Here is a 56785-nt window from a genome sequence, read left to right as displayed (position 1 = left end):
CGTGCACCGGGGTCGATACCCAATTCCTCGCAGAAGACTTGGCGTGCGTGACGGCACGCCGCAAGGGCATCCGCCTGCCGATTGGACCGGTACAAGGCGAGAACCAGCGACGCCCAAAGGCGTTCCCGGTAGGGATGGTGGGCAACCAACGGCTGCAACTCGCCCACTAAAGTGCCGTGTCGGCCGAGCGCGAGCTCAACCTCCGCCAGGTCCTGGTAGGCATCCAGGCGGCTCTCGTTCACTTCTTCCAGCTCTGGCCGGAACAACTCAATGTCCGCCAGGTCAGGAAATGCCTGTCCCCTAAAGAGCTTCACGGCCTGGCGAAGGCAATCCGCGCCTACCGCCAAATCCCCAGCCTGGACGGCCTGCTCACCGGCCGCGATGTGCTCACGGAATTGCAGGAGGTCGAGCTCGTCCTCGGCAACCGTCAACACATAGCCGCCCGGCCTGCTGGCCAGCCGCTGCGAGGTCACACCCTTTGACCGATCAGGGTCCAGTATGTTTCGAAGGTTCGCGACATACACCTGTAGCTGTGGGCCCGGCTTTGCGGGCGGGTTGCCGGACCAGAGTGCCTCTACGAGGAAGTCATGGGTCACCACCGAGTTGGCCCGCAGGGCCAGGCACGCCAACACAATTCGCTGCTGGGCAGCACGCACGGCAACCGGCGTCCCGCCGGCGACCACCTCCAGTGGGCCCAGGGCCCGTATCCAAAGCGCACCCATCGCACAGCACCCCTCACCGACCGGCCGCTCACCCGACCCTGCCGGCCTGGTTCCGCGAAGCTCATCGACCCAGCGACCCCATAGCGCCTGCCCTGACACACGATGCGGCCTTCAAGGTCCAGACCACATCATGCCCATCATGCTCCTGCGGCAGGCAGGAGGTCCAGTGTCCTGCGGGCGATTAAGGACCGGTTAAGCCCTGAGGGCCACGGTTAGTTCTGCGTCTTCACCGTTGCCTCCGAAACGGAGAGGCGTCGAAAGTCTCTCGTCGACCTAAGATGGGGCCACCTTGGCTGCATCTCTGAAACCACTGGCACAACCACCAGCCACGCAGACATTCCCGCTAACGTACGTACGTGGGGCCCCTACCAACGGCAGGGGCCCCACGGTATCTGTGTTGTAGATTCATCCGCTAGGAGCATGGGATGCTCCTATCGTTTCGCTGGCGGTCCGGTTCGCGGCCAGTCCCCGAACGGGGCCAAGGAGGCCAGGAACCACTATTGGCGTTGCTCGGCTTCGGCAGTCCAGCCTGCCAACGGTGCTAGCAGCGCGCCCTGCAGATCACGGCTAAGGCCCTCGGGAACGTCCACGTCAACAGCCATGGCAAGCAACGCCCGGCTGAAGAAGTTTCGGGCCGCCGCCGCCAGCGTGATGTCGGCGATCTCGCGGTCGCTGTAGCCGAAGTCGCGCAGTTGCTGTGCATCGCCGTCGGTCATGGCCGCCGCATCGGTGCTGAGCTTCACAGCAAAGTCCATCATGGCAACCTCAGCCGCGGGCAGGCCTGCGTCGTGGAAGTCCATGGCTATTGCAAGCAACTGCTCTTCACTAATGATCTGCAGCGTCTTCTTCCCGTGGGCCAGCCTGCAATGGGACGAACCGATGACCTGCGCCGCGGCCAACGTAACCAATTCATAGCGGCGAAGGCCCAGCGAGGAGCTGATGGCCTTGGAAAGGGATTCCCACGCCAGGTAGGCCTCCGGGTTCAGGCTCATGGCCTTCGTATGGCTCGGCACGTAACCGAGAGACCGGACGTCGTCGGCGAAAATTTCAGCCCTCAGGCCGGCAGCTTCGGCTTCTGTGGGCATTGTCAGGATGGTCATGAGTGCTCCTCACGTGTAGTTGTAGCTGGTGGTTCTCTCCGCGAGTTTCCCGATCGCGGACTGGTGGCCTTTGCCGACGATGGCAACTAGTCGTATCGAAAGAGTTACCCATAAAAACGGTTTGCTTTACAGGATTGCCGTCTTTATCGAAGGCCAGCTCCGTCTTAGCTTAAATTTGGAATATGGATACGGCATTGACGACGCCCGTTATAAGGGACAGAAGAAAGATAGTGAATCCGATAATAAATAGGTTCAACAAAAGGATATAAGGAGAGAACAGACGCCTAACGGTTTTCATGGGGGTTCTCCATTTCGGGTGGTTTGTACCGGCTGGTGTTCTAAGGGTCGCGCGCAGGGCTTAATCGATCCTTAATTCACCTCGGCGGGCCGGGAAGTTCCCGAGCTTGTCGACACTGGGGGCTGCGTCGGCGCGAAACGATCGACTGGATTCGCTCATTTGCCCCGCCAGCACCGAACCTACAGCGAGATGCCAGGATTTCGTGCGACCGGAGCGCGCGTCGTTGAAGCCCCGCTGGGTGCATATCTCGGACCATGTCCAGAGCCCTGGGGCTGATGCAAAGTCGTGGGCGGGTCCGGCAAAGCGACGGCGGCACGCCGCGCGGGTGGGTGCTTTTAAAGTAGGAGTGTTATGTCGCAGGACATCGGTGACAGGTCTGCTTCAACACATGGTCACCTACGTGACCTCGCTCGGGGTCAAGCCCGGGCGCATCACCCCACAGCAATCATGGGACGCCACGGCTGTTGCCGAAGCGTACCGGCCGAAACCCATTCCGGCCCTGCATGAAGCCAACGCACCGGCGTGTTAAGCGTCGCGGTGTTTGGCGGTGGGGGCGTCTTTGCCGGTGACGATGCTGGTTTTGCTTTGAGGTCTTGATTTAGTGTCATCGGCGGCGTCAGGCTGACGATGACCGGATAAACGAACGGCCCGGCGTGAGGTTTCGAAGGTTCACGCCGGGCCGTTCTGACGCGTGATGCTCACGGTAAATCATGAGGCTTTCCCTGTCGCGTCGGTGCTTTCGCGTCGACTGCCGCCGAGGCGATTAAGGACCGGTTAAGTCCACAGGGCCACGCTAGGAAAACCAACCCGAATACGTTCGAAAGGAAATCCCATGAAAATCAGCAGCATTTCTCGCGGTCTGACGCTGTCCGCGCTTGCAGCAGCCGCCCTGGTGACGCCTGCACAGCCGGCTTTGGCCGACGACGTTTCCTTCATCCTCCCGGCAGGGATCGGATGTGAGTTCAACCTCGGGGTGTCGTGGACAGGCGGAAACCTCCACACCGAGGAGTTCACCGATAAGAACGGCGAAGTTGTTCGAATCCTCACGGCAGGCAAGGGAGTGCTCCTGACCTATACGAACTATGGGACCAAGAAGAAGCCGGTGGCGGGCGAGTCAATCACCATCCGGACAGATGGATCAGTGACGGAAATCGTGGTCAACCCGGACGGTACCCTGACCTACACGGCCACCGGGCATAACGGGCTCGTCATGTATCCCAGCGATGTGCCCGCGGGCCCATCCACCATCCATTACATCGGAAGGATCGTCTTCACCGTCGACCCTGTTACTGGCGTGTTCACGTTGGTGAGCACCTCGGGATCGGCGCTGGATGTCTGCGCCGAACTGGCCAGCTGAGCCCTAGCCCCTGTTCCGCTCAAGCATTTGGCCGATGATCCGGGCGCCTTCCGGGAAGGCGCCCGGATTTGTCCCCGAGTAGTTGAGCCGGATGAACGGGCCTGCCGGCTCGGCCGGGAACCACTCGTTGCCGGCGGCGATGATCACCCCGGCGCTTTCGCAGTCGCGGGTCAGCCGTTCGAGGTCGGTCCCGTCGGGCAGCCGCGCCCACAGGTTCAGGCCGCCCTTGGGCACCTGCTCGATATGAGCCTGCGGGGCATGCTGGCGCAGGCTGGTGACCAGCAGGTCGCGGCGCGACTCGAGCTGGTGGCGGAGGTTGCGAAGGTGCGTCTGCCACCCGGGCTGCGTCACGACGTCGAGCGCTGCCGCCTGGAGCAGCCCGCTGACGTACATCGATTCGGCCGCCCGGTCCGCCAGGATGCGCTCCCGTGCCGGACCGCGGGCGATCACCGCGGCGACCCGGATCGACGGTGACACGCTTTTGGTCAGCGAGCGCAGGTAGACCACGTGGCCGGAGTCGTCGCGGGAGGCGACGGGCACGGGGTTGGAGCTGATGCCAAAGTCGTGCGCCCAGTCGTCCTCCACCAGGAACGCCCCCTTCGCGCGCACCACGTCCAGGACCTGTTCACGCCGTTCAGCAGACCACTGCGCGCCGGTGGGGTTGGCGTAGTTGGGCTGCGCGTAGAACAGCCGCGCGCCGGACTCCTCAAAGGCCCGGGCCAGTTCCGCCGGGTCCGGTCCGTCCGGTCCGCTGGGCACCGGGACAATGCGCACGCCGCCCTGCCCCGCTGCCAGAATGGCACCCCAGTAGGACGGCGATTCCATCAGCAGCGGCTGTCCGCGGCCCGCGAGCGCGCTGAAGATGGAGCTCAGCCCGCTTTGGCTTCCGGGGAGTACGACGACGTCGCTCGGGTTCGGCGGGGTGGTCCCGGCCGGTGTCGAGGCACCGAGTTCGTGCGCGAACCACGATTGCAGTTCCGGCAGACCGGCTGCGGGCGGACGGGACAAGGCGGCGTCGCCGCGGGCTGCCCGGGCAAGGGCGGCCCGCACCAGCCGCTCGGGCAGGAGTTCGCGGTCCGGGTAGCCGGAGTGGAAGGAGATGGCATCGTTGGCCACGTTGCGCATGGTGCTGGACGCCGGGGGCGGGGGCGCCAGCGGGGAACGGAGGGCCGCCGTCTGCCAGCCGTAGTCGGAGGGACGGGCGCTCCGGACGGCGCGTACAAAAGTCCCGACGCCGGGCCGGCTCTCGATCAGTCCCTGTGCCGTGAGCGTCTGCAGCGCCTTCTGCACCGTGACGGGACTGGCCTGGTACTCGGCCACCAACGACCGCGTGGACGGCAGCTTCGCACCGGGCGCGGCCGAAGAAATCCATTTCTTCAGGTGCGCCACAATCCGGGAACTGCTATCGTTGTTCATGAGAGACAATAGTAGCGCTACTACACTTTTACGGCCAGTGATACCGTCCCGCCAGCCCATCGGCCTCTGGTGGGGTTTCGCGGGAGTAGCGGCCTTCTCCTTCACGGTTCCCTTCACGAAGGTGGCTGTCGAGTCCCTGTCCCCGCTGTTTATCGGGTCGGGCCGTGCGGTGGTAGCCGCCATCCTCGCCGCCTTCGCGCTCGCCCTCACCCGGCAGGGGCTCCCCCGCGGCACGCAGTGGGTCCGTCTCGCGGTGGTGGCCGGCGGCATCGTCGTCGGGTTTCCCCTGCTGACCTCCTTTGCACTCACCACCACACCGGCCAGTCACGGCGCCGTCGTGATCGCCCTGTTGCCCGCGGCGACGGCAGTGGCTGCAGTTCTTCGGGGGCGCGAGCGTCCACGCCTGGCGTTCTGGCTCATCACCGGCGTGGGAGCGCTGGCGGCCATCGCCTTCGCCTCCATGCAGTCCGGCGGATTCGGGCAGCTGCACTCGGCGGACCTGCTGCTCCTGGGCGCGGTGGTGGCCGCGGCCATCGGCTATGCGGAAGGTGGCCTGCTGGCCCGCGAGCTCGGCGCCTGGCAGACCGTGTCCTGGGCGCTGGTACTGGCGTCGCCGCTGATGGTGATCCTGGTGGCGGTGTCCGTGGCGCAGCAGCCGCCGTCGGGCACACCGGTCCAGTGGCTGGCCTTTGCGTACCTCGGCGTGGTCAGCATGTTCCTCGGCTTCTTCGCCTGGTACCGCGGCCTGGCCATCGGACCCATGGCCCAGGTCAGCCAGATCCAGCTTGTCCAGCCCGTGCTGAGCATCTGCTGGGCGGGCCTCCTGCTCGGCGAGTCGCTGACGTGGAGCACCATTGTGGGCGGCCTTGCAGTCATTCTCTGCGCGGGCGCCGCGGTCCGGGTCCGGCTCAAGCCGGCGCCCACTCAGCCCGCGGCCCTCCAGCCCGACGCCCGTCCCGTCACGAAACAACTCGAACCTGTAAGGGATTAGCACCATGTACACCCCAGCTCATTTTGAAGCCGGACCCGAGGCCATCCGGGAACTACTGACCAGGCCGGGCGCAGCGAACCTGGTCACCATGACATCAGGAGGCATGCTTGCCACCCTGCTGCCGTTCGTGCACGACCCCTCGGTGGGCGAACACGGCGCGCTGCACACACACGTCGCCAGGAACAACCCCCAGTGGTCCGAGCCGGCGATCGGGGAATCCCTGATGATCGTCCAGGGCGCGGACGCCTACATATCGCCGTCCTGGTATGCGTCCAAGGCCGAGCACGGACGCGTGGTCCCCACCTGGAACTACTCCACGGCGCACGTGTACGGCCATCTCGTGATCCATGACGACCCGGAGTGGATCGCCGGCCAGGTCAGGCGGCTCACCGGCGTCCACGAAGCTGGCTTCGAGCACCCGTGGAGCGTGGACGACGCGCCGGAACGTTATATCTCGGGCCAGCTGCGCGCCATTGTGGGCATCGAACTGGTCATCACCAGGATCGAGGCGAAGACCAAGCTGAGCCAGAACCGGCCAGCGGCGGACGTCGACGGCGTCGTGGCTGGGCTCACCGCCCGCGGGGATACGGAAAGCGCCGCCGACGTCGAGCGGGCACGGCCGGTGCGCGCCTAGGGCCCGGGGTAGGCAGCCCGGGTGGTGGCGAGGGCGGCGATGTCCCGGGGCGTGGTGCGGCAGCAGCCTCCCACGATGCGGGCACCGAGCTCCCGCCAGGCACCGGCTCCGGCTGCGAGGCCGGCGGTCTGGGCTTCGGCCGCTGGATCGGCTTTGCCGGATTCGGATGCCCAGGTCTTGGTGGCAGCATCGTAGCTTTCGCCGGAGTTCGGATAGGTGACCAGCCGCTTCGAGCCCGCCCCGCGCAAGGCTGCCAGGGCGGCCGGAACCAGGTGCAGCGGCACGCAGTTCACGCCCACGGCCACCACCCGCGGCTCGGACCCGCAGAGTTCCCCTACAGCAGCCAACGGGGTGCCGTCGCTGATGTGCGCACCGTCCTGCAGCGAGAAGGAGAACCAGGATTCGACGTCGAACTCCGCGGTCAGTGCCAGCAGCGCCTCCGCTTCGGCAAAGGACGGCAGGGTCTCGCAGGCCAGGAAGTCGGCACCTGCCTCCACCAGGGCTCCGATGCGGGGGCGGTGGAACTCCTTGAAGGCCTCTGCGTCCAGGACATAGTCCCCGCGGTACTCCGAGCCGTCCGCGAGGTAGGCGCCATAGGGGCCCACGGATCCGGCGATCAGCAGCGGCCCGGCCTGAGGGTGCCGGTCAAGGTGTTCGCGCCGGGCCTCCTCCGCCAGCCGGACGGACAATGCCACCAGGTCCAGTGCCGCGTCCTCGGAAAGTCCCCGCTGCGCGAACCCCAGCGGCGTGGCCTGGTAGCTGGCGGTGGTGGCCACGTTGGCGCCGGCGTCGAAATAGTCCCGGTGCACGTCGCGGATCAGCTGTGGCCGCTCCAGCAGGACCTTGGCGGACCACAGCGGGTCGTCCAGGCTGCAGCCACGCGCCTCAAGTTCGGTGGCCAGGGCGCCGTCCGCGGTGAGATGCGCTCCGGCATCCAGCAGGCGGGACAGCGTGGTGTTGCGGGGCATGGCAGGCACTCCGGATGTTGGCGGCAAAAGGCTTTCCTGTTCATCATAGGCAATTTGAGTTGCTGGTAACGAGCATGGCTAACTGTGACCGCCTCGGAGTCCGGCAGCTCCATTAGACTCTCGCCTATGTCGAAAACCTCCAGCATGGGCCGCGGCATGCTGGCCATCCTGGCATTGGGTGCACGGCATGGGGCCGGACTTCCGGGCGCCACCGTCGCACGGATCGCAGCAGACCTGGGCAAGGACCGCAGCCAGGTGTCGCGCAACCTCCGCACCGGCGAGCAGGAAGGATTCCTCGGCCGGACCGGCGAGCGCACCTACACCCTGGACTGGTCCATCCTGACCGATGCCCAGCAGCTGACGGCGCAGAGGCTGCACTCAGACGGCGCCGTGGCACTGGAGCAGCTGGCCCGCGACACCGACGAGGGGTGCTTCCTGGGCGTGCTGCACGGCGCGAGCACCGTAACCATCGGCGAAAGCGTTCCGGCCAGCAGCAACCTGGTGGGCTCATGGCTGGGCAGGCCCTACCCCGCGTACTGCAGCGACGCCGGGCAGGCCGTGCTGTGGGAGTCGTCGGAAGCCGAAGTGCGGACCGTTTTCGCCGGCGTCGACTTTGTGCGGCACGGCCCCAATACCCCGTGCGACGTCGGCGATTTCCTTGGGCGGCTGGCTGCGGCGCGGGTGCGGGGTTACTCAGTGGTGGATCAGGAAGCAGAGCCGGGGCTCTATTCGCTGGCCGTCCCCGTCCGGGATTTCAAAGGGGACGTGGCGGCGGCACTGCAGATTGTGGGCACCAGGGCGCGCCTGGAGCCGCGCCGGGCCGAGTTCGCGGCGGCCCTGCTGGAGCAGGGCCGCTGGCTGGAGGCCAGGCTTGGCTACCAGCCTGCGGAATCTCGCAAACCATTTTGACCTAGAAAGTCACAACGCGCCCTGGCCGAGCCGATCGATGGTGAGACGCGCTTCCTCGACAAAGGGACCCCGGCTGGGGGACCCTTGCGCCAAGGCCCATGCGTACCCAGAATGAAAACGGAGCTTCGACCGAAGGGAAAGCCGTGGACGATGCAGAAGCATTCCTGGCAGCCGTTATGCCTGTCCTGACCGAAGCCGACACCGCACTGCACAACGGCGACGCCGAACCCCGAAAGGCCCTGTGGTCCCGCACCGCCCCCGTGACCCTGTTCGGTGCCGCCAGGACAACCATCGGAGCGGACGAGGTGATCCCGTTCTTCGACCTCCTTGCATCACGCTTCTCAAACTGCGCGTCCTTCACGTACGAAGTCACCGCGGCCGGCGTCAGCGGAGACCTGGCCTACGTTGTGGGGATAGAACACACCACCGCGTCGGTAGGAGGTGCGGATCCATTGCCCTACACCCTCAGGGTGACAACCATTTTCAGGCGCGAGGGCGGCGACTGGAAGATCGTTCACCGGCACGGGGACGCCTTGCCGGAAGGTGACGTTGACATGACCCGCACCCAACTTGGCCGCCTCAGAAATGCCGACGCCGCTGCGCCCGATAGTGCCTAGACACGGCGATTGCTAGGCGGCGAGGGAGCCCAAGCGCGCCGCAGCGCCGCGCAGGACAGCGGCAATGCCCGCAGCGTCGTCGCCGACCTCGTTCCGCCGCCCCAGCACGCTGAGTGCGGCCAGGATGGTGCCGCCGGCGTCGCGGACCGGGACGGCGAGTTCCAGGATGTCGTGCTCGAATTCCTCGTCGCAGGTGATGCAGCCGCGTAGCAGGTCACGGGCCATCAGCTCCCCGACCTCATCGACGGAGTGCGCGGCGCCGGGGCCGCCCACCCCGATGAAGTTCACCTCGCGCAGCAACGACTCCAGGGCGGGCTGGTCGTGGTCCCAGAGCAGGGCCCTGCCGGCGCCGGTGCACCAGACCGGCGTCACCATGCCCGGCGCAACGAAGCTGCCCAGGCCGGCGTCGTTGCTGGAGGCGCGCAACAGGATCGCCCGGAAGCCGTCCCGGATGGAAAGCCGTGCCCGCAGCCCCAGGGCGGAAACCAATGACTCGAGTTCGGGCTTGGCTTCGCGGACCCAGCCGGTGTTCAGCGATGCGGCAAGGCTGAAGAACCGCAGCCCGGTCCGGAACGGGCCCCGGTCCACCCGCTCCAGCAGGCCCAGCTCGCACAGTTCCTGCGTCAGGCGTGAAACGCGGCTTTGGTCCATGTCCAGCTCCGCGGCCAGCTGGGAAACGCCCAGCAGTTGCCGGCCGCGCTTCTCCCGGTCTGCCACGAGCCGGACAATCCGGAGTCCTTGCGCCAACGATGACGCCTCTGCGGACGAATCCACGCTTATTACCCCTCACTGCCGGTGCCCGCCCTATTCTTCCACGGGGACCCGGGCGTTTGCGGAGGTGACGCAAGTCTGGTTACCGGACTTCCGCCGTCGTCCGCTGCCGGCCATGCCGGAGGTAGAAATAGGCGTAGCAGGCGGCAACGAACGGAATGCCGAAGTAGAGTGCGGCCACCTGGTTGGGGTCCAGGGCGATGCCCACCAGCGAGACGACGCACAGCGTGAACGCCAGGATGGGCACCAGCGGGTACAGCGGGGCCTTATAGGCCAGGGCGCCAATGTCTCCGCCGTTCCGCACGAAGGCGCGCCGGTGGAAGAAGTGCGAGGCGGTGATGGACATCCATACGCCCACCACGGCGAATCCTGCCACGGACACCAGCACCAGGTACACCGTTTCCGGGGCCACCACGCTGCTGATGAGGGACGCGACGCCGCCCACCATGCTCACCGACAGGGCGATCAGCGGGATGCCGCGGCGGGTGAGGCGCCGGAAGGCCTGGGGCGCGTGGCCTTCGTCGGCCAGGGAGTAGAGCATCCTGGCGCAGGAGAAGAGCCCGCTGTTTCCGGCGGAGAGAAGGGCTGTGATGATGACGAAGTTCATGACGTCGGCTGCGAACGGGATCCCGATGGCGGAGAAGACCGTGACGAACGGGCTCTCGTCCAGGCCCACTTCGTTGTAGGGGATGGTGGCCGCGATGACGGCGATGGCGCCGACGAAGAAGATCAGCAGCCGGATCACTGTGGTGCGCATGGCTTTGGGGATGCTGGTGGCGGGGTCCTTGGTTTCGCCTGCTGCCACGCCGATCAGCTCCGACCCGGAGAAGGCGTAGAAGACGGCGAGCACGGTGACCAGGACGCCGGTGAAGCCGTTGGGGAACAGCCCGCCGGCGGTGTTGAAGTTCTCGAAGAGGAAGGGGCGGCTGCCGCCGTCGCTGAGCGGTCGGAAGCCGAACAGTGCGGCGCCGCCGAGGACGATCAGGCCGATAATGGCGCCCACCTTGACGATGGCGAACCAGAATTCGGATTCGCCGAAGAACTTGGCGGATACGGCGTTGAAGCCGAAGAGTACGGCCGCGAAAATCAGGCACCAGATCCACACATCAACGTCCGGGAACCAGCGCTGCATAAGCAGCCCGGACGCGGTGAATTCGGAGCCGATGGCCACGGCCCAGCAGAGCCAGTACAGCCAGGCGGTGGCGAATCCGGTGGCGGGCCCGATGGAGCGGGCGGCGTAGATGTGGAAGGCGCCAGACACCGGATAGGCGATGGCCAGCTCACCCAGGCATGCCATCACGAGGTACACCACGAACGCGCCCACCAGGTAGGCGAGCACCGCGCCCAGCGGACCGGCCTGGGAAATGGTGTAGCCCGAGCTGAGGAACAGGCCGGATCCGATGACGCCGCCCATGGCGATCATCACCAGGTGCCTGGTGCCCATGGATCTCCGGAGTCCGGGCTGGTCCGGTGGGGGCCCGGCGGGCTTCGGGTCCAGCGTCAGGGGTGAGGGGGATTCCACGGGCGTCTCCAGGAGGGGGTGGTCAGCAGGTGTGCGGCTGCTGGGCGCACTCCCCTGTCCCGTCCCGGGTACCGAAGATATGCGCGTCAACAGAGAGAAATTAGCACAATCACCGAATTTCGGTCGTTAAAATCATGCGAACTTGTTCATATTGCACGCTTATTACCTCGGGTGACCCGCCAGCGGTTGGAAACTCAGCGCGCGACGAGCGCCTCGCTGGCCTCCCACAAACCCTGCGCCAGCTCGGCGTCGTACGCCTGGGCGTTGGCCTTGGCCAGCGCGCGCTTGGCGTAGTAGGCGCCGGAGATCCAGTCGGTGCCCGGGGTGCCGTTGCTGAGCCAGAGGAGGGTGTCGGCACCCTGGTCCGGGGTGAGCATAAAGCGGTTGAGCAGCGTTTTGTAGGCGTGCCGCATGGGGCTGGTGGACTCCGCCGCGAAGTTGGTGCGGACCACGCCCGGGTGGAACGCCGCCGTCGTGATTCCCTGCTCGCCGAAGCGGCGGTGCAGCTCGGACGTGAAGAGGATGTTGGCGAGCTTGGCGGTGCCGTAGGCCCGGTTGGTGGAGTAGGTGTGCTCCGACGCGAGGTCGAAAAGGTCCATTTTGCCGAAGCCGTTAGCCGCGCTGGCGGTGTTGATGACCTTGGCGTTGCTGGCGGTGAGGACGTCCATCAGCTCGGTGGTGAGCAGGAACGGCGCGAGGTGGTTGATCTGGAACGTGGACTCGTTGCCGTCCACCGTGAGCTGATGCTTGCCCATGATGCCGCCGGCGTTATTGGCCAGGACGTCGATCCGCTCGTAGTCGTCCTTCAGCTGTGCGGCGAGCGTGCGGACCTGGTCCAGGTCCGCGAAGTCGCTGACGAAGTAGTCGGCGTTGAGCTCCTTCGCGATGGCCTGCGTCTTCTCCTCGGAACGGCCGACGACGACCACTCGGTCGCCTGCCTGCGTCAGCGTCCGCGCGGCTGCCGCGCCAATGCCGTCGCTGGCGCCAGTGATCACGATGGTGCGTTGGGTCAAGGGGTGTCCTTTGGTTGGGTGGAACCTGGGAGGTGAGTGCGGACTCCTGCAAGCCTAGCGGTACGGAAATTCTGTCCACGGCGCCCGGGCGGGCATAAGCTGCACAAGGAATCACACCGCAACCCTGGGAGAATGCCACATGGAGATGGCCAAAGCGTCCGACGAAGCCAAGAAGCGCTTCCGCTCGGTAGTTCCGGACAACCCCGAGGTGGTGGTCAAGCCGATGTTCGGCAACCTGGGCGCCTTCGTCAACGGCAACATGTTCGCCGGACTGTTCGGCTCCACGATCGGGGTGAAGCTCTCCGACGCCGACCGTCAGGTGCTCGAAAGCACCGAACAGACCGTCCCGTTCGGCCCGGCGGAGCGGCCCATGGGCGGCTACACCGGGCTGCCGGAGGTCTGGAACGCCGACGGTGACGACGCGCGGGCAAGCGCCTGGGTGGAGAAGTCCTTCGAGTACGTCGCGGGGCTCCCGCCGAAAGCGCCCAAGGCAGCCAAACCACGCACGTAGCGGCGCCCCAGGAGTACGACGACGGCGGGGCGCCCAGAATTTCCCTGGACGCCCCGCCGTCGTACTTCAGTCAGCCGTGGCTGGAGTCAGATCGCTAACCCGCCACACCGGCGAGCAGGAAGAGTACCGCAGCGATGGCGAAGCCCATGACACCGATCAGGGTTTCCATGACGGTCCAGGTCCGCAGGGTGGTCTTGACGTCCATGCCGAAGAAGCGGCCCACCAGCCAGAAGCCGGAGTCGTTGACGTGGGAGACCACCACGGAGCCTGCTGCCACGGCAATAACCAGGGCGGCGATCTGCATGCCGGTCAGTCCGGCGGTGGCCACGGCCGGGGCGATCAGGCCAGCGGTGGTGGTCAGGGCCACGGTGGCGGAACCCTGGGCGATGCGCAGGATGGCGGCGATCAGGAAGCCGGCCAGGATCAACGGGATGCCCAGGTTGCCCAGGACATCGGCCAGCGCGTCGCCAATGCCGGAGGCGCGGAGCACGCCGCCGAACATACCGCCGGCGCCGGTGATCAGGATGACGGAGCAGACCGGGCCCAGCGAGGATTCGAGCAGCTTCTCGATGGCGCCAGCGTCCTTGCCGCGGCGGGCGCCCAGGACAAACACGGCCACCAGGACAGCGATCAGCAGGGCCACCGGGGTTTCACCGATGGTGCGCAGGACCTGGAACCACTGCTCGTTCCGGACTGCCTCGGAGAGCGCTCCGGACGAGGCAAGGGTGTTCAGGCCGGTGTTGATGAAGATCAGGACGAGCGGCAGGAGCAGCAGGCCGATGATGGTGCGGAAGCGCGGCGGGTGGGATTCGGCTTCGGCGCTGGCGTGGCCCAGGATCTCCGGAACCGGAAGAACCAGCTTCTTGCCGGTCCACAGGCCGAACAGGTAGGCAGTGACGTACCAGGTGGGGATGGCGGTGATGAGGCCGGCGATCAGGACCAGCCCGATGTTGGCGTCAAAGAAGGCGGCGGCGGAGACCGGGCCCGGGTGCGGCGGCAGGAAGATGTGCATCACGGAGAACGCACCGGCGGCGGGGAGGCCGTAGCGCAGCACTCCCCCGCCCAGGCGGTGGGCCACGGCGAAGACGACGGGCAGCATAACCACCAGGCCGGCGTCGAAGAAGATGGGGAAGCCGAAGATCAGCGAGGCAAGGCCCAGGGCAAACGGGGCACGTTTTTCGCCGAAGACGCCGATCAGGTAGTCGGCCAGGACTTTGGCACCGCCGGACGTTTCAACGATGCGGCCGAGCATGGCGCCCAGGCCGACGAGGAGGGCAACGGTGCCCAGGGTGGTCCCGAAGCCGTCGATCAGCACCGGCACCACCTTGTTGGCGGGGATTCCGGTGGCGAATGCGGTCGCGAGGCTGATCACGATCAGGGCCACGAGGGCGTGCATCCGCAGCTTGATGATCAGGAACAGCAGCGCGACAATCGCTGCCGCCGCGATGAGCAGCAGGGGGCCTGCGCCCAGCGTCTGGGTCCATCCTTCGATGACCATGGTTCTCCTTTGAAACAGAACTAATGAAATATTGGGGGAAAATTGGGCGGGCTCCGCAGGCCCGGCTCAGCCGGCGCTGGGCTCCAGGTGGGCGCTCGTCGCCGAACGCGCGGGAAGCGCGAGGCCAGCAAGCACGGCGGCGACGATCTCCGCCGGGGAGTTTGAGATGTCCAGTCGGAGGCTGCCGGCGGCGAGTTCGTCGCCGGTCAGCGGTTCCAGGGTGGCCAGCTGGCTGGGCAGGAGCGTGGACGGCATGAAGTGGCCTTCGCGGCCCTGCATGCGCTGGCCGATCAGGTCGGCGCCGCCGTCGAGGTGGATGAACAGGACCCGGCCCTGGGCGTCGGCGAGCAGCTGACGGTAGCTCTGCTTGAGCGCGGAGCATGTGAGTACGGTGCTCTTGCCGGCTGCCGCATTTGCGGTCATCCAGTCCTTGATTTCCCGCAGCCAGGGCCAGCGGTCCTCGTCCTGCAGGGGAATGCCCTGGGTCATCTTGTCGATGTTGGACTGGGGGTGGAACTCGTCCGCTTCGGCGCAGGCCCAGCCAAGCTGCTGGGAAAGCGCTGCCGCGATGGTGGACTTGCCGGAACCGGCGACGCCCATCACCACCAGGTGCGTGGCTGGATACTGCATGTTTTACCTCCGAAGAAGACGCCGTTGGCTAAGTGAAGAAAGCTAATAGCGCATCTCACAGGGAACTGCGCCGGGAGATAAGGTATCACCATTTCGAGCCATAGATACTATCTTTTGGTGTCACAAGTCATACCTTTGGGACTTTGTGGGTACGATTGGGGTGCGCACAGGCGCAGACGAAAGCAGGAAAGATGTCGACGGCGACACCACCGGACGCGGATGACGCGCACGACGGCGGGGCCTCCCCCGCCATGCATGAACGCGTCCTCGAGGCGGTTGGCTCTGCAATCGCGGCAGGGAGCCTTCCTCCGGGCAGCCGACTGACCCTTGAAGGCCTCCAGCAGGAGTACGGCATCTCCCGCACCGTTGCGCGGGACAGCATGAAGGTCCTGGAATCCATGAACCTGGTGTATTCGCGCCGGCGGGTGGGCATCGTGGTCCAGGAGCGCAGGCTGTGGAATCTCTTCGATCCCAAGCTGGTGCGCTGGCGCCTGGGCTCTGTCCGGCGCGATATCCAGTACAGCAGCCTCACGGAGCTGCGCATCGCCGTCGAGCCCATTGCGGCTGCAGGTGCTGCACGCCGGGCGAGCGCCGCGGAACGGGCCAGGCTGGTTTACCTGGCCGCAGAGCTGCGGCGGCTGGGCGAAGCCGGCGAACTCGAGGCGTTCCTGGCGGTGGACATCGAGTTCCACTGCCTGCTGCTCCAAAGCTGCGGCAATGAGATGTTCACGGCCCTCGAAGGCATGGTGGCCGAGGTGCTCACCAGCCGGACCCAGCAGGGCCTTATGCCCTTCAAACCGCGGAACGAAGCCTTACAGGCCCACGAGGATGTTGCGGTGGCAGTGGCCCGCGGGGATGCCGTGGCGGCAGAGACCGCCGTCCACCACATCCTGGACGAGGTCCGGAACGCGATGGGCCTGCACTGACTCTTTCGGGATGCCGAGTTAGTGAGTAGCCTGCAATTAGGGGCTCTTGCAAAGGGCCCATAGCTGCCGTGCAGAAGATCTGTGAGGTGAAAAATGGCCATCACCGGACATTCACGAACAGGGACCGCCTCAACCGCGGCTCCCCCGGTAGTACCCCGGCGCAAAGGCTCCATGGTGGTCGGCTGGCTCACCTCCACCGACCACAAAGTCATCGGGTACATGTACCTGATCGCCTCGTTTGTGTTCTTCCTGATGGCTGGAGTGATGGCCCTGCTGATCCGGGCCGAGCTCTTCGAACCCGGCATGCAGGTCCTGCAGACCAAGGAGCAGTACAACCAGCTGTTCACGATGCACGGCACCATGATGCTGCTGATGTTCGCCACCCCGCTGTTCGCCGGCTTCACCAACTTCATCATGCCGCTGCAGATCGGCGCCCCCGACGTCGCGTTCCCGCGGCTGAACGCACTGGCCTTCTGGTTCTTCCTCTTCGGATCCACCATCGCCGTCGCGGGCTTTATCACCCCGCAGGGCGCGGCGGCGTTCGGCTGGTTCGCCTACGCGCCGTTGAATAACACCACTTTCACCCCCGGCGTGGGCGGTGACCTGTGGGTCTTCGGCCTGGCGCTGTCCGGCTTCGGAACTATCCTGGGTGCGGTCAACTTCATCACCACCATCATCTGCATGCGTGCCCCGGGCCTGACCATGTGGCGGATGCCCATCTTCACCTGGAACGCCCTGGTGACGTCCATCCTGGTGATCATGGCCTTCCCGCCGCTCGCGGCGGCACTGTTCGCGCTGGGGGCCGATCGCAAGTTCGGTGCTCACATCTACGATCCGGAAAACGGCGGCGCCGTACTCTGGCAGCACCTGTTCTGGTTCTTCGGCCACCCGGAGGTGTATATCATTGCGCTGCCGTTCTTCGGCATTGTGTCGGAGATCTTCCCGGTCTTCAGCCGCAAACCGATCTTCGGCTACAAGGGCCTGGTCTACGCGACCATCGCCATTGCGGCCCTGTCCATGACCGTGTGGGCACACCACATGTACGTGACCGGTTCGGTGCTGCTGCCGTTCTTCTCTTTCATGACGATGCTGATCGCAGTGCCTACCGGCGTGAAGTTCTTCAACTGGATCGGCACTATGTGGCGGGGGTCCCTGACGTTCGAGACTCCCATGCTGTGGGCCCTCGGCTTCCTCATCACCTTCCTCTTCGGTGGGCTGACCGGCATCATCCTGGCTTCGCCGCCGCTGGACTTCCACGTGTCAGATTCCTACTTCGTGGTGGCGCACTTCCACTACGTGGTGTTCGGCACCGTGGTGTTCGCTATGTTCGCAGGATTCTACTTCTGGTGGCCAAAATTCACCGGCAAAATGCTCAACGAGCGCCTCGGAAAGATCCACTTCTGGATGCTGTTCCTTGGATTCCACGGATGCTTCCTGATCCAGCACTGGCTGGGGGTCATGGGCATGCCCCGCCGCTACGCGGACTACCTGGTGGAGGACAACTTCATGTGGATGAACCAGTTCTCCACCATCGGCTCCTACCTTCTCGGCGCGTCGATGATTCCGTTCTTCTGGAACGTCTACATCACGTGGCGCAGCAGGGAGCGCGTTGAAGTGGATGACCCGTGGGGCTTTGGCGCCTCGCTTGAGTGGGCCACTTCCTGCCCGCCGCCGCGCCACAACTTCACGTCGCTGCCCCGGATCCGTTCGGAGCGTCCCGCCCTGGACCTCCACCATCCTGAACTCGCGCTGCATTTACATGACACCTCCCACAGCCCTGCCGCGGCCGCCCTGGGTGCTGCGGATATCGGCGAAAAGGACGTACGGAATCCGAACCCGGACGAGTGACCGCGCGGGCGGGTGGGGACTAAACCGAGCGGCCCACAGCCTGGACCGCCAACAGGAACTTCACGCCGCCGTCGGTTAGCAGTGCCCTGCCATGACGCCCCACTTTGGGCACCGTCAGGTGCAGGGACTCGAAGTTCCAACGCACCACGCGGTTGATGTCGCTGACCCACTCGTCCGGGATGGGATGGCCGGACCGGGTGACAAACCCGGCGGCCAGCATGGCGCCGCGGATCGCCTCCATCTCGCGGTTCCAGGTGGGCGCGATGCCACTGAGGTGCCAGTCCGTGTGGACGCGGGTGACCAGCCGGACAGCGTCGTGCTCCTGACGGCCGACGGCATCCACGACGTAGTCCCACAGCTCCGCGGGCCGTTCCAGGCAGCGTTTGCCGCGCGGCGTGAGCACCAGCCGGCCCTTGAACTTCCGCAGGAGCTTCCAGTCGATGAGGTGCAGCCGGAGCTCGAGAACCGGCCGTGCGTGCGTCTCGCGGTTTCCCTTGCCCATGATGGGATCGCTCCAGCCGAACTCGTCCATGGCTCGCTTGACCATGGCGGGCTTCAGGTAGCCGTCCTTCGTGAGTTCCAGGCCGTCCGGAGCGGCGTTTTCCAACAGCCAGCGGACCGGCAGCAGCACGGCGTCACGCTCCTCGTCGGCGAGTGGCTGCGGCCACCATTGGAGGCTGAGCAGCCGGAGTTTGCGGTTGGCGGCCTGACGGTCGAACGCTGCGGGGGCGAAGTGGCTGCCGTACTCGCCCGTGATGCCGAAGATCCAGGACGTCGCATCCGCGTGTTCCGGATGCTCCGGGTCCGCGACGATCTGCAGCAGTCGCTGGTAACCGTGGGGCCCGCCGGAGTCCTCCACGGGTCCGCGGTTGGCGCCATCCACGCACAGCAGTTCCCCGGCCGGAAGGTCCGCCGAACCAAGCACCTCCACGTGATGCGTCCAGTTATCGCCAAAGTCGTATTCGTATTCCAGCGCGCTTCCCGGCTTTTGGGCATCCAGCAGTTCGGAAAGGGCGACGCCGGAGGCCGGCTCTGCGTCCAGATCTTCCGTGAGGTCATGGGGACCCACAATCTCCCGCGGCTTTCCGGCGCGGTCCACGCAGCGGACGGCGTAGAGGTGGCTGTTTTCCCAGCCGAAGGCGGCCTGGACCGCGAGGTGGAACTCGGGAACCGTCAGCGTCACGGGGACCTGCAGCCTTCGCCAGATCAACGGTTCGGTGTCCGTAATGCTGATCCGCAGGTCGAAGGCGGGAACGGAAAGTTGCATGGAGGCAATCCTGCCAGAGTGCGGCCGGGGATCCGTTATGGTGCAGGCTCAACGGACTCAACTGACTCAACCGCATAGGGTTTGGTGGCCGACCGCCGCAGCGGATGACGCAGGCGCACCTGGTACGGACCGTTCCGGAACGTGGCGCGGGGGTCCAACTGGACAAGCACGAGTGGTTCGTCGCTGGCGGAGTCCAGCCGCACGACCATGCCGTCGCGCCGCCCGTCCACCCACAGCGGGGTGGCCGGCTCCACGGCGGTTTCCTTAAAACGTTCCCGATATTCCTGCCCTGCGGCCAGGAAGAGTATCCCATGGGCCAGCCCAATGACTTTCAGCGGGACCACGGCGTCAGGCGGTGGGGGTTCGGGGGTGGGCCGGGCTTGCTGGTGGTATTCCTGCGCACCTGACGCCCTGGCTGCCTTCGCGTGCCCGTTGCATTCCGCGCACCGGGTTCGCTCCCCCACAGAGGCCAATAGGGTCACGAGCAGTCTTCTGGGGGCGTGGTCCCAGCTGTCGGCCACCACCGGACACCACGCCGTGTGATAGACCGTCCCGTATTTCATCACATAGACCTGGTCATCCCCCAGTACGGGCACCCCCTCCCGGCGGGCGGCGGGCTCCACCGGCTTGAGTTCGCCGAGGCCTCTGGTCTCTGCGTGGGCGCGGCGGCTGCCGTTGACGTACTTGCGGATGAGCGGACGGAGTTGACGTTTTGGTATTGGCACGAAGTGCGGGCCTCTCTGTGCGGCGGGATGGACTCGATCACCCCCCTGCTTGCCCACTGACTATCTTGAAGGGGTTTCTCGCAAGTTGCCAGTCGGGCGCTTTGAAGCACATCCGGGTTAACAAAAGCAGGGCCGGTCTAATGACCGGCCCTGCTTAGAAAATGAAACCCTAAGGCCCCAGAATCTCTAAAGAATTAGAGTGCCTGGATGTTGACGGCCTGGGGACCCTTGGGGCCCTGCTCGGTTTCGAAGGAAACCTTCTGGTTCTCTTCGAGTGAGCGGAAGCCGGAAGAGGCGATCGCGGAGTAGTGAGCGAAAACGTCCTGTGAGGAGTCATCGGGGGAAATGAAGCCGAAGCCCTTTTCAGCGTTAAACCATTTGACGGTACCAGTAGCCATTATTTTTGTCCTTCGTGAAGGTGGAGGAAAAGTCCCGACTTTCGGGTCCTCCGGTGTGGGGTGTTCAAAACCGCTACTTCAGAAAGACGCGGACTTTCGACCGCGCGTACTGCCTGAACTACCAACCGCATAAACACAACAACAGGATCAACACTACAGGAGATTTTCCGAACCATTTACCACCAGCCAACGAGACGGGTGGTTGCGCCTCCACGATCCGGTGGTTGAGCCTGCCGAAACCCCGGCGTACCGTTCTCCCATGGGACCAATTCGGGCCATTCTTCTACCGGGCGCTGTACTCCCCGCCCAGGCCGCCTTCGGCGGACTCATCGCAGCCCTCGGGCCGGATGTCCAGGCAATCGCCAAGGATCTCGAGCTCTACGCGGACGATGGGCCGCCGGAAGACTGGAGCCTGGACACAGAGATCGACGGCGTGCTGCGCGATGCCGATTCCCGGGGATGGGAAACGTTCCACCTGGCGGGCTATTCAGGTGGCGGCGCGGCGGCCCTGGCGTTCGCTGCCAAACACCCTGGCAGGCTGCTGAGCCTGGCGCTGCTGGAACCTGCCTGGGCCGGGAACTGGGACTGGAGCCCTGCGTACACGGAGCTCCGGAAGAAGTACGAGCAGCTGGATACACTCCCGCCGGAACAGTTCATGTCCGCCTTCATGAGGCTGGGAGTTAAGCCCGACGTCGTCCTTCCGCCGCCGCCGGATCCCGCGCCGCCGTGGATGGCCAACCGGCCGGCAGGTATCAGGGCGTTCCTGCGGACCTTCAAAAACCATGACCTGGAGAGGGCGCGTCTGGCCGCCTTTCGCCAGCCCGTCTGCTTCGTCTTGGGCGGCCTGAGCAATCCCCATGACTACGGCGATATCGCCAGCCGGCTGTCCAGGGTCTTCTTCCCGGACTTCCACCTGGAAGTGTTCCCCAAGCGCCACCATTTCGATCCGCCACACCGGATCGAGCCCGAGCGGCTGGCTGAATTGCTCCGGCGGCACTGGGAGCAGGCAGAAGCAGCCATCCCTGACTGATCCTTTCGCTCGGGCGCACAGATTGCTCCGCTTGCTACGGAGGCAACCATGGCGACCAGAATCATCCGCGGCCGCCCATTACCTCTCAACCACGGCCACCCAGGGCCACCGGCTGGTGGCTTCGATGCTGCTCTATACGGAACTTCATTGTGCGGCCCATCGCCGCGGATTTCCCGGCGAGACCGTCAATACGGTCCTGGGAGCCATTAACCTGGTCGATCTTGCCCGCTCGGACCTTATGTACGCGGCGGCCCTGCCCGGCAAGCTCCGAAGCCCCGACGCCATACATCTTGCCGCAGCCATCCGGCTGCAGTCCGACTTAATGGTGGCGTATGACGCCGAGCTCCTGGCTGCCGCCGTCGATGCGGGCATCAACGTCCTGTCGCCCTGGAGTTTTTGTCCAGATAATCCGCTCAAGGGCCCATCTGCCACATTTCAGGCCGAATTGAAGGGCGAGGCGCTCGACGGCCGGATTATGCTGTTTGTTGGCCCAGCCCATGAGCAGACCGATCGGGAACCAGAAATCCTCGTGAACGATTTTCCTGGCACAGGCAAGGAAGCCGTCGTGTTTCATGCAATGACACTCGGTCCAAAATTCAAGCGATTCCGGGAGGAGTCCCAGCCATGACTAATCAGAGAGAACCGGACTACGACGCACTGGCCGATCGACTGACCGGCGACTCGCCGCTGGAGGCTGCTGCTGTACACGTTGGTAGCGACGCCGCTGCATCCGGGCGCGAGTTCCTGTTGCGAGAGTACGGCAGCGATGCTGCCATCAGTCATGCCATACGCCGCGGTCGGCCCCGCGTCGGGGCCTCAGCGCCGGGCGAATCCGCCACCGTACGTGGACGGATCCGCGACGTCGAATACCGCGCCTTTATGGAACTGGTGGCGGAACTTGGTAAGCCTCAGTCCGAGCTGGTTCGCGACGCCGTGCACCTATTGCTGGAACACCACAAAAAGCTCGTCTAGGCTCAGAACACACTCAAAATAAGCCGCATGAACTCCTGCATGAGGACACCATGGATTTCTACGCCATCAACGCACTGCGTGAGAACCACGCGGGGTGGTCCCTGCTCCGCGCCCAGAACGCCCCGCTGGCCGTCAGCTTCTTCATCAAGGCCTTCACCGGGCCTAACCAACGGGACATCGGCCGGCAGGAGCTCATTGACCACCTCGATGATGTCCTGTTCGGCCTCCGTGAAGTCTTCGGCGAGGACAAGTACCCCCGCCCGGCCGGTGAGTACCTGGACGAGTGGGCGGCCCCGGAACGGGCCTGGCTGCGGAAATACTACGTCCCGGGCCAGGATGAGCCGCGTTACGATCTCACGGCCGCCGCCGAGGACGTGGTCCGCTGGGTGGAGAGCCTGAGCGGGCGGGACTTCGTGGCCACCCAATCCAGGCTGACCAGCATCTTCGCCGTGCTTAAAGCCCTGGTCCAGCAGTCCGAAACCGATCCGGAGGTCAGGCTCGCCGAGCTCCAGCGCCAGCGGGACGGGATCGACGCCGAGATGCAGCGGATCAAGGACGGCAACATCCGCGTGATGACTGCGCCGGAAGCCCTGGACCACTTCCAGCAGCTGACCACCCTGGCCAAGGACCTGCTCTCCGATTTCCGTGAGGTGGAGCAGAATTTCCGGAAGCTGGACCGGCAGGTCCGTGAGCAGATCGCCACGTGGGACGGCACCCAGGGCGAGCTGCTTGCCTCGATCTTCGCCAACCAGCAGGACATCAGCGGCTCCCTCCAGGGCCGCACATTCCAGGGCTTCTGGGACTACCTGATGTCCCCGCAGCTGCGCACCGAACTGCGGGACCTGCTGCAGCGGGCCACCCAGATCGACGCCCTCGCCAAACTCGACAACCTGCACGCCGTGACCAACCTGCACCAGGACTGGCTGCCCGCCGTCGAGCAGACCCAGGCCACTGTCCGGCAGCTCTCGCAGCAGATGCGCCGGCTCCTGGACGACAAGGTGTTCCTGGAGAACAAGCGCATCATGCAGCTCGTCCGGAGCATCGAATCCGGCGCGCTGGGCACCCGGGAGGTGCCGCCGTCGGGCGTCTTTATGGAGATCGCCGCTCAGTCCGTCGAGGTCGCGCTCCCCTTCGAGCGGCCGCTGTATGAGCCGAGCCGGCGGATCATGGTGGACGACGTCGTGGTGGCGGCAAACGATGCAGAAGTGGATGCCGGCGCCCTCTTCAGCCAGTTCCACGTGGACACGGAGCGCCTGAAGTCCAATATCGACGACGTCCTTGCCGGCGCCGGGCAGGCCACCCTCGGCGAAGTAGCGGCCGCGCATCCGCTCTCCCAGGGGCTGGCCGAAATCGTGGCCTACTACCAGCTCGCCACCGAATCGGACTGGGCCTCCATCAACCCGGACGAGTCACAGCAATTGTCCTGGCAGCTCCCGGACGGCAACATCCGGGAAGCCACCGTTGAACAGATCATCTTCGTGAGGCCGGCATGACCACCACCGACGCAGCTGAAACACACACGCCGGAGGAACTTCCCGGCGTCGTCACCAAGCTCTTCAAAGGCGTGGTCTACGCCGAGACGGACGAGAAGATCTGGCAGTCGCTGCTGGGCCTGTCCTCCCATGCCCGCGACTACGTGGCCGTCCTGGGCCTTGACCTGATCCTGGACGAGTCCGAGGGCTACGCGTTCCTGAAATCCCGCGAGGACCCGGACGGCACATTGCCGCGGCTGATCCCCCGCCGCCCGCTCACCTTCAACGTCAGCCTCCTCCTGGCACTGCTCCGCGGCCGGATGCTCGAATTCGACACCAACAGCAGCGAACTGCGCCTCATCATGACCGAGCAGGACATCGCGGACATGGTGGCCGTCTTCCTGCCCGAATCCAGCAACGAGGCGCGGATCCTGGACCAGCTCGGCACCAACATCAAGAAGGTGGTGGAGCTGGGCTTCCTGCGGAAACTGCGCGGCCAGGCAGGCACGTACGAAGTAGCACGGATCCTGAAGGCCTACGTGGATGCCCAGTGGCTGGAGGAATTCGACGCACGGCTCGCTGACTACCGCGCCTCGCTCAGCGGAGCCGTCACCGGCAGTAAGGAAGAGGACCGCATATGACCACTGAGACGGCCACCGCAGTTAAAGGCGTGACAGACGAGCAGGAGATGCTGTTCAGCCTGGATGAAAAAGCGGACGACGCCGGCACTCCCCCGGGCTTCCGGCTGCACCGTCTGGAGCTGCTCAACTGGGGCACGTTCCACCAGGAGGTACGGACGTTCCGGTTGGACGGTTCGAACAGCCTGCTGACCGGCGACATCGGCTCCGGGAAGTCCACCGTGGTGGATGCCATCACCACGTTGCTGCTGCCGGCCAACAGGATCGAGTACAACAAGGCCGCGGGTGCGCAGAAGAAGGAACGCACGCTGATGTCGTATGTGCGGGGTTTCCACAAGAGCACGCGCAGCGCCGGCGGCGAGTACTCCAAGCCCGTTGCGCTGCGCGGGACCGGCAAACTCACCGTGGTCCTGGGCGTCTTCCACAACGCCGTCCTGGGCAAATCCATCACCCTGGCCATCACCCTCTGGGCCACCCAGGAGGCCGGCCAGCCCAACCGCTTCTACTCGCTGGTGGAGGGCGAGCAGTCCATCGCCGGGGACTTCGCCAACTTCGGCCAGGACCCCGCGAAGCTGAAGAAGCAGCTCCGGGCCGCGGGTGCGTCCCTCCATGAAACGTTCGACCCGTATGCGGCGGCGTTCAAGCGGCAGTTCGGCATCAGCGGAAACCAGGCCATGGAGCTGTTCCACCGCACGGTGTCCATGAAGCAGGTGGAGAACATCACCAACTTCGTGCGCACCAACATGCTTGAGGAAGACGACGTCGAGGCCCGGATCGGCAACCTCATCCACCACTTCGACGATCTCAAGAAGGCCCACGACGCCGTCCTGCGCGCCAAGGACCAGATCGCCCTGCTCACCCCCATCACCGAGGGCGCCGCCCAGCACACCGCCCTGAGCCGGGACGACGAATTCGCCCGCCAACAGCGGGACCAGCTGCATCCCTGGTTCACGGACCGGAAACTGCAGCTGAGCATCGAACACCAGACGGAACTACAGAACACCGGCCTCCGGCTGCAGGAGGACAGCGGCAAACTGGCCACCGAAATCACTCAGCTCCGCCTGGACCTGGCCGCCGTGAAGGAAGATATCCGCGGCAACGGCGGCGGCCGGCTGGCCGCCATCGAGGCGGAGGCCGCGCGGTTGGGCGAGGAGTCCCGGTCGCAGCGGGTTCGCTTCGAAAAATACGCCGAAGCCGCGGCAGAGCTCGGTCTTCAGGCACCGGCGGACCGCGTCCAGTTCGACGCCAACCGGGCCCGGCTCGCCGACGTCGAAAAGGACCTCGCCGCCGCAGCCAACGAAGTGCAGGACACCCGCACCGAACTGACCATGACACGCACGGTACTCACCGGCCGCGCCAGCGACATCGCCGCGGAGCTGACCAGCCTGCAGGCGCGTCCCAACCTGCTGCCGCGCCCCCAGGTGGAGCTCCGCCGTCGGCTGTGCGATGGGACCGGCATCCAGGAATCCGAGCTGCCGTACGCCGGTGAGCTGCTGCGCGTCCGCGACGGTGAAGCGGCTTGGGAAGGCGCCGCCGAACGCACGCTGCGCGGCTTTGCACTGTCCCTGCTGGTGCCGTCGGAGCACTACGCGGCGGTGAGCGGCTGGGTGGACGGCAACAACCTGCGCGGCCGGCTGGTGTACCTCAAGATCGGCGAATCGTACACGCCGAAGCCGGCCGAGGCGGGCACGCTGGCGACGAAGATCGCTATCAAACAGGGGACGCCGTTCCGCAATTTCCTGCTCGATGAGCTCAGCAGCCGCTTCGACTATTTCTGCTGCGACACGCTGGAGGACTTCCGCCGCCGTTCCAAGGCGCTCACCGCGAACGGCCAGCTCAAGGGCGGCCGCGGGCGGCACGAGAAGGATGACCGGCAGGAGCTCTCGGACCGCCGGAACTACGTCCTGGGCTGGGACAACCTGGACAAGATCAGCCGTTTCCGTGCCGAGCAGGACGAGGTGCAGGGCCAGCTCAGCGTGGTGGCCGGCCAGCTGACCCGGGTAAACGATTCGCTGGGCGCCATCGGCCGGCAGAACCAGCAGTTGGGCATCATCGGTGCGGTATCGGACTTCGCCGAGCTCAGCTGGCAGCTCACCGCACGCCGCATCGAGGAGCTCAAGGCGGAGAAGGCCCGGCTGGAGTCCACCAGCGATGTGCTTCGGGAGCTGACCGCGAAGGAAGCCGAGCTCACCGGAAAGCTGGATCGCCTGCAGGTTCGGGCCGATGATGTCCAGCGGCGGATCGGCTCCAACGAGGGCGCCGCCAAGGACATCGTGGAGGCGATCGAGGACTGCCGCGAGGTCCTGCACGAGACCCCGTTGACGGACGACGTCGGCGTGCTGGCCGCCGTCGCAAGGCTCGCCGCTGCGGAACTCGCCGGTAAGCCGCTTACGTACAAGAACACCGGCACCGTGGAAAGTGCCGTCCGGAACGGGCTGACCGATTCGATTGACGCGCTGTCCAAGCAGATCGCCCGGGCCGCCGAGAAGACTGTCCGGCTGATGGCCGAGTTCCGGAACAAGTACCCGAACGAGACCACGGAGATCGATGCCGCCCTGGAGTCCGCCGTCGACTTCGGCAAACTGCTGGAGCAGCTGGTCGGCAACGATCTTCCGCGCTTTGAGGCCCACTTCAAGGAATCCCTGAACCAGAACACCATCCACGAGGTGGTGGCGTTCAACGCGTTCCTGGACAGCCGCCGGCAGGACATCGTGAACCGGATCGGCGAAATCAACCTCTCCTTGGCCGGGATTGAGTACAACACCGGCCGGCACATCCAGCTGGAGCACCAGAACAGCACCGACCTCGACGTGCGGCAGTTCGGCCTGGACCTGCGGGCCTGTTCGGAGGGGACCATCGGCGACGATGACCAATACTCCGAGCAGAAGTACCTGCAGGTGGCGCGCCTGATCGAGCGGTTCCGGGGCCGGGACGGCTACACCACCCTCGACGAGCGCTGGACCGCCAAGGTCACGGACGTCCGGAACTGGTTCACGTTCTCCGCCTCGGAAAAATGGACCGAAACCGGCGAGGAATTTGAACACTTCACGGATTCGGGCGGCAAGTCCGGCGGGCAGAAGGAGAAGCTCGCCTACACGATTCTCGCCGCCGCCCTGGCGTTCCAGTTCGGGCTGGCGTCCGGCAAGGGTGCCGGTAAAAACGCCGGCAGTGGCCGCAGTTTCCGGTTCGTGGTCATTGATGAGGCGTTCGGCCGCGGCTCCGACGAGTCGGCCCGGTACGGGCTGGAGCTGTTCCAGCGGATGAAGCTGCAGCTGCTGATCGTCACTCCCCTGCAGAAGATCCATGTGATCGAGCCCTTTGTCTCCCATGTGGGGTTCGTGGCCAACACCAACGGCGACGATTCGCAGCTGCGGAACATGACCATTCAGGAGTATCGGGACGAGCGGGCCCGGCGTGCCGGGTGACGGGCTTTCGGCTTCCGCTCCTGGCCGGGCACAGGCGGGTCGGGCACAGGGCTGGACCACACTGGCTGACCTGCGGGCGCAGTCGCTGAAGGCCTGGGGCAGCGGTGCGTTGCTCCGCGAGGTACTGGAACCCAACGGACTGCACCCCCGCCGTCGTCCATTGAAACGTCCGACGGCGGCGACGCTCCGGAGTGACTACGCTGCGGCGAGTGCGTGGGCGGCTGAGTTGTTCGCCGCTGTGGGTCCGTTCAGCCTGGAAACCGCAGAGGTGGGGCGCACCACGGTGGGGGCCAACCAGCTTCCGGCGGCGGCGGTCTTCGCCACTGTGGAGGATGAGATCGCGTTTGCGGGCAAGGCCAAGGAGGCGGCACGGTTCGTGGAGCTCGCAGGGAGTCTGGCATCGGTTCACCCGTCCTTCCGCGGGTGGGCGCTGAAGCGGCCGCTCAAGCTGCTGGAACTCGGGGCCGACGCCCTGACCGCAGCCCGGGTGGCCCTATGGCTGCGGGACAATCCCGAGCCCGGCATCTATGTGCGGCAGCTGAGCCTTCCCGGTGTACACACCAAGTTCATCGAGAACCACAGGGCGGTGATCAGCGAGCTGGCCATGGTGGTGCAGGCTCATTCCGTGAGCGCCGCTGTTGAATCCGTAGAGCCTCTCCCAGACGTGCCCGCAGAGCCCGGCTCACTGCTGGGGCTGATGCCGGCCCGTACGCCCGCGGCACGCTTCGCCGCGGGACACGGATTCCTGCATCCGCCGGAGCTGGTCAGGTTCCGCCTGCTGGATCCTGCCGTGCCGTTGTTGGGCCAGGCCCGCGATCTGACCGTGACCGCTGAAGCCTTCAGCACGCTGAGCCTACCGGTCACCACAGTGCTGATCACGGAGAACCTGGTCAACTTCCTGGCCCTCCCCGACCGCCCGGACACGCTGGCTATTTATGGCGGCGGTTATGGTTTCTCGTCGCTGCGGGATGCAGGGTGGCTGCGCGACCGCGAGGTCCTGTACTGGGGCGATCTGGACACCCACGGGTTCCGGATCCTGGACCAGCTGCGCGCGGTCCACCCGCATGTGGTGAGCGTGCTGATGGACGAGGCCACGCTGTTGGCCCACCGCGATGCATGGGTTACCGAGCCATCGCCGTCGAAGGCTTCGCTTAGCAGGCTGACACCTGATGAGTCCGCACTGTACGAAGGCCTCCGCAATGATGCCTTCGGGACGGATGTCAGGCTGGAGCAAGAGCTGATCCGCTGGGACTGGGTGCTGGGCCGAATCGGCGGCTGAGCCTGTCGAAACCGGCGATGCCCGATGGTTGAGCCTGGTTAAGATCCGGCCACAAATTACCCAGTACCCGATGCACATGGTCAGCTTCGACTTCCCGTCCGACGTGACCTCCTGCGGCCCGCACATCCGCTCCTTCAACGTCATCGACGACTACACCGGCACCGCGCTGGCCATCATCCCGCGCCGGGTCGTTCAAAGCCACCGACGTGGTCGCGGTGCTGGAGAACATCATCGCCGAAACCGGCACCGCCCCGACCTACGTCAGGTGTGACAACGGGCCGGAATTCAGCATCACGTCGTTGGAAACAAACTTCACCCGGGGCATCCGTGGTGTAGCGCTGGTTGGCGTTGATCTTCAGCGGCGGTCCGCCGTTGAGCGCCGGCCGGTTGGCAAGGTCGTGCCGCTCGGGGTAATTAGGGTGCGGTGCCGTGGGGCCGGGCGCCTACGACATCGTGCCGGCGCCGACGCTGGCTTCCTCGCCGGCCACTTCTTCTCCGGGGACGGCGGACTTCCCGCCGACCGTCCGGTATCGCCAAAGGCCAATCCCGACGACGACGGCAGCGAGGGCGAGTGAGAGCAGCAGCGACTCCCGGGTCGATTCCAGGATCACCATGCCGATCAGCAAGGCGACGATGCTGACGATGGCCACCCAGGTCAGGTACGGGAAGAGCCACATCTTCAGCTGGAGGTCCTTGGCGGCCGCGCCCATCCGGCGGCGCAGGATCAGCTGTGAACTGGCGATGACGAGCCAGACGAACAGGGCGATGGCGCCGGAGGTGTTGACCAGGAAAAGGAACACCGTGTCCGGGGCAATGTAGTTCAGGCCGACGGTGATGAAGCCAACCACTGTGGAGGCCAGGACCGCGGCGGCGGGGACGCCACGCTTGGAGATGCGCATCCACGACGTGGGGGCGTCGCCGCGGCGGGAGAGCGAGAAGAGCATGCGGCTCGCCGTGTACAGGCCGGAGTTCAGGCAGGACAGCACGGAGGTCAGCACCACGATGTCCATGATGGTGCCCGCGCCGGGGATGCCGAAGAGCTCGATCACGGCCACGTAGGGGCTCTTGGCCACCGAGGCTGAGTTCCAGGGCAGCAGGGTGACCACGATGGCGATGGAGCCGATGTAAAACACCAGGATGCGCCAGACGGTGGACTTCACGGCTTTCTTCACAGCATCGACCGGGTTCTCGGATTCACCGGCGGCAATGGTGGCGATTTCGGCGCCGAAGAAGGAGAACACCACCACCAGGATGCCCGCCAGGACAGCTCCCGGACCGTTGGGCAGGAACCCGCCGTTTTCGATGAGGTTGCTCAGTCCCGGGGCAGGGACACCGGGGACCAGGCCGAGGATCGCCGCCACACCGAAGAGCAGGAACAGCGCGATCGCGGCAACCTTGATGGAGGCGAACCAGAATTCGAACTCGCCAAAGGACTTCACGGACCGCAGGTTGGTGAGCGTGAGCAGCACCATCAGGATCAGGGCCCAGACCCACTGGTCGATGCCCGGCACCCAGCGGTGCATGATGGCCGCCCCTGCCGTGGCCTCGATACCGAGCACGATGATCCAGAACCAGGCATAAAGCCAGCCGATGCTGAAGCCCGCCCAGCGGCCCAGGGCCTTGTCCGCGTAGGTCGAGAAGGAGCCGGTTTCAGGGTTGGCCGCGGCCATTTCACCGAGCATGCGCATGACCAGGATGACTACGAGACCCGCCGCCGTGTAGGCAAGGAGGATGCCGGGACCGGCCTGCTGGATGGCGGCGCCGGAACCCACAAAGAGTCCGGCGCCGATCACGCCGGCGATGGCGATCATGGACAGATGCCTGGGTTTAAGGGATTTCGAGAGTTGCTGGTCAGCCTGCATTAAGCGCCGTCCTTCGTGGGGGGTGTCGGCCCGTCCGTCATGCCTGGCATGATGTGCGGCGGACCACAGTGTCGTTTCACCCTAGACCGGGCCGTCCCCCGCCTGCTCTGTGCAATCCCACAGTTGACGCCGCACCAAACCGGACGGGACTCCAACAAGGAGGCGCAGAAGGCAATTAAAGTTGCCTCACAGGCAAATCCGTAATGTGCCTGAAACCACTGTTTCAGGCTCCTGGCGTCAGCAATCCGGGTTGCTGGCACCACGAGGCCGGTTTCATCAGCCGTGCCGGGCCTCTTCACCGGTGCCCGCGGCATCGGCAAGACCGTCATGCTGGGAGCCGCCCATAACGTGGCCCGTGAACATGGATGGACTGTGGTCCTTCCCCCAGCTCTACAGCGGGGTCGGATTCGCCCACGAATACCGTCCCATCGAACAAGAAGAACTTCATTTCGTCCTGCAGCGCCGCTAGCACAAACTAGGCCACGCCCTGGACCCCGACTTCACCGATGCCCAGGCCATTGCCGCGGTCGCCCGCATAACCAGGGGGAACTTCCGCCTCATCGACCGGCTCTTCACCCAAATCGAACGGGTCATGAAAATCAACGAACTCAGCACCATCACCGACAACGTCATTGAGGCGGCACGCTCAACCCTTGACATCGGAATCAGCTAAACCGCCAAACCGAGCTGTGAAAAAACCGCCGTTGCGAACTAACAGTCACAGCCGGCTGGCCCAGGAGCTTGGCGACGTTCCTTCGACAGGCCGACATGATCGACCTCCATGCCGCAGCGCAGGGCGGCCACGGCCACCGGCGGCTACCCGTTCCTGCTCCAACTCGTTGGCTATTTCCTGTGGCGGGAAGCCGAAACTCATGATGCTTCCCACTCCCCCGCCGCCGTCGATAGAGCCGTCGCGGCAGTACCTGCGCAAGAATCCTCCGTCCTGAGAAACGTGCTCCCTCAGCGCGTTTCATGAACCGCTGCGGTACCATCTGCTGAATAGATAAGGTGCACCGGCCGATCGTTGCCGATCCGCACACCGGTCGGGCTGATCTGCCATCGGGATACGCATGTGGATTGCGAAGACAGACAGCATCGCGGGATTGCCCCACGCAGTCCTTCACCATGCCCAAGGTTCAGTGCTCATTTCCCGGCGCGACACAGCAGGACAAGACGCGCAGGAGAACTGTAAGCCGTTACGGTTTGGGAGGCCTGGTGATCGAAGGCCCCGATATTGGCCCGGGTATGCCACTGACAACGACGCTCCAGACCTCAACTCACCGGCGACTACACCTGGCCACGCACCAACCAGATCAAACCCGGCAGATACAGACGCAGATACAGACGCAGATACAGGCCCGCTATCACGTCCGGCGAGACTTTAGCTTCGGATTTTTCGCTAATTCACAAGCCACCCCAATTTAGGCATAACTTCACCCGCTCCGAGGACGCCCATGAATAGAGCCACCACCGCGCCGCGCTCCTTTAGCCTGCAGCGTGAATGGTCCGGGGCATTCACCCTCATGCTGCTGGCCCTGTTCGTCGGGGCGGCAGTCACCGTCGTCGGGGTCCGGTTCGTGGTGAACGAGATGGAAGCTGCGAACGGGCGGCTCCAGGCCGAATACGGCAGCGTCGCGGACCTGGCCGCTGCCCTCGATACGCACCAGCAGCTGGGACACCAGCTGCTGGCGGCGACGCCCGTGAACAGGGAGGCGTTTGTCCTGGAACAGCAGGACATCGAGGACCTCTTCCGTGCGGCTTCGGCACTCAAGGCGGCGGACGAAGACCGGCTTGAGGCCCTGTCAGCGGCGCACCAGGAATGGCAGGCCGGACTGGAGAACGCCGGCTTGTGGCGTGACCAGGCACTGGACCTCACGGGGAGCAATGTCGAGCACGCCGCTGCCTTCGCGGCCGCAAACTCCACCGTGCGTGCGCACCTGGCCGCCGCCCAGCAGTCCTCGCTCCAGGCGCTGAACAGGGGACTCGTGGACACGCGCGAACTTGAAGGGCTTCTGGTGATTGGCCGGTTCGGGCTGTTCGTTGTGGCCATCGGCGCCACCCTGTACTTCCGACGCCGGATGGTCAAAGACCTGATGCGGCCCGTCAACAGCCTGCGCAGGGGTGTCCTGAAGCTGCAGTCCGGCGACTTCAGCCACCGCCTGGACGTGGCCCGGCGGGACGAACTGGGCGAGGTCGCCGTGGCGTTCAACGGGATGGCCGTTGCACTCCAGGACAGCCACAAAGCCCTGACGTACCGGGCCACACACGATGACCTCACCGGGCTCGCCAACCGTGCAGCCCTGGCCGAGCGACTGCTGGCATCCTTCGAACCGGACAGCGACCGCCGGACCCGGCACGAGGGCCTGCTGTTCATCGACATCGACGATTTCAAGGACGTCAACGATTCCCTGGGCCATGAGGGCGGCGACGCGCTGCTGGCGCAGCTGGCCGAGCGGCTGAGGGCCAGCGTCCGCAGCCACGACCTGGTGGCCCGTCTGGGCGGCGACGAGTTCGCCGTCGTCGTTGTGGATAACGACGACGGCACTCCGGCAACGGGGCCCGTCGCCGAACGGATCTACGAAGCCCTCAGTGAGCCGTTCGTCATCGGTGACCGGTCGCTGCGGGTATCGCTGAGCATGGGCGTCGCGCAGCGCACAGCGGACACGGCGGACGTGACGGAGCTGCTGCGGCAGGCGGATTCGGCCATGTACCGTGCCAAGCACGGGGGCAAGGCCCGGTACGAAATCCACGGCGGGTCAACCCCGGTGGTCGAGCCTGTCGATACCGTCGGCGGCTGAGCCCGGCAGGCCCGACCACCGGTGAAAGCGGCCGAGGCCTGGCCATCGCCGCCTTTTCTCGCTTCAAACTTCACCAGCTGGATAACGCCCGCCGGCAATCGGTGACGCCGGCGACCGACTGGGGCTCGAAACCCCCGGTGGTGGAGCCCGCGGAAACTTGGGAGTGCACTCCAGAATAATTTCTGAACAACCCATCCGACATGCGGTTGCGCCCGAATAGCTGGCATAACCCCTTGGGTCGGCAGGAAAGAAAGCCCCGCTGATCCATAAACACATATCGCATTCAGGAGATCACCATGGCAACGCACACCGGCACCCGAACGTCAGCCCGCACCAACGTCCAGAAGGCATCGATAGTTGTAGGTGCAGTGTTCCTGCTGGTCGGCGTCCTGGGCTTCGTTCCGGGAATCACGGCCAACTTTGATGAACTGCACTTCGCCGGCCACCACTCCGAGGCAATGCTGCTGGGCCTCTTCCAGGTCTCGGCCCTGCACAACATCGTCCACCTGCTCTTCGGCGCAGCGGGCATCGCCCTTGCCAAATCTGGAGCCGGCGCCCGCTCCTTCCTCCTCTACGGCGGCATCATCTACCTGGTCCTGTTCGTCTACGGCCTGGTGGTCCCCCAGGATTCGGCCGGCAACTTCGTCCCGTTGAACGGTTTCGACAACGTCCTGCACCTGCTGCTCGGCGTCGGCATGGTTGCCCTGGCCGTGATCCTCACCAAGGGCCACGCCAAGGCACGCTCCTAGCAACTCCCCGGGCAGCAAACCCCGCCACATCGACGGTTATGGCCCCGGCTGCAGCTCCACGCTGCTGCCGGGGCCATTGCCGTTCCCGATCTGGCGCCCGGGCGTAGCATCCAACCATGGAACCAATTCGGGCCATCCTTCTTCCCGGGAGCGTGCTCCCCGCCCAGCCTGCCTACGGTGCGCTGATTGAGGCGCTGGGACCTGGCGTCGACGCCGTGGCCAAGGACCTGGAACTCTACGCGGGCGACGCTCCCCCTCCGGGCTGGACCCTGGACACCGAGGCCGTCGGCGTCCTCCGCGAGGCGGGGGGTCCGCGGCTGGAAGGCGTTCCATCTGGTGGGCTACTCGGGCGGCGGCGCCGCGGCGCTGGCCTTTGCCGCCAAACACCCTGAGCACCTGCTGAGCCTGACCCTGCTGGAAGGTGGAAGGGAAGATCCAGCCGCGTGTGGATCTTCGCCTCGGTGGGGAGCATTCTGATCCTGCTCAGCCTGCTGATCGCGGCCGGGCTACTGGCACCGTCCAGCTAGCCGTTCCGCCTCAGGAAGTGCGGATTGGGGCAGTTTCCCGGAACGGAGCGCCTGCACTCGTCAGGGTCATGGCCCGGCGACGAGAATATCCTCAATGGCTTCCTCGCAGCCTGGTACGTGCGTGCCGGCATGGACCTTCGAGAACTTGCTCACAACCTGGCCCATGTTGTCGAAACCGAAGACAGTGGCGGCACCCTTGATATCGGTGATGATGCCGGCAACGGCGCCCGGGCCGTCGGCGACTGCATGGTCCGAGATGCCGAGTCCGGTGCAGGCAGCATGTTCGTCGGCAATCTCGGCTGAAGCCGGGGCAGCGCCGGCAAAAAGCACCGCCAGTACTGCGGCGGCGACGGCAGCGGAGGAACGTTTAGTGTTCATGGATATCTCCTGAAAATAGGGCTTCGGCGAAGCCCCGATATCCACGGCGGAGAGGATACAGAACCCCGCCAGTGACGTTATTCTCCGCTTACGGGATGGGCGCCGCAAGAGGTTTTTGAAACAAGGACGCTTGAGCGAACCAACTGTTCTTGTCACGCAGTTTGTGGCTTAAATCGCTTGGTGGCTGCATTCTGTGATCGCTCGGTGGCGCACACCGGCCCGTATGAAGATCCTGTTCAAGGGGCGCCTTGGCCTGCCTCCGAGGGCGTGAATTGCAGGAACGGGTTACGGGCGCGCAGATCCCTGATTTCCACCGGCCTCGGGGCCAGCCTCGTCGCCGCCCTCCCGGGTGCCGCCGTCGCCGTTTCCACAGCGGACGACGCCGGTCTCCGCACCGATCCGTTCCTGCTGGGCATCGCCTCCGGCGGGCCGTGGCCGGATGGCTTCGTGATCTGGACCCGCCTGGCGCTGGACCCCCTGGACGGGGACGGCCTGCCCGCACGCCCGCACGCCCGGATCGAAACCGCCCACTCCGTCCACGTGGAGCTGAAAGAGTAACGCGACGACCAGCTCGCCGGCGACGGCTGGAAGAAGAACGTCACCGAACGCCTGGCTCCGCCCGCAGACCGGAAGGAACGGTTCAAGGAAATCCCTGCATCGGTCCGCGCTGCCTACCGGCTTGTCGGACGCAGGATGTATCGGAAACAGTACTCGACACTCTTTCCGGGGCGCGAGGTTCCCGAGACGCTGTAGGCCTGCGGCACCGTCTGGTTGCTGTCAGCCTCGCCGTTCGAGCCCTGGACTCACGCCGGCACAACGGCTAGAAGCAGGCGGGCTGGTAGGCCGGGTCTGCCGGGCCGGACGGGTTGCCTAGCGCATGCGCTACGGTCTGGTGCACCACGGGGTCGTTCGGCGTCTGGTCGTGTTCGAAGAGATCGGCCGGGCACTTGTCCTGGATGGTGATGTTGGTGACCTGCCGGGCCGGACCGTTCAGGAACTGGCTGTTATAGGGAATGACCACTTCGTCGTAAACCGTGGAGATGACAGTGTAGGAGGGTCCCGCTACGGTGTCGCCCATGGAGTTGAGCTCTTGCATGAACGCCGAGCCTGCCTGCTGATCGGCGCAGGCAGCACAGCCCAAGCCGGTGAAGTCCGGGTCCTGGACGAAGCCCGGCGGCGGGACAATCACACCTTCAGTCCCGTGGCTGGAGGGTGCGATGCCGATGAGCTGACGGACGTACTTGGCCCCGCCGAGGAAGCCCATGTAGTAGCGGGGCATCATGCCGCCCTGGCTGTGGCCCACCAGGTCCACTTTCTTCGCTCCGGTGGCAGCACGTACCGCGTCCACAAACGGGGCGAGTTCCTGCGCCGACTCGGCCACCGGCGCGGTGGCATACACGCCATTGGTCTCGCCGTAGTTGAGGGCGAAAACGCAGTACCCGGCGCTCTTGAGGTACGGCGAGAGGGTGGACCAGTTCTTCTCCATGCTCTCGAACGTTCCCGGTACCAGGATGACCGGATAGGGATGCTCGGCGGTTGGTTTGCAGGACCAGTCGTTGGCCCCCGGCGGGGAAATCTCGATCGCCTGGGCGGGAGCCGCAGCCAAGGAAGTGGCGAGGACGGCGGCAGCCGAAACGGACAGGGCCCGAATAACGAATGACATGGAAACCTCTTTGTTCATGTGTCAACAGGGGCGGCCGGTAGTGATGGTTCTGGGTGTTGATCAGGTACCGGCCGGGTTTTCCATGCTACGCAGCACACCCGTCGTTGCGGAGCCGGGTTGCACAGACGTGCGCCAAAAAAGCCTTATAAAGCGGTGCGCTCTCCGCCGAGGCCAAAACCCTCAAAACCAGCGTTATTACTGGTGGGTAGCGTATGCGTCGGCGCCGGGACTGAGAAAACCCGTCAGGGCTGCTGCACAAATGTGCACTACCTGCGGAAAATAGCGCCGCATCGGCGAACTGCGGTGACGGACGACGGCGTCGGCCCGCCCGGGCGTGGAACTCCAGCCCGAGGGAGGTGCGTTGAATGCTTCGGTCCGGAGCGGCGATCGTGAACTGGAGCTTCTTCCACGGCCGCACCAGGAAGAGGGCACCCGTGGCCGAAGACAGGTCAAGCATGGGTGCCGGACTATGGCCGCTTCCGTCCCGTAAGACCGAGCAGTGCCATGGCAACCGCCAGGGCAAGTCCTGAGGCTATGACCGGCGTGGTTTCCTTGTGGGGCGCCGGAACGATTCCCTGGTGATCCGCTCCCACAGGAGCAAATCCGGGGCAGTGAGCGTCCCGCGCTCCTGCCAAGCTGCCGCGCCTCCGCTTGGAGCCGTTGAGCTGCTCGGCGGTTAGGCCGAGAAGCTTGCGCCACGTGACCAGCTGCTCGCCGATTGTGCGCGCAGTCCGCTGCGTCTTCAGGGACGTTCTCTTCGTGGTCATGCTTAGATCGTGAACCCATAAGGGTTATAAATGTGATCCTTAAGGAACTTTGTGGTCATTATTATGATCATTAATCGTCTCAAAGAATTCGCTCCCGGACGGCTTCAAGAACTCCACCCAGCGCTGGGACATCCTGGGCAAGCAGGTACAAAGCCACCCGCGCCTTGTCCAACAAACGCGTCACACCGGTAGGCTGGGAATTCCCAGACCACGAAGCGAGGCATTACGTGCACGAGGACGCCGTCCGGTTCCTGTCGCAGCCGGTGCAGGCCCAGCCCGGCTCACCCCTCCGCGTGGCGGTGTACTCCCGGATAGCCGAGGCCATCCGTAACAGCCTCCTGACGCCCGGCTCCATGCTCCCCACCGAAACCGAGCTCGGCGCGGACATGAAGGTCAGCCGCACAGTGGTCCGCGAAGCACTCATGTTGCTCGAAGAAGACGGCCTCATCCGGGCCCGCCGCGGCGTCGGCCGGTTCGTCGCCGACACGCTCCCCCGCACCGGCATCGAGCGGATCCGCCCCTTCGAGGAAGTCCTCGGCGGCCCCGGCCAGCACCTCGAAATCAAACGCATCCAACGCGAGCGGCAGCCCGCCTCCGAATTCGTCGCCCCCGGCGTCGGCGTCGAGCCCGGCGCCGACTGCTGGCTCTGGGAATCCGTCCTGATCCGCGACGGTGAGGCCATCGCCCACCTGCAGGAAAACATCTCCGCCCTGCCGATGAGCCTGGGAAGCGGTTCCGCCGCCGCGCCGCTGGACATAGAGGACGACGGCGGCAGCACCCTGCTTGCCTCCCTGAACAACCGCTTCGGTAAGGTCCTCGGGCCCGGCGAGTGCCAGATCAGCCTGAGCCAGGTGGGGCCCAGCCGCGCCAAGCTGCTGGACCTGCGGGCCGCGGATCCGGTCCTCGTGCTGACGCAGTACGTCAGGCACGCGAACCGGCCCTTCTACTTGGCCAAGTGCCTCATCCCGGCACGCGCCGGGCACCTGTCCGTAATGCAGTCCCTCCAGTCCTAGGCTCGAGGACCGGAAACACCCGGAAGCTACACGAAGCTACCGGACACAACCAACTGCATCGCAGGCGTTCACGAGGCCATTGGCCGCCCAGTACGGGTCAGTGCCGAAAATAGAATCGTCCGCGGATGATTCGACTTTTGCGCGGACTGATGCGTTTGCGGTGCCCGCAGGCGTCGTGCTCCAGACAAGCGCGGCAACGCCGGCGACGATGGGTGAAGCCATCGAGGTACCGCTGGCGATGTCGTAACCATGGGAGCGGTTGTACGGCTCGGCGCCCAGGACAAAGGATCCGTTCGGGAAGGTCGAGTACACGCTGACACCGGGCGCTGCGACATCCACCCACTTGCCGTACGTCGAGAACGACGCCTTGGCATTCCTGTTGTCGGTGGCGGCGACGGCAATGACGTTGGGGTAGGCGCCCGGGTAGATCTTGGCCTGGGTATCGGCATTGCCGGCTGCGGCAACGATCACCACCCCTGCCTTCCAGGCGTTATTGACGGCAATTTCCAGGGTCCGTGAGGAAACACGCTGCCCTAGGCTCATATTGATGACCTGGGCACGTTCACCGACGGCCCAGCTGATGCCTTTGGCAATGCTCGAGGTGGACCCGGACCCGTTGTCGTTCAGGACTTTGCCGTCCAGGATGTCGCAGTCCGGGCACACACCGGAGACCCCAACCGAGTTTTTGATGGCAGCAATGATGCCGGCGACGTGGGTGCCATGGCCGTATTTGTCCTCATCGGTTGCCGCATCGCTGTAGTTAACGTGTGCAACAACCTGTGATGAGATGTCGTCATGGCTGTTCGTGACTCCTGTATCGAGCACAGCCACCCTGATGCCGGCACCCGTGATGCTGGCACCGGTCGTCTTCGTCCACGCTTCGACGGCGTCCACGTCGGCGTCTGGCGTACCCCCGGCCACTTTTACTCCCATCGTGCTGGTAAATTCCTGGCCAGTGTTGTGCAAGGCGTACTGGCTGGGGAAATAGTCGATGTTGGGCTGATCGGTAGCTACCGTCACCACATGGTCCGGCTCGGCGTATTCAACGTTCGGGTTCCGGCTGAGGGCGTCGATAAGCTGCAGTTCCTTGCCGGCCGGGACTTTGATCAGAAGGGCGCCGGTGCTGCCAATACCGGCGCCCTCGCTGAGGCCGTGCTGGCGCAGTACGCCGGCTGCCGCTGCTTTGTCGCGGAACTTGACCATGATTTGCCCCGCGATGTGCGGCGGCTCGGGCGCTGCGTTCCCTGGGCCGGCGAAGGTGATGGCGCCGAGCCCCATCATGAGCGCCGCGAAACCGGCGATAACTGTTTTTTTCATGGAGTTATCTTGCGCCTGCCCGGACCGGCTGGATAGTGGTTGCGGAAAAGTCTGCGGATATTTCAGGCGGCCGCCGCACCCGTGGCGGGTGCCGCCGTCGTGCTTTCAGAGAAGGACAGCAGCGTCTCCACCAGGTGCGGCGCGAAATCCCCGTCAAGCGAGAGCACCACCCGGCACCGGGCGCCGGGCTGCTCCGGGTAGCCCAGGTAGGAGCCGCGCAGGTCGCAGACGGTCTGCCCGCGGCCGGGACCGTCAGTGGTGTCGACGGCGGCATGCACCACCGGGGCCACCGCGGCTTTGACGCCGCCCACCGCGAGCGCCGCCGCCAGCGGATCGTGCATGGCGGAGCAGGGCCGGCCGAAGATGCCCTCGTAGAACCGGAAGTAGTAGCCGAGCATCTCCCCCAGCGCCTGCGGCACCGGGCCCGAAGACAGCAGAAGCTCCTGCCGGTGGCTTTCCTCCAGGACGTTGGCCATGGTCACATCCAGCGGAACCAGAGTGACGTCCCAGTCGGCAGCCAGGACTTCGGCGGCGGCCTCGGGGTCGTTGTGGATGTTGGCCTCGGCCACGGCGGTGATGTTGCCCGGGACCAGGGCGGCGCCGCCCATGATGGTGATCCCGTGGACGAGTGCGGGCAGGGCCGGTTCCAGCCGGAGGGCTTCGGCGATGTTGGTCAGCGGGCCGATGGCGAGCACCCGCAGCATGCCGGGGTGCTCGTGGGCGAGCCGGACCAGCATCTCGGCCGCGGACTTGGGCGCCAGTCCGGCAGACGCCGTCGTCAGCGAAACCCCGCCGATGCCGTTGTCCCCGTGCACCCACGGCGCCCCTCCCCCGAACTCCCCGGCCAGCGGATCGTGGGCGCCGAGCGCCACGGGAATGTGCGCGTGCCCGGCGAGCTGGAGCAGGTCAAGGGTGTTGCGGGCGCCGACGGCGGCGCTCACGTTGCCGCTGACGGTCCCGATGCCCACCACGTCGGCAGTGGGGGCGGCCAGCAGGTAGGCCAGGGCGAGGGCGTCGTCGATCCCGGTATCGCAGTCCAGGTAGAACGGGTGGCTGGTGGTGGTCATGGCGGTGATTCTCGTTTCGTTGGTGGGGAGGTTCAGAGCTTTTCGCCCTTGGGGGCGGCGACGAAGAGGCTGACGATGAACGCGGCGGCCGTGATGGCAACCGAAATCCAAAGGGCGGTGGCGTAGCCGGCGGCGGTGGCCTGGGCGGCGAAGGGTGCCACGAGGACGACGCCGAGGCTCGCGCCGATGCCGAAGGAGGCACCGTTGATGCCGGGCAGGGCAGCCGGGGCTTCCTTGGGTGAGAGCAGGACGGAGAGCCCGTTGATGGCGGTGAGGAACAGACCGTTGTAGAAGATGCCGAGGGCGGCGACGGCGATCAGGACGGCCACCTGGTTCTCGGAGAACGTGGCCGCTGCGATGGCGCAGACCAGGCTGAGTCCGGTGCCGGCGCGGAGGGTTTTGATCCAGCCGCGGCGGTCGGCGAGCCAGCCGGCAAGGGGTGCGGCGAAGACGCCGATCAGCGCGGCTGGCGTGAGGAACAGCAGCGCGGAAACTGATGCGGTCAGCCCGAAGCCGGCGCCGGAGTCCTGGCTGAGGAGCACCACGGTGAAGTTGATGATGGCGAAGATGCCGGCGAGCGTCAGGACGGTGGTGGCGATGACGGGCCAGACCTGGCGGGAGCGCAGGTGGTGGACTGCGATGAGCGGGTTGGTGCGTCGTTTCTCGATCATCCAGAAGGCGGCGAAGGATGCGACGGTTCCGGCGAGCAGGCCCAGGGTGCTGGGGGCGGTCCAGCCGGCGGCCGAGCCGCCGGAGACGAAGTAGGTGATGAACACCAGGAACACGGACAGGGAGCCGGCTCCCCACCAGTCCATGGCGCCGCGCACGCCCTGGGGGCGTCCAGCGGGGACGATTTTGATGATGCAGGCCGCGGCGATGGCGGTGAGGACCAGGACGACGACGAAGATGGACCGGAAGCCGAGGGTTTCGGCCATGAGGCCGCCCACGTAGCCGTCTACTCCGCCCACTCCCCCATTGATGGCGGCGATGATGCCCACCGAGGTGCCGAAGACCTTGGCCTGCAGGTTCTCGCTGAGCACGATGTAGGCAAGTGCAAAGACGGCGCTGGAGACGCCCTGCAGGAACCGGCCGGTGATGAGCAGCGGCAGGGTGGGGGCGGCGATGCAGAGGATGGTGCCGGCGCCCATGATGCCGAGCACCAGCAGCAGCGCGGCGCGGCGGCCGATGAAGTCGCTCCAGCGCCCGATGACGGGCCCGGCGATGGCGCCCGCCAGGAAGAACATGGACTGGACAGGCGCGGCACTGTCGGCGCTCTGGCCGAAGCTCGCGGCGATCTGCGGCAGCGCGGGGGTGACCATGCTGGCGTTGAGCTGGAAGGACAGCACGCCCAGCAGCAGGGTGGAGATCAGCAGGGCGGCACGGCGGCCGGCGAAGGCGGGCTGTTCCGCGCTGACCGGCGGGGAGGCGGTGACCGGGGTGGGGGTGTTCACATCAAACTCCTTTGTTCGAGCTGGATCGTCCGGAATGGCGACTCGAGTTGTTATACAACCATGTATGACGCACAAGTACAACCATGCCGTACACTATTTCCTAATCCGGCCGCTTCCGGCTTCCCCTCGAGAGAGACTTCCCATGAGCAATCGACTTCCTGCCGTCACCGTCGTCGGCAGCATCAACCTGGACCTGATCGCCACCGCCGCAAGGCTCCCGACGGCGGGCGAAACCATCGGCGGCGCCGTGCTCTCCGAGCAGCCCGGCGGCAAGGGGGCCAACCAGGCCGGGGCGGCCGCGCGGCTGGGCGGGAGCGCGCGCATGGTCGGCGCCGTGGGCAGCGACGCCCAGGGGCAGCGGATGCTGGAGGCGCTGGCGGGTGCCGGCGTCGGTACTGCTGACGTCGCGGTCCTTCCCGGGGCGACCGGGACGGCACTGATTGTGGTGGACCGCGACGGCGAGAACCAGATCGTTGTGTGCCCGGGCGCCAATTCCAGCCTCTCCCTGGAGGGTGTGGAGTTCGGCCCCGACGAGACGGTGCTGTGCCAGCTGGAGGTGGGCCTGCCCGTGGTACTGGAGGCCGCGCGCCGTTCCACTGGCTTCTTCGTGCTGAACGCGGCGCCGGCCATGGACCTGCCCGCGGAGCTGCTGGAGCGATGCGACCTGGTGATCGTCAACGAGAGCGAGTACGCCCTGATCCCCGCCCTCGCCTCGGCCAAGCTCGTGGCAGTGACGTACGGCAAGGACGGCTCGGCGATGTTCAAACACGGGCGGAAGGTGGCCGAAGCCCCGGCCGCTGCCGTGAGCGTGGCGAACACGGTGGGCGCCGGCGACGCGTTCTGTGCCGCCCTGGTCCTGGCCCTGCGGCAGGGGTTGGACTACACCCATGCCTTGGCCGTGGCCAACGCTGTGGGAGCGGACGCCGTGGGCGATCCCTCCTCCCAGCCGGACTTGGCACAGCTGGGCCATTACGTGGAGCGGGCCGCCGCAACCGCAGGCGCGCGGTGAGCGTCGCACTCAGGCGGGCGGCGCCGTCGGACTTTCCGGACGTCCGGCGCATCACGCGCGATGCCTACCTGCGGGCCGGGCACTTCGCCGCGGACCACCCCTATATGAGCGTGCTGGAGGACGTGGAACACCGCGCCGAGCACGCACAGGTGTGGGTGGCGGAGGCCGCCGGGCGGGTGGTGGCGGCGGTGACACTGACGTTCGCCGGCCAGCCGTACAGCGAGATCGCCGCCGACGGGGAGCTGGAGTTCCGGATGCTGGCCGTGGACCCGGAGTGTCAGGGCGGCGGCGTGGGCCGCGCGGTGGTCCGCAAGGTGGTGGAGCACGCGCAGTCGCTGCCCGGCATCAGGGCCATCAGCATCACGAGCGCGACGTTTATGGGACGGGCACATGCTCTTTACGAATCCCTGGGTTTCCAGAGGGTTCCGAAGCGCGACTGGTACGTGCCCGGCGAGGACGTCCTTCTCTGGGTGTTCCGCCTGGAGCTGCAACGATAGTTGCCCGCCGCTTGAGCCTGCCGATCAGGGCAATTCCCCCCGGCCCCGCCGTCCGACCGGTCAGGAACCCCAGGACCCTCTCTCACTTCCCGCACGTTTTTGGGCAACCCTCTCTCACTTTCTGGGAGGAGCCTGCGTGCGCAAAGTGAGAGAGGGTTTGGGGAAAACGCGCAGGAAGTGAGAGAGCGTTGGAAGGGGCAACTGGGATCCGGACAGGCCCGATCGCCGCAGTCTCCATCACCCCGGCTACTCCCCGCGGGCCCTGGAAAGGTGGTTCGCGGCCGCGATTTCCAGGTGTGTCAGGTCAGACGCCACGGTGACGAATGTGAAGCCCTCCGCGATCCGCTGGCGCGCGATCTCACCGCTCGCTGTGTGAATGGCTGCGATTACGCCGGCGGCCTGTGCTGCCTCGCGGATGGTCACCAGCGCGGCGTTGAACTCCTCGGCCACGTCGGGGTCGTTGGGGAACTTGCCGCCCACGGCCAGGCAGAGATCGGACGGGCCGATGTAGACGCCGTCGATTCCGGGCACGGCGCAGATTTCCTTCACGTTCTCCAGGCCCTCAGGCGTCTCGATCATGGCAAGGCACAGCACGGTGGCGTCGGTCTCGGCGGGCACAGGCCCGATCCGGAGCGCGGACCGCATGGGCCCATAGGAGCGCATGCCGTGGGGCGGGTAGCGCACGGCCCGGACTGCGGCGGCGGCTTCCTCGGCGTTGTTGACCAGCGGCACGATCACTCCGGCAGCTCCGGCGTCCAGCGCCTGCCCGATGAAGGCCGCGTTGTTGGACGGGACCCGGACGATTCCGGCAGCCCCGGCGGCATCAATCGCCATCAGGCCGTGCAGCCAGCCGGAATAACCCATCAGCCCATGCTGGGCGTCGAGGGCCACGTAGTCATAGCCCAGCCGTGCCACGCGCTCGGTCGAGACCGGTGAGTCCAGGACCACCCAGTATCCGACGACGGGCTCATTGGCTCGGGCTTTTGCGGCAAACGATGCGGCAGTCATGGCAGATTCCTCTTCAGTTAGTAAAGACGTGCAAGTGGGCTAGCGGTTGTAGTTGGGCATGGGCCCGCGGATTTCCGCGGCCACGGCATCACAGACGGCCACCACATCTTCCGGCAGCGGGCCCTTCGCGGCCGCGGCGATGTTGGTCTGCAGCTGCTCCAGCTTGGAGCCGCCCAGCAGGATGGAGCCCACGCCGGGCTTGCTGAGCAGCCAGCGGAAGGACAGCTCCGGCAACGGCAGGCCTGTGCCGTCGGCAATGACACCGAGCTGGCGGACCGCCTCGAAGAGCCGGGGGTCCCAGTATCGCTGCTTGTACATCTCGGCCAGCCGGGAGCTGCCGAACCGGCCTTCGGTGGGTGATTGCGCAAAGGTGTGTTTGCCGGTGAGGAGCCCGCCGCCGAGCGGGTTGTAGACCATGGTCAGCAGCCCGGTGTGCTGGGCGAATTCCAGGTATTCGTCCTCGATCCGCGTGGCCAGCAGGTTGTACAGCTGCTGCGCCACCACCGGCCGCGGCACCCCGGAGCTGTCGGCTGCCGCGTTCAGCTCGCTGACTTGCCAAGCGGCGAAGTTGGACACGCCCCAGGCGCGGATCTTGCCGTCGCAGATCAGTTGTCCGACGACGGCGAGCGTCTCTTCCATCGGCGCCTTGCGGTCCGGCTGGTGCAGGTAGAAAAGATCCAGCCGGTCCGTGGCCAGCCGCCGGAGGCTGCCCTCCACGGAACGCCGGAGGCCCTCCGCCGACAGGGGCGAGTTGTCGCCGGCGTCCGCGTGCGGCATCCCGGCTTTGGAGGCGAGGACGACGGCGTCGCGGTGGGCGGGCAGGAGCTTCGCCAGGATTTCCTCGCTGGCGCCGCCCGCGTAACCGTTGGCGGTATCCACCACGGTGATGCCCGCCTCGAGCGCGGCCGCCAGCATGCCGGCGGCCACCTCTTCCGATGCGGTGTCCCCGAAGGTCATGGTGCCCAGGGCAAGCTGCGAAATGGGAAGCTCCAGGCCTGCCACGTTGGTTCCCTGCATCAGCTTGCTTCCTCCATCAGTACGGGCTCGCCCTGCGGCGCCACCTTGTTCAGTCTTGAGACCAACTCGCGTGGTTTGCGGCCGGTCATGGTCAGCGGATCCAGCGCCGCGGCCCGCAGCGCCCGGGTGTAGGGGTCCCGGGGCCTGGTGAGGACCTGTTCGGTGGGTCCCTGCTCCACGATTTTGCCCTTGGACATGACCACCACGTGGCTGCTGCTTTCCCGCACCACCCCGAGGTTGTGGCTGATCATCAGGTAGGTGAGCCCGCGGTCCCGCTGGATGTCCGCAAGGAGCTCCAGCACCTGTGCCTGGACCGAGACGTCCAGCGCGCTGGTGGCTTCATCACAGACCAGCAGTTCCGGCTTGGAGGCCAGCGCCCGGGCGATCCCGATGCGCTGGCGCTGCCCGCCGGAGAACTCAGCTGGACGTCGCCCCAGGGCAGAGGCGGGCAGACCCACCTGGTCAATCAGTTTGGCCGCTTCCGCCCGGCGTTCCTTGCCGGACCGGACGCCGCGCAGGATCAGTGGTTCGGCCACAATGTCCTCAGCGGTCAGGTGCGGATCCAGCGAACCGTAGGGATCCTGGAACACCATCTGCACCTTGGACCGGAGAGGCCGCAGCTGCCGGGCAGGCATCCTGGCGATGTCCTGGCCGTTAAGCAGGATCTCCCCGGAGGCGGGCGTCAGCAGCCGCACAATGGCCTTCGCGATGGTGGACTTGCCGCAGCCCGACTCCCCCACGATGGCCACGGTGCTGCCGCGCGGGACGTCGAAGCTGACATCGTCCACCGCGCGGAAGCTGGTGCGGTGGACGGCGTAGTCCACGGTGAGGTTCTTGACGGACAGCACCAGGTCCTGCCCGGCCGCCTTTGCTGGCGGGGTTTTCAAGGGTGAACTCACGGGTGTGCTCCGTTCAGTGTTACCGGGCTGGTGGTTGCCTGGCTGGACGTTGCCTGGCGGACGGTTGCCTGCTGGTCGGTTGCGTCCGGCGACGGCGGGCCTGCTTCGAGCGGGTCATGGTGCGGTTCCCCGTCCCAGTGCCCCAGCTTAGGCACCGCAGCGAGGAGTTTCTTGGTGTACTCCGTCTGCGGGTGCTCAACGATCTGTTCCACTTCGCCGCTTTCCACGAACTTTCCGTCCTTCATCACGTGGATCCGGTCCGAGACCAGCCGCGCCACGCCCAGATCGTGCGTGATCATGAGGATGGCCACGTGGGTCCGTTCCTGCAGCTCCATGAGCAGGTCCAGGATGCCGGCCTGCACGGTGACATCCAGCGCGCTGGTTGGCTCGTCGGCCACCAGCAGGACGGGGTCGACGGCGAGCGCCATGGCGATCAGGACTCGCTGCAGCATGCCGCCGGAGAGCTGGTGCGGGTACTTCTTCAGCTGCACGGCCGGCTCGGGGATGCGGACCTGTTCCAGGAGCTCCACGGAACGCCGGTTCAGGTCGGTTTTGGAGGCGGACTTTTTCCGGAGGATCGCCTCGCCCAGCTGCCGGCCGATGGTGTGCACCGGGGACAGCGCAGTCATGGCGTCCTGCGGGATCAGCGCCACGGACCGGCCCCGAAGCTTCGCGAACTTGCGAGGCTCAGTCACCACGTCCACGCCGTCCAGCACGGCGTGGCCGGAGATAACGGCGAGGTCGTCCGGCAGGAGCCTGAGGAGGCCCATCGCCGTCGTACTTTTGCCGGAACCGGACTCACCGATAATGGTGACGGTCTGTCCGGCGTCGATGGAGAAGCTGATGCCGTCCACGGCGCGGATCACGCCGGCGGTGGTCATCAGTTCGATGGAAAGGTCCCTGACCTCCAGCACGCTCATGAAGTGGCTCCTTTCCGGCGCCGTACGCGGTCCCGCAGGCCGTCGGCCAGCAGGTTGACACCCACCACCAGGATGGCGATCACGGCACCCGGGAGCGTCACGATCCACCAGGAGGTGGTGATGAAGTCCTGGCCGTCGGAGATGATCCGGCCCCAGGTGGCGAAGGGCCGCTGCGGGCCGGCGCCGAGGAAGCTCAGCGCGCTTTCCATCAGCACCGCGGTGGCCAGGAGCAGCAGGACCACCACAATCACCTGGTTGATGACGTTGGGGATGATGTGCTTCACCAGTGTGGTGATCTGGGGAAGGCCCAGGACCTTGGCCGCCTGGACGTAGGGCTTTTCGCGTTCCACCAGCACCAGCGAGCGGGTGAGGCGGGCGGGTTCCGGCCACTGGGCGATGGCGATCACGAAGGTGATCACCGGGATGGAGGGGCCGAACAGCGCCACCACGAGCAGGAGCATCATGAGCAGGGGCAGCGAGAGCTGCGCCTCGATGAGGCGGGACACCACGGCGTCCACCCAGCCGCCGAAGAATCCTGCGAGCGCGCCGAGGACCACACCCACGAGGCCGGAAATTACGACGGCGAGCACACCGATGGTGAGCGACACCTGGCCGCCGTGCAGCACCCGGGAGAGGATGTCCCGGCCCAGCTGGTCGGTGCCGAACAGGTGGTCCGGGCTGAACGGGGGCAGGAAGCGGGAGGTGATGGCTTGGGCGTCCACGTCAGGCAGCGGAAGGACCTGGGCCAGGATGATCGGCAGGACCACCACGGCCGTGAGGAAAGCGCCCAGCACGATCTTCACCTTGGCGGAGCGTTCCCGCCGGGCAGCCGAGGAGCGGCGGAGGAGCCGCTTGGTCACCGCGGTGGTCCGCCTCATGCTCTCGGCGGCCATCGGGATTTCGTTGACGGTACTCATGCGACGGACACCTTTCCGAGCCGGACCCGGGGGTCAAGCAGCGGGTAACACAGATCGATCAGCAGCTGGACGCCGACGGCGAGCACGGACGTCACCAGGACCGTGGCCTGGATCAGCGGGTAATCGCGGGTTTCGAGCGCCCGGACCACCAGGGAACCCAGTCCTGGCCAGTTGAACACCACTTCAACCACAACCACGCCGTTGAGCATGCCGGCGAACCGGGTGCCCAGGGTGGTGAGGATGGGGATGGAGGAGTTGCGCATGGCATAGGCCCAGGTGAGCTTCTGCTCGCCGGTGCCGCGGGCCCTGGCCACCGTGAGGTACGGGGCGGCCATGTTGGTGCCCACCTCGCGACGGACCATCCGGGAAACCAGCGCGATCTGCAGGATGGCCACCGTGGTGACGGGCAGGACCACCCCGGACCAGCTGGTGAAGCCGGAGGACGGGAAGATGGGGAACACCACCGCGAACAGGGTCAGCAGCATGATGCCGATCCAGAAGTCCGGCATGGACTGCCCGGCGATGGTGAGCACGTTGACGCCGAGTTCACGCTTGGTGTCGGCACGCTTGGCCATCCAGACCCCCAGCGGGATGGCCACCACGATGGCGAGCAGGATGGCGAGTACCGCCAGGAAGATGGTGTTGGGCAGCCGGGACATCACCACTTCCAGGGCGGGTGCCTGGAACGAGTAAGACTTGCCGATGTTCCCGGCGCCCAGTTCCTTGAGGAAGATGCCGTACTGGGTCAGCAGGGGTTCGTTGAGCCCCATGGAGATCCGGATTTTTTCGAGGTCCCCGGTGGAGGCCAGCGGCCCGGCCAAGGCGTAGGCCGGGTCGCCGGGAGCCATCCGGATCAGGACAAAGACTGTGGACACGGTCAGGAAGATCGTGAGCAGGCTCTGCCCCAACCGCTTGGAGACATATGTGAGCATGTGACTAGCCGTTCACCTTGACTGTGGAGAGCTGGTAGGAGTTGATGGGGCGCAGTTTCAGGCCCTCCACGCGGGTGCGGCGGGCCAGCACCGCGTTGGGGATGAACGCCCACATGCAGGGCCACTGGGCCCAGATGTCCTTCTGGACGTCGGTGAGCAGCTTGGTGCTCTTGGCGGTATCCGTTTCGGAGGTGGCCGTGATGATCCTGCTGCTGATCTCCGGGAAAACGAAGCCGTGGTATGTGTCGCGGGTGGCTTCCTTCGCGGCGGTGCCGGCGTACATGCCCTGCAGGTTGGTCAGAGCGAGGCCCGTCTGGTTCCCGTAGCCGTTGCCCAGGATGTCCCAGTCACCGGCTTTGCCCTGCCGCCAGCTGGAGATGTCCCCACCGGGTTCGAACTGCTGCAGCGTGGCGGTCACGCCGATCGCCTTCATCATCTCCACGAGGGCTTCCATGATGGACACGTCGCCGGCGAACTCCCCGGTTTCCCAGATGACCTTCACGGCAAGGTTGGACACGCCCAGGTCCGCGAGCATGGACTTGGCCTTCGCGGGATCGTACTTGTACTCGCCGGTTTCCACGGCGCCCGCCAGGGTCTGCGGGACCACGCCCTTGGCGGAAGTGACCGTGCCGCCCAGGATGCCGTCAACGATGCTCTTGCTGTCGAAGCCGTAGGAGAGCGCCTCGCGGACCTTGGGATCTGACATGGGGCTGTCCGCCGGCTTGCGGAAGTTGTAGAAAAGCTGATTGTAACGGGTGCCGGTGACTGATTCGATCTTGATGCCTTCAACAGATTTTAGCTGGGCTACCGAATCCGGGGTGATGGAGTCGATGACGTCCACCTCGCCGGAGCGCAGGGCCACCACACGGCTGGATTCCTCGGACATGAACCGGACGTTGACCTCGGAGATGTTGGGCTTCTCGCCCCAATAGTTCTCGTTGACCACCAGCTTGTAGGTGCCCGTTCCGCGGTCGGCTGAGGCCACCTTGTAGGGGCCGGTGCCGACGCCCTCCTGGAGTTCCTCGGGCTTGTTGGCGGCGGCCGGGGTGATGAGAATGTTGGACATCAGTGTGTTCAGCACGGGCAGCGGGGCCTTGGTGTCCAGGGTGAAGGTCAGTTCGTCCTTCTTGGTCACGACGGGCCATTCGGGGAACTGGGGTGCCAGGAAGGAGCCGTTGACCTGGCTGTACATCTCCAGCGCCTTGGAAACGTCCTCCACGGCAACCCTGCTGCCGTCGGAGTACTTGATGTCGTTGCGCAGCTTGACGGTCCACTGGGTGGGGCTGGTCAGTTCGAAGCTTTCGGCCAGGACGTTGCGGGGCTTGAGGTCGTCGCCGATCTCGGTGAGGGCCTGGCGGACGGCGCGTTGGACGGTGACGGCGGCGTCAAACTGGTTGAGTTTGTTGTCGAGGCTGACCAGTGAGCGGTTCAGCCCCAGAGTGAGGGTACTGGTGCCGGTGACGCCGGGGCCGGGGGCGGACGGGCCCACGCAGGCGGTGACGGCGGGTGCCAGCACGGCACCTGCTCCGGCCAGGGCGCCCCACCGGAGCAGCGAACGCCGGGAGAGTGAATGCTGCGCTACTTCGCCGAGGAATGCACTGCCGCCGGCGACACTGTCGGATCGAGTCATCTTTGACCTCCAGGTAAGGGCCGGCTCGTGCCGGCCAGGTGCTGCATCTTCGTGCTGATACGAGGCACCAGGGTTGTTACTCCGCTCACAATGTCATGATTGCGCAAAGTGCGCAAGTAGGTTAGCGTGTTTTGTGCAGGCCGATCCAAAACGGCTTCACCGTACCCAGTTCCGCGGAAGCCAAAGGAGGCAGCGATGAAACGCATTATTGCCATTGCTGACGACCTTTCCGGCGCCGCAGAGACCGCAGCGGCCTTCCTGACGGAACACGCCGAGACCCGTAATAATGATGCGCGGAGCGCGCAAACTGTCCCCGGCAAGACAAGGGCCGACGACGGCGCCCCGCTCGTCTGTCTGCTCCCGCACCTTCCGGAGGAGCTTGCCACCGCCCTGCGGAACCTCCTGCAGGACGGGAACCACGGGCAGGACGCAAGCGCCACGCAGGACGTCGGGGTTTTGGTGCTGGACACGGACAACCGGAGGCTCACCGCGGATGCCGCCGCCGGGCGGTTGCGCCAAGTCCTGCACTCGCTTCCCGTCGGGGACCACTCCCCCACAGTTTTCCTGAAGATCGACTCCCTGCTCCGCGGGCCCGTGGCCTCGCAACTGGAGGTCCTCAGCGCCGACGGTCCCGTCGTCCTGGCGCCGGCACTGCCGCCGCTGGGCCGCAGCACGGTCAACGGAACGGTGCACCACCAGGGGGTGCCCCTGCATGAAACGACGTTGTGGCATGCCGAGACGTCGGTTCCGCCAGCAACCATCGGCGCTGCCTTGCAGCCTCTGGCAACCACCCTGGTGGAGCTGGCCACTGTCCGCGGCGGCGGCGGCGAGACCTTGGCCGCAGCGCTGAAGGCCGCCAGTGCCGGCCGGCCTTTCCCCGTGGTGGTCTGCGACGCCGAGACACAGGCCGACCTGGATGCGATCGTCGGCGCCGCCCTCAGCATTCCCGGCGTCCGGTTCGCGGGTGCCTCCGCGCTCGGTTCCGCACTGGGTGCAGCTCTCGGAGCCGCCCTGGGAGCCACGTTGGCGCGGACCGCCGGCAGGGCACGCAACCGCAGCGCCGCCGTCGCACATTCACTAATCGGCGAGAGTGCAACCAAGAGATTCCCCCTGCTGGTGGTGGGCTCCGCGTCCGGCCCGGCCAGGGAACAGCTGCAGGCCCTTGCCGCGGACGGTGTCGCGGTCATCACGCTGAGCCCCGCGGACCTCCTGGCGGGAACCGCTGATCTGACTTCGCTGGAAGCCCTAACCGCAGGCCCGGCGGCGGTGACCGTGGATGCGTCCGCTGTGGATCCGGCGGTGTCGTCCAGGATTGCCGGCGCCCTGGCCCGGACAGTGGCGCCGCTTGCCAAGGACCGGCCGCTGATGCTCACCGGCGGGGAAACGGCCCGCTCTGTGCTGGATGCCCTGGGTGTGCAGCGGCTGAGCGTTCAGGGCGAGATTGAGCATGGCGCCGTCCTGTCGCTGGCTCCCGACGGAAACCCTGTGGTCACCCGCCCGGGCAGTTTCGGCGAAACGAACAGCCTCCGCACCATCCTGGCCGTATTGGCCGGCTACTCAACTTCTTCACCGTCCCTAACAGGGAATCCCTCCACAACGCACTCCCCTCTGCCGATGGCGCCCCAGCCGTCCCCGCCCGAAAAAGGACCCGCCATGAACTCTGTTGATCCCGCTGAACTCCCCTATGTCGCCGTGACCATGGGCGACGGCGCCGGTGTTGGACCCGAGGTGGTGGTGGCCGCCGTCCTGGACGCGCAGATCAATGCCGAGTGCCGTCCCGTTGTGATCGGTGACGCGTTGCGCCTCCGCCAGGCCGCGGACATCCTGGGCATCGAGGCGGACATCCAGACCGTCGCCTCCGTGGAGGACGCCGTGTTCACGCCGGGCCGGGTGAACGTGATCGACCTGGCGTTGCTGCCGGCAGACCTCGCGTGGGGTGAGCTGTCCCCCGTGGCCGGGCACGCGGCCTATGAATACATCCGGGTGGCGAGCGAGCTGGCCATGGCCGGGAAGGTGCAGGCCATCTGCACCGCGCCGCTGAACAAGGAGGCCCTGCACGCCGCCGGGCACGTCTTCCCCGGGCACACCGAACTGCTGGCGCAGCTGACCGGGACGGAGGAAGTGTCCATGATGCTCTCCACGCCCAAGATCAAGGTCATCCACGTGACCACGCACATCGGCCTGATGGACGCCGTCCGCAAGATCAACCCGGACCTGGTGGAACGCACCATCCGCCGCGGCCACGATGCCCTGATCCGGGCCGGCATCGCCAACCCGAAGATCGGCGTCTGCGCCATCAACCCGCACGCCGGTGAGGGCGGGCTGTTCGGCCAGGGCGAGGAAGCGGAGAAGATCGAGCCGGGCGTGAAGGCGGCCCGCGAATCAGGCATCGACGTCACCGGCCCGCTGCCCGCGGACACCTTGTTTTTCCTGGCCGGCCGGGGCGATTACGACCTGGTGGTGGCCATGTACCACGACCAGGGGCACGGCCCGGTGAAGGTGCTGGGCATCGAGGCCGGCGTGAACATCACCGTGGGCCTGCCCGTGATCCGCACCTCCGTGGACCACGGCACCGCCTTTGACATCGCCGGCAAGGCGATCGCGGATTCACGCAGCATGGTGGAGGCACTGCACCAGGCGGCGGAGATGGCCACCCGCCCCGCCGTGGCCGTTTAGGCGCATACGGCAATGCTGCGGGCACTTAGCCTGGGCCGGAACTAGCATGGGAACCACGCCCACGGGAAGGAGACCGGGAATGCTGTCGGCAAATGCCAGGCGCGAAGAAATTTACCATCTGGCGCTCACTACCGGCCTGGCCTCCGTGGAGGAACTGTCCGCCCGGTTCGACGTCACGGCCTCCACCATCCGCCGCGACCTGGCGCTCCTGAACGGGCAGGGCCGGCTGGCCCGCACGTACGGCGGCGCCATGGCCCTGGGCGCCCACCCGGAAGCATCGCTCCGGCAGCGCACCGGCGAGGCGTTTGAGCAGAAGCACGCCATTGCCCGCTGGGCGGCATCCGTGATCCGGCCCGGGGAGAACATCCTGCTCGACGCCGGCTCCACCGTGGGTGCCCTGGCCCACGAACTGCGGGGGTTTGGTCGGTTGTCCGTGACGACGCCGGGCATCAACACCATGCAGGAACTGGCCGAGTCCGACGGAATCGAAGTGGACTGCCTGGGCGGCCGGCTGCGGAGCCTGAGCCAGAGCTTCGTGGGTCCCCTGGCCGAGGCAGCCCTGGAGCGGATGAGCTTTGACCGTGTGTTCCTCGGCGCCGACGCCGTCACCGCCGAGGACGGCATCTGCGAGGCAGACCACGCCCAAACCCGGCTCAAGGAGCTCATGGCCCGGCGCGGCAACAGCGTCTACGTCCTGGCCGACTCCTCCAAGCTCGGCCTGCGGCCCTTCCATGCGTGGGCGCGGCTCGCGCTCCCTTGGACGCTGGTCACGGACGACGGCGCCGACCCGGGCCAGGTGCAGAAGTTCCGTGACGCGAGGGTCACGGTAGAGGTGGCTGAGGTACTGCCCGGCGGTTGAGCTCGTCGAAGCCAACCCCGTCGAAACCTAACGGCCATTGTGCGGCCTGGGGGCAAACGCTACGAGGCTGCCGGGGAGAGGTCGTGGGCTCGCACTGATTTCCGTAAGGGCCATCCAAGGACCGACTTCTTCACCCTTCAGCCCGGCGAGACCCTGCTCCAGTTCCCCCGGGGCCAGTCCTTTGTACAGGTTCGGCAGCCATGCGGCGCATCCACCGTGTATTCCTCTGGGCATACGGCGAGGCACCCGGTCAGGTGCGCTCCGCCGGGACCGGCGACACAGCCCGCGCCGCATACGTGGGAGAAGTGCTGGGGAACTTCGACAAGATCCTCCATGTCCACCACGAGGGCGAGGACCTGCTGATGTACCCGCAGTTCGCGGAACGGGCACCCGTATGTGCGTTGCACGTTGAGCAGATACTCGAGCAGCATAGGCAGGTTGCACGACGACTTGAGATCATCCAGCCGCTCCGAACGCGCTGGATGGAGACGGCGGAGGCAGAGGTCCGCGACGACCTTGCAGAGCGGTACGAGGACCTGTCAGCTGTCCTCAACGTGCACCTGCGCCGAGGGGTGACTGAGGTGATGCCATGGTGGACAAGGTGATGACCGCAAAGGAACTGTTTATGGCTGCAGAACACGGGTCCAGCCAGTTCGACAAGAAGTTCCTGGTCGGCGACCTCGGGATGGTGCTGGCCACGAATCCACCTGCAGAACGGGAGGAATTGTTCAAGGAGGTCCCCGCGCCGGTCCGCCTTGCCTACCGTCTCGTCGGGCGCAGGATGTATCGGCGGCAGTACTCGACGCTCGTCCCGGGGCGAACGATTCCCGAAACGGTTTAGTCTCCGCGGCTGGCCGGTCGGCCGGAAACGGGACGATCGGCATCGGCGTGGACTGCCTGGGCCTGGCTCGCGCTCCCCTGGACTTTGGAACGAACGACGACGCCAACCCCGCCCAAGTGCAACGGGTCTGTGGCGCCGGGGTTTGGAGGTGTCCAGGCCGGTGGTTGAGCCTGTTGAAACCGAGCATGCCACCTGCAGCGAGGATACGTCGAGGCGGATCCTTGTGTGCCTGGCAACCGGCTCTTGACCGCCACACCGGCCCGGTCCAGCATAGGAAGACACACTGGCGGTCTCCAGAGAGATGGCGGTTGACGATGGCCCGGGGAAATTTCGACGACCGATTCTGGGCAGGGCAATTCCCCAGATGGGCCGGCGCCGCAGCGATGCTCGGCGGCGTGCTGTGCGTCTTGGCCGCATTCCTACACAATCTGGAACCGATCGGCTGCATCGGCTTGGAATGCGAGACAAGAGCAATGCGTTCATCAACCGGGTTTGTCCCGTTGGCAGCCTCTGCCGCATCCCTTCTCATACTAGTTGGCGTTGCCGGTATGACACTCCTTGCACGGCGATCCGGCCAGTACCTCAAGCTTGCGAACCCTGGCCTGATTACGGCCGCAGTTGGGTTCATCCTGCTGTTTACGGGCGCGCTGATCCAGACGGCATTCTTCGCCGGCGACTTCCCAGGGATGCCCTATTTTGTCATCCCCGGGCTGCTGGCTGTCATCGCAGGCCTCCTCATGATCGGGGTCTTCATTCTCCGTTCACGTGTTCTTCCACGATGGCTCGGGATCTTCTTCGTGGTCGGCACTGTCGCTCTGCTGGCAGCCAATGAACAAACGCCTGCTGTCCTGCTCGCCATACCTTTTGGGCTCGCCATGGTGGCGGCCGGCTACCACATGTGGGCAGGGGCGGCAGCTATGCAGCCGCCCCTGCCAGAAGCTGCTGGATAGCCGAACAAACTTCATCCAAACGAGTCCCCGATCGGTAGGCGACGACGAGATTCGATGCGCGCTGAGGGATCCCCGGTTCAGCCCCGCGTCGTCGCCCCGCC

53 protein-coding genes and 4 pseudogenes (1 of these 57 only partly in view) are annotated in these 56785 nt (G+C 65.7%); 30 read left to right on the top strand and 27 right to left on the bottom strand.

The genetic code is table 11. The annotated features are described in order from the left end of the window. Positions 1-722, bottom strand: partial view of an AfsR/SARP family transcriptional regulator gene (locus ASG77_RS15810; RefSeq protein ID WP_056347172.1) — the 5' portion only. The gene continues 2251 nt to the left of window position 1, outside the view; the window shows 722 of its 2973 coding nt (coding positions 1-722); the start codon lies at positions 720-722; the stop codon falls past the left edge of the window. Between the two features lie 497 nt (positions 723-1219). After that, on the bottom strand, positions 1220-1822 hold the full coding sequence (locus ASG77_RS15805; protein ID WP_056347171.1) for a carboxymuconolactone decarboxylase family protein: 603 nt from the start codon (positions 1820-1822) through the stop codon (positions 1220-1222). A 1130-nt stretch (positions 1823-2952) separates the two neighbouring features. Here ASG77_RS15805 and ASG77_RS15800 point away from each other — a divergent pair. Continuing rightward, positions 2953-3477 carry a hypothetical protein gene (locus ASG77_RS15800; RefSeq protein ID WP_056347168.1) on the top strand — a complete coding sequence of 175 codons (525 nt, stop codon included), beginning with the start codon at positions 2953-2955 and terminating at the stop codon, positions 3475-3477. Between the two features lie 3 nt (positions 3478-3480). On the opposite strand, the gene ASG77_RS15795 is transcribed toward ASG77_RS15800, so the two are convergent. After that, on the bottom strand, positions 3481-4893 hold the full coding sequence (locus ASG77_RS15795; protein ID WP_056347166.1) for an aminotransferase-like domain-containing protein: 1413 nt from the start codon (positions 4891-4893) through the stop codon (positions 3481-3483). Here ASG77_RS15795 and ASG77_RS15790 point away from each other — a divergent pair. Both ASG77_RS15790 and ASG77_RS15785 read left to right on the top strand, forming a co-directional pair. After that, complete coding sequence (locus ASG77_RS15790; protein WP_056347164.1) at positions 4892-5884, top strand: DMT family transporter; 993 nt, start codon at positions 4892-4894, stop codon at positions 5882-5884. The two genes, ASG77_RS15795 and ASG77_RS15790, sit on opposite strands and share 2 nt — an antisense overlap. 4 nt (positions 5885-5888) lie before the next feature. After that, positions 5889-6518: an FMN-binding negative transcriptional regulator gene (locus ASG77_RS15785; protein ID WP_056347162.1), complete on the top strand. Its 630-nt coding sequence runs from the start codon at positions 5889-5891 to the stop codon at positions 6516-6518. On the opposite strand, the gene mmuM is transcribed toward ASG77_RS15785, so the two are convergent. Beyond that, positions 6515-7486: a homocysteine S-methyltransferase gene (mmuM, locus tag ASG77_RS15780; protein WP_056347159.1), complete on the bottom strand. Its 972-nt coding sequence runs from the start codon at positions 7484-7486 to the stop codon at positions 6515-6517. The two genes, ASG77_RS15785 and mmuM, sit on opposite strands and share 4 nt — an antisense overlap. A 126-nt stretch (positions 7487-7612) precedes the next feature. Between mmuM and ASG77_RS15775 the strand changes: the two genes are divergently transcribed. Both ASG77_RS15775 and ASG77_RS15770 read left to right on the top strand, forming a co-directional pair. Next, positions 7613-8395: an IclR family transcriptional regulator gene (locus ASG77_RS15775; protein ID WP_056347157.1), complete on the top strand. Its 783-nt coding sequence runs from the start codon at positions 7613-7615 to the stop codon at positions 8393-8395. A gap of 98 nt (positions 8396-8493) precedes the next feature. Next, positions 8494-9012, top strand: a complete 519-nt coding sequence (locus tag ASG77_RS15770) for a YybH family protein (protein WP_056347155.1) — start codon at positions 8494-8496, stop codon at positions 9010-9012. A gap of 12 nt (positions 9013-9024) precedes the next feature. Here ASG77_RS15770 and ASG77_RS15765 read toward each other — a convergent pair whose 3' ends face one another. From ASG77_RS15765 to ASG77_RS15755, 3 genes are all read right to left on the bottom strand, one after another. Continuing rightward, a complete protein-coding gene (locus ASG77_RS15765; protein WP_056347154.1) occupies positions 9025-9786 on the bottom strand; it encodes an IclR family transcriptional regulator in 762 nt (253 codons plus the stop codon). Between the two features lie 79 nt (positions 9787-9865). After that, positions 9866-11305, bottom strand: a complete 1440-nt coding sequence (locus ASG77_RS15760) for an amino acid permease (protein ID WP_056347152.1) — start codon at positions 11303-11305, stop codon at positions 9866-9868. A 194-nt stretch (positions 11306-11499) separates the two neighbouring features. Continuing rightward, positions 11500-12318, bottom strand: a complete 819-nt coding sequence (locus ASG77_RS15755) for an SDR family NAD(P)-dependent oxidoreductase (protein WP_056347150.1) — start codon at positions 12316-12318, stop codon at positions 11500-11502. Positions 12319-12457: 139 nt separating this feature from the next. Here ASG77_RS15755 and ASG77_RS15750 point away from each other — a divergent pair, with 139 nt between their 5' ends. Then, positions 12458-12829 carry a TfoX/Sxy family protein gene (locus ASG77_RS15750; protein WP_056347148.1) on the top strand — a complete coding sequence of 124 codons (372 nt, stop codon included), beginning with the start codon at positions 12458-12460 and terminating at the stop codon, positions 12827-12829. Positions 12830-12923: 94 nt separating this feature from the next. Here the strand turns inward: ASG77_RS15750 and ASG77_RS15745 are convergent, their stop codons facing one another. Continuing rightward, positions 12924-14327: a GntP family permease gene (locus ASG77_RS15745; protein WP_056347146.1), complete on the bottom strand. Its 1404-nt coding sequence runs from the start codon at positions 14325-14327 to the stop codon at positions 12924-12926. A gap of 66 nt (positions 14328-14393) precedes the next feature. Further along, the gene (locus ASG77_RS15740) at positions 14394-14957 is read right to left on the bottom strand and encodes a gluconokinase (RefSeq protein WP_056347144.1); all 564 of its coding nucleotides are present in this window, start codon (positions 14955-14957) and stop codon (positions 14394-14396) included. A gap of 191 nt (positions 14958-15148) precedes the next feature. Between ASG77_RS15740 and ASG77_RS15735 the strand changes: the two genes are divergently transcribed. Next, on the top strand, positions 15149-15883 hold the full coding sequence (locus ASG77_RS15735; RefSeq protein ID WP_082576084.1) for a FadR/GntR family transcriptional regulator: 735 nt from the start codon (positions 15149-15151) through the stop codon (positions 15881-15883). Between the two features lie 93 nt (positions 15884-15976). Beyond that, positions 15977-17731 carry an aa3-type cytochrome oxidase subunit I gene (ctaD, locus tag ASG77_RS15730; protein WP_056347142.1) on the top strand — a complete coding sequence of 585 codons (1755 nt, stop codon included), beginning with the start codon at positions 15977-15979 and terminating at the stop codon, positions 17729-17731. 19 nt (positions 17732-17750) lie between these two features. On the opposite strand, the gene ASG77_RS15725 is transcribed toward ctaD, so the two are convergent. The 3 genes from ASG77_RS15725 to ASG77_RS15710 all read right to left on the bottom strand — a co-directional run bounded on the left by ASG77_RS15725 (position 17751) and on the right by ASG77_RS15710 (position 20121). Further along, positions 17751-18998: a plasmid pRiA4b ORF-3 family protein gene (locus tag ASG77_RS15725; protein ID WP_056347140.1), complete on the bottom strand. Its 1248-nt coding sequence runs from the start codon at positions 18996-18998 to the stop codon at positions 17751-17753. Between the two features lie 35 nt (positions 18999-19033). After that, positions 19034-19723 (bottom strand): hypothetical protein, encoded by a 690-nt coding sequence (locus ASG77_RS22025; RefSeq protein WP_156380346.1) that lies wholly within the window; start codon positions 19721-19723, stop codon positions 19034-19036. A gap of 194 nt (positions 19724-19917) precedes the next feature. Next, positions 19918-20121 carry a cold-shock protein gene (locus ASG77_RS15710; RefSeq protein WP_024365339.1) on the bottom strand — a complete coding sequence of 68 codons (204 nt, stop codon included), beginning with the start codon at positions 20119-20121 and terminating at the stop codon, positions 19918-19920. 259 nt (positions 20122-20380) lie between these two features. On the opposite strand from ASG77_RS15710, the gene ASG77_RS15705 reads away from it, so the two are divergent. The 8 genes and pseudogenes from ASG77_RS15705 to ASG77_RS22655 form a co-directional block, all read left to right on the top strand. Further along, on the top strand, positions 20381-21151 hold the full coding sequence (locus tag ASG77_RS15705) for an alpha/beta hydrolase (RefSeq protein WP_056347372.1): 771 nt from the start codon (positions 20381-20383) through the stop codon (positions 21149-21151). 115 nt (positions 21152-21266) lie between these two features. Then, positions 21267-21779, top strand: a complete 513-nt coding sequence (locus tag ASG77_RS22280) for a type II toxin-antitoxin system VapC family toxin (RefSeq protein ID WP_235564575.1) — start codon at positions 21267-21269, stop codon at positions 21777-21779. Next, positions 21776-22123, top strand: coding sequence for a hypothetical protein (locus ASG77_RS15695; RefSeq protein WP_056347133.1), 348 nt, complete (start codon positions 21776-21778; stop codon positions 22121-22123). Before ASG77_RS22280 ends, ASG77_RS15695 begins: the two co-directional genes overlap by 4 nt. 50 nt (positions 22124-22173) lie before the next feature. Further along, positions 22174-23616: a DUF3375 domain-containing protein gene (locus ASG77_RS15690; protein WP_056347132.1), complete on the top strand. Its 1443-nt coding sequence runs from the start codon at positions 22174-22176 to the stop codon at positions 23614-23616. Next, on the top strand, positions 23613-24236 hold the full coding sequence (locus tag ASG77_RS15685; protein ID WP_056347130.1) for a DUF4194 domain-containing protein: 624 nt from the start codon (positions 23613-23615) through the stop codon (positions 24234-24236). Before ASG77_RS15690 ends, ASG77_RS15685 begins: the two co-directional genes overlap by 4 nt. Next, positions 24233-27658, top strand: a complete 3426-nt coding sequence (locus ASG77_RS15680; RefSeq protein WP_082576083.1) for an ATP-binding protein — start codon at positions 24233-24235, stop codon at positions 27656-27658. The genes ASG77_RS15685 and ASG77_RS15680 overlap by 4 nt, the downstream gene beginning before the upstream one ends. Further along, positions 27648-28937, top strand: coding sequence for a Wadjet anti-phage system protein JetD domain-containing protein (locus ASG77_RS15675; protein WP_056347127.1), 1290 nt, complete (start codon positions 27648-27650; stop codon positions 28935-28937). The genes ASG77_RS15680 and ASG77_RS15675 overlap by 11 nt, the downstream gene beginning before the upstream one ends. Before the next feature lie 61 nt (positions 28938-28998). Then, positions 28999-29239 (top strand): annotated as a pseudogene (locus tag ASG77_RS22655) (integrase catalytic domain-containing protein); the annotation flags it as partial. Here ASG77_RS22655 and ASG77_RS22650 read toward each other — a convergent pair. Together ASG77_RS22650 and ASG77_RS15670 are read right to left on the bottom strand one after the other, a co-directional pair. Continuing rightward, positions 29234-29365 (bottom strand): annotated as a pseudogene (locus tag ASG77_RS22650) (M18 family aminopeptidase); the annotation flags it as partial. The pseudogenes ASG77_RS22655 and ASG77_RS22650 overlap by 6 nt on opposite strands. Positions 29366-29380: 15 nt before the next feature. Further along, positions 29381-30799 carry an amino acid permease gene (locus ASG77_RS15670; protein ID WP_056347125.1) on the bottom strand — a complete coding sequence of 473 codons (1419 nt, stop codon included), beginning with the start codon at positions 30797-30799 and terminating at the stop codon, positions 29381-29383. A 379-nt stretch (positions 30800-31178) separates the two neighbouring features. On the opposite strand from ASG77_RS15670, the pseudogene ASG77_RS15665 reads away from it, so the two are divergent. The 5 genes and pseudogenes from ASG77_RS15665 to ASG77_RS22645 all read left to right on the top strand — a co-directional run. Further along, a pseudogene (locus ASG77_RS15665) lies at positions 31179-31472 on the top strand (AAA family ATPase); the annotation flags it as partial. 781 nt (positions 31473-32253) lie between these two features. Continuing rightward, positions 32254-33597, top strand: a complete 1344-nt coding sequence (locus ASG77_RS15660) for a diguanylate cyclase domain-containing protein (protein ID WP_056347123.1) — start codon at positions 32254-32256, stop codon at positions 33595-33597. A 296-nt stretch (positions 33598-33893) separates the two neighbouring features. Next, a complete protein-coding gene (locus ASG77_RS15655) occupies positions 33894-34346 on the top strand; it encodes a DUF4383 domain-containing protein (RefSeq protein WP_056347120.1) in 453 nt (150 codons plus the stop codon). Between the two features lie 116 nt (positions 34347-34462). Next, positions 34463-34738, top strand: a complete 276-nt coding sequence (locus tag ASG77_RS15650; protein ID WP_235564607.1) for a hypothetical protein — start codon at positions 34463-34465, stop codon at positions 34736-34738. Next, the gene (locus ASG77_RS22645; protein WP_235564602.1) at positions 34683-34823 is read left to right on the top strand and encodes a hypothetical protein; all 141 of its coding nucleotides are present in this window, start codon (positions 34683-34685) and stop codon (positions 34821-34823) included. The genes ASG77_RS15650 and ASG77_RS22645 overlap by 56 nt, the downstream gene beginning before the upstream one ends. A 116-nt stretch (positions 34824-34939) precedes the next feature. Here ASG77_RS22645 and ASG77_RS15645 read toward each other — a convergent pair whose 3' ends face one another. Further along, positions 34940-35251, bottom strand: coding sequence for a hypothetical protein (locus ASG77_RS15645; RefSeq protein ID WP_056347118.1), 312 nt, complete (start codon positions 35249-35251; stop codon positions 34940-34942). A gap of 267 nt (positions 35252-35518) precedes the next feature. Here ASG77_RS15645 and ASG77_RS15640 point away from each other — a divergent pair. Continuing rightward, positions 35519-35803 (top strand): annotated as a pseudogene (locus ASG77_RS15640) (alkaline phosphatase D family protein); the annotation flags it as partial. A gap of 268 nt (positions 35804-36071) precedes the next feature. Here ASG77_RS15640 and ASG77_RS15635 read toward each other — a convergent pair. Further along, complete coding sequence (locus ASG77_RS15635) at positions 36072-36914, bottom strand: esterase/lipase family protein (RefSeq protein WP_056347368.1); 843 nt, start codon at positions 36912-36914, stop codon at positions 36072-36074. Between the two features lie 467 nt (positions 36915-37381). Then, a complete protein-coding gene (locus tag ASG77_RS15630) occupies positions 37382-37681 on the bottom strand; it encodes a hypothetical protein (RefSeq protein WP_056347114.1) in 300 nt (99 codons plus the stop codon). A 227-nt stretch (positions 37682-37908) separates the two neighbouring features. Here ASG77_RS15630 and ASG77_RS15625 point away from each other — a divergent pair, with 227 nt between their 5' ends. Next, positions 37909-38694, top strand: a complete 786-nt coding sequence (locus ASG77_RS15625) for a GntR family transcriptional regulator (protein WP_056347112.1) — start codon at positions 37909-37911, stop codon at positions 38692-38694. Positions 38695-38730: 36 nt separating this feature from the next. Here ASG77_RS15625 and ASG77_RS15620 read toward each other — a convergent pair whose 3' ends face one another. The 3 genes from ASG77_RS15620 to ASG77_RS15610 all read right to left on the bottom strand — a co-directional run bounded on the left by ASG77_RS15620 (position 38731) and on the right by ASG77_RS15610 (position 42529). Continuing rightward, positions 38731-40011, bottom strand: a complete 1281-nt coding sequence (locus ASG77_RS15620) for a S8 family serine peptidase (protein ID WP_056347109.1) — start codon at positions 40009-40011, stop codon at positions 38731-38733. Between the two features lie 62 nt (positions 40012-40073). Continuing rightward, positions 40074-41078: a nucleoside hydrolase gene (locus ASG77_RS15615; protein WP_056347107.1), complete on the bottom strand. Its 1005-nt coding sequence runs from the start codon at positions 41076-41078 to the stop codon at positions 40074-40076. Between the two features lie 32 nt (positions 41079-41110). Then, positions 41111-42529 carry an MFS transporter gene (locus ASG77_RS15610; RefSeq protein WP_056347105.1) on the bottom strand — a complete coding sequence of 473 codons (1419 nt, stop codon included), beginning with the start codon at positions 42527-42529 and terminating at the stop codon, positions 41111-41113. Positions 42530-42671: 142 nt separating this feature from the next. On the opposite strand from ASG77_RS15610, the gene ASG77_RS15605 reads away from it, so the two are divergent. Beyond that, positions 42672-43538, top strand: coding sequence for a ribokinase (locus tag ASG77_RS15605; RefSeq protein ID WP_056347103.1), 867 nt, complete (start codon positions 42672-42674; stop codon positions 43536-43538). Then, entirely contained in the window at positions 43535-44035 is a 501-nt protein-coding gene (locus ASG77_RS15600; RefSeq protein ID WP_056347101.1) for a GNAT family N-acetyltransferase, read from the top strand. The genes ASG77_RS15605 and ASG77_RS15600 overlap by 4 nt, the downstream gene beginning before the upstream one ends. 246 nt (positions 44036-44281) lie before the next feature. Here the strand turns inward: ASG77_RS15600 and ASG77_RS15595 are convergent, their stop codons facing one another. The 7 genes from ASG77_RS15595 to ASG77_RS15565 are packed head-to-tail and all read right to left on the bottom strand — an operon-like array spanning position 44282 to position 51358. After that, positions 44282-45043 (bottom strand): HpcH/HpaI aldolase family protein, encoded by a 762-nt coding sequence (locus ASG77_RS15595; RefSeq protein WP_056347099.1) that lies wholly within the window; start codon positions 45041-45043, stop codon positions 44282-44284. Positions 45044-45082: 39 nt separating this feature from the next. After that, on the bottom strand, positions 45083-46060 hold the full coding sequence (locus ASG77_RS15590; RefSeq protein WP_056347098.1) for an aldo/keto reductase: 978 nt from the start codon (positions 46058-46060) through the stop codon (positions 45083-45085). Next, positions 46060-46959, bottom strand: coding sequence for an ATP-binding cassette domain-containing protein (locus tag ASG77_RS15585; RefSeq protein WP_235564573.1), 900 nt, complete (start codon positions 46957-46959; stop codon positions 46060-46062). Before ASG77_RS15585 ends, ASG77_RS15590 begins: the two co-directional genes overlap by 1 nt. Continuing rightward, positions 46956-47879, bottom strand: a complete 924-nt coding sequence (locus ASG77_RS15580; RefSeq protein WP_056347094.1) for an ABC transporter ATP-binding protein — start codon at positions 47877-47879, stop codon at positions 46956-46958. The genes ASG77_RS15585 and ASG77_RS15580 overlap by 4 nt, the downstream gene beginning before the upstream one ends. Further along, positions 47876-48796, bottom strand: a complete 921-nt coding sequence (locus ASG77_RS15575) for an ABC transporter permease (protein ID WP_056347092.1) — start codon at positions 48794-48796, stop codon at positions 47876-47878. The genes ASG77_RS15580 and ASG77_RS15575 overlap by 4 nt, the downstream gene beginning before the upstream one ends. Next, on the bottom strand, positions 48793-49728 hold the full coding sequence (locus ASG77_RS15570; RefSeq protein ID WP_056347090.1) for an ABC transporter permease: 936 nt from the start codon (positions 49726-49728) through the stop codon (positions 48793-48795). The genes ASG77_RS15575 and ASG77_RS15570 overlap by 4 nt, the downstream gene beginning before the upstream one ends. Positions 49729-49732: 4 nt before the next feature. Beyond that, positions 49733-51358, bottom strand: coding sequence for an ABC transporter substrate-binding protein (locus ASG77_RS15565; RefSeq protein ID WP_056347088.1), 1626 nt, complete (start codon positions 51356-51358; stop codon positions 49733-49735). A 195-nt stretch (positions 51359-51553) separates the two neighbouring features. Here ASG77_RS15565 and pdxA point away from each other — a divergent pair, with 195 nt between their 5' ends. From pdxA to ASG77_RS15545, 5 genes are all read left to right on the top strand, one after another. Continuing rightward, complete coding sequence (pdxA, locus tag ASG77_RS15560; RefSeq protein ID WP_056347086.1) at positions 51554-54034, top strand: 4-hydroxythreonine-4-phosphate dehydrogenase PdxA; 2481 nt, start codon at positions 51554-51556, stop codon at positions 54032-54034. A gap of 79 nt (positions 54035-54113) precedes the next feature. Continuing rightward, a complete protein-coding gene (locus ASG77_RS15555; RefSeq protein ID WP_056347084.1) occupies positions 54114-54893 on the top strand; it encodes a DeoR/GlpR family DNA-binding transcription regulator in 780 nt (259 codons plus the stop codon). A gap of 200 nt (positions 54894-55093) precedes the next feature. Beyond that, entirely contained in the window at positions 55094-55498 is a 405-nt protein-coding gene (locus ASG77_RS22640; protein ID WP_235564571.1) for a hemerythrin domain-containing protein, read from the top strand. After that, positions 55498-55734 (top strand): hypothetical protein, encoded by a 237-nt coding sequence (locus tag ASG77_RS22635; RefSeq protein WP_235564570.1) that lies wholly within the window; start codon positions 55498-55500, stop codon positions 55732-55734. The genes ASG77_RS22640 and ASG77_RS22635 overlap by 1 nt, the downstream gene beginning before the upstream one ends. Before the next feature lie 548 nt (positions 55735-56282). Then, positions 56283-56684: a hypothetical protein gene (locus ASG77_RS15545; RefSeq protein ID WP_056347082.1), complete on the top strand. Its 402-nt coding sequence runs from the start codon at positions 56283-56285 to the stop codon at positions 56682-56684. Positions 56685-56785: the final 101 nt, after the last annotated feature.

It is taken from the genome of Arthrobacter sp. Soil762 (assembly GCF_001428335.1).
Lineage (GTDB): Bacteria > Actinomycetota > Actinomycetes > Actinomycetales > Micrococcaceae > Arthrobacter.
This window is presented reverse-complemented; position numbering and strand designations above follow the sequence as displayed.

Bases quoted from the DNA above. Each gene is read 5' to 3' on its own strand.
- ASG77_RS15570 (WP_056347090.1), bottom strand. From the start codon at position 49,728: ATGCTCACATATGTCTCCAAGCGGTTGGGGCAGAGCCTGCTCACGATC.
- ASG77_RS15555 (WP_056347084.1), top strand. From the start codon at position 54,114: ATGCTGTCGGCAAATGCCAGGCGCGAAGAAATTTACCATCTGGCGCTC.
- ASG77_RS15795 (WP_056347166.1), bottom strand. From the start codon at position 4,893: ATGAACAACGATAGCAGTTCCCGGATTGTGGCGCACCTGAAGAAATGG.
- ctaD (WP_056347142.1), top strand. From the start codon at position 15,977: ATGGCCATCACCGGACATTCACGAACAGGGACCGCCTCAACCGCGGCT.
- ASG77_RS15645 (WP_056347118.1), bottom strand. From the start codon at position 35,251: ATGAACACTAAACGTTCCTCCGCTGCCGTCGCCGCCGCAGTACTGGCG.
- ASG77_RS15770 (WP_056347155.1), top strand. From the start codon at position 8,494: ATGCGTACCCAGAATGAAAACGGAGCTTCGACCGAAGGGAAAGCCGTG.
- ASG77_RS15740 (WP_056347144.1), bottom strand. From the start codon at position 14,957: ATGCAGTATCCAGCCACGCACCTGGTGGTGATGGGCGTCGCCGGTTCC.
- ASG77_RS15590 (WP_056347098.1), bottom strand. From the start codon at position 46,060: ATGCAGGGAACCAACGTGGCAGGCCTGGAGCTTCCCATTTCGCAGCTT.
- ASG77_RS15580 (WP_056347094.1), bottom strand. From the start codon at position 47,879: ATGAGCGTGCTGGAGGTCAGGGACCTTTCCATCGAACTGATGACCACC.
- ASG77_RS15615 (WP_056347107.1), bottom strand. From the start codon at position 41,078: ATGACCACCACCAGCCACCCGTTCTACCTGGACTGCGATACCGGGATC.
- ASG77_RS15605 (WP_056347103.1), top strand. From the start codon at position 42,672: ATGAGCAATCGACTTCCTGCCGTCACCGTCGTCGGCAGCATCAACCTG.
- ASG77_RS15690 (WP_056347132.1), top strand. From the start codon at position 22,174: ATGGATTTCTACGCCATCAACGCACTGCGTGAGAACCACGCGGGGTGG.
- ASG77_RS15650 (WP_235564607.1), top strand. From the start codon at position 34,463: ATGGAACCAATTCGGGCCATCCTTCTTCCCGGGAGCGTGCTCCCCGCC.
- ASG77_RS15680 (WP_082576083.1), top strand. From the start codon at position 24,233: ATGACCACTGAGACGGCCACCGCAGTTAAAGGCGTGACAGACGAGCAG.
- ASG77_RS15575 (WP_056347092.1), bottom strand. From the start codon at position 48,796: ATGAGTACCGTCAACGAAATCCCGATGGCCGCCGAGAGCATGAGGCGG.
- ASG77_RS15660 (WP_056347123.1), top strand. From the start codon at position 32,254: ATGAATAGAGCCACCACCGCGCCGCGCTCCTTTAGCCTGCAGCGTGAA.
- ASG77_RS15655 (WP_056347120.1), top strand. From the start codon at position 33,894: ATGGCAACGCACACCGGCACCCGAACGTCAGCCCGCACCAACGTCCAG.
- ASG77_RS15710 (WP_024365339.1), bottom strand. From the start codon at position 20,121: ATGGCTACTGGTACCGTCAAATGGTTTAACGCTGAAAAGGGCTTCGGC.
- ASG77_RS15695 (WP_056347133.1), top strand. From the start codon at position 21,776: ATGACTAATCAGAGAGAACCGGACTACGACGCACTGGCCGATCGACTG.
- ASG77_RS15685 (WP_056347130.1), top strand. From the start codon at position 23,613: ATGACCACCACCGACGCAGCTGAAACACACACGCCGGAGGAACTTCCC.
- ASG77_RS15630 (WP_056347114.1), bottom strand. From the start codon at position 37,681: ATGACCACGAAGAGAACGTCCCTGAAGACGCAGCGGACTGCGCGCACA.
- ASG77_RS15800 (WP_056347168.1), top strand. From the start codon at position 2,953: ATGAAAATCAGCAGCATTTCTCGCGGTCTGACGCTGTCCGCGCTTGCA.
- ASG77_RS15790 (WP_056347164.1), top strand. From the start codon at position 4,892: ATGAGAGACAATAGTAGCGCTACTACACTTTTACGGCCAGTGATACCG.
- ASG77_RS15545 (WP_056347082.1), top strand. From the start codon at position 56,283: ATGACACTCCTTGCACGGCGATCCGGCCAGTACCTCAAGCTTGCGAAC.
- ASG77_RS22640 (WP_235564571.1), top strand. From the start codon at position 55,094: ATGCGGCGCATCCACCGTGTATTCCTCTGGGCATACGGCGAGGCACCC.
- ASG77_RS15725 (WP_056347140.1), bottom strand. From the start codon at position 18,998: ATGCAACTTTCCGTTCCCGCCTTCGACCTGCGGATCAGCATTACGGAC.
- ASG77_RS15620 (WP_056347109.1), bottom strand. From the start codon at position 40,011: ATGAAAAAAACAGTTATCGCCGGTTTCGCGGCGCTCATGATGGGGCTC.
- ASG77_RS15750 (WP_056347148.1), top strand. From the start codon at position 12,458: ATGGAGATGGCCAAAGCGTCCGACGAAGCCAAGAAGCGCTTCCGCTCG.
- pdxA (WP_056347086.1), top strand. From the start codon at position 51,554: ATGAAACGCATTATTGCCATTGCTGACGACCTTTCCGGCGCCGCAGAG.
- ASG77_RS15565 (WP_056347088.1), bottom strand. From the start codon at position 51,358: ATGACTCGATCCGACAGTGTCGCCGGCGGCAGTGCATTCCTCGGCGAA.
- ASG77_RS15785 (WP_056347162.1), top strand. From the start codon at position 5,889: ATGTACACCCCAGCTCATTTTGAAGCCGGACCCGAGGCCATCCGGGAA.
- ASG77_RS15595 (WP_056347099.1), bottom strand. From the start codon at position 45,043: ATGACTGCCGCATCGTTTGCCGCAAAAGCCCGAGCCAATGAGCCCGTC.
- ASG77_RS15805 (WP_056347171.1), bottom strand. From the start codon at position 1,822: ATGACCATCCTGACAATGCCCACAGAAGCCGAAGCTGCCGGCCTGAGG.
- ASG77_RS15705 (WP_056347372.1), top strand. From the start codon at position 20,381: ATGGGACCAATTCGGGCCATTCTTCTACCGGGCGCTGTACTCCCCGCC.
- ASG77_RS15745 (WP_056347146.1), bottom strand. From the start codon at position 14,327: ATGGTCATCGAAGGATGGACCCAGACGCTGGGCGCAGGCCCCCTGCTG.
- ASG77_RS15775 (WP_056347157.1), top strand. From the start codon at position 7,613: ATGTCGAAAACCTCCAGCATGGGCCGCGGCATGCTGGCCATCCTGGCA.
- ASG77_RS15635 (WP_056347368.1), bottom strand. From the start codon at position 36,914: ATGTCATTCGTTATTCGGGCCCTGTCCGTTTCGGCTGCCGCCGTCCTC.
- mmuM (WP_056347159.1), bottom strand. From the start codon at position 7,486: ATGCCCCGCAACACCACGCTGTCCCGCCTGCTGGATGCCGGAGCGCAT.
- ASG77_RS22635 (WP_235564570.1), top strand. From the start codon at position 55,498: ATGACCGCAAAGGAACTGTTTATGGCTGCAGAACACGGGTCCAGCCAG.
- ASG77_RS15670 (WP_056347125.1), bottom strand. From the start codon at position 30,799: ATGCAGGCTGACCAGCAACTCTCGAAATCCCTTAAACCCAGGCATCTG.
- ASG77_RS15735 (WP_082576084.1), top strand. From the start codon at position 15,149: ATGTCGACGGCGACACCACCGGACGCGGATGACGCGCACGACGGCGGG.